48 protein-coding genes, 5 tRNA genes and 1 pseudogene (1 of these 54 only partly in view) are annotated in these 57,671 nt (G+C 70.4%); 33 read left to right on the top strand and 21 right to left on the bottom strand.

The window, feature by feature from the left end:
* From OG758_RS18370 to OG758_RS18360, 3 genes are all read left to right on the top strand, one after another.
* A protein-coding gene (locus tag OG758_RS18370) for an urease subunit alpha (protein WP_326711005.1) crosses the window boundary here: on the top strand, positions 1-270 show its 3' portion. Its footprint begins 1,464 nt before the window's first position; 270 of the gene's 1,734 nt are visible here — the last part of the coding sequence; its start codon lies off the left edge, out of view; its stop codon occupies positions 268-270.
* Positions 271-280: 10 nt separating this feature from the next.
* A complete protein-coding gene (locus OG758_RS18365) occupies positions 281-1,309 on the top strand; it encodes an agmatine deiminase family protein (RefSeq protein ID WP_326711004.1) in 1,029 nt (342 codons plus the stop codon).
* 76 nt (positions 1,310-1,385) lie between these two features.
* Positions 1,386-1,940, top strand: coding sequence for a TetR/AcrR family transcriptional regulator (locus tag OG758_RS18360; RefSeq protein WP_326715954.1), 555 nt, complete (start codon positions 1,386-1,388; stop codon positions 1,938-1,940).
* A gap of 13 nt (positions 1,941-1,953) precedes the next feature.
* On the opposite strand, the gene OG758_RS18355 is transcribed toward OG758_RS18360, so the two are convergent.
* Genes OG758_RS18355 through OG758_RS18345 form a run of 3 tightly spaced genes read right to left on the bottom strand, consistent with a single transcriptional unit; the run spans position 1,954 to position 4,267 of the window.
* On the bottom strand, positions 1,954-2,862 hold the full coding sequence (locus OG758_RS18355) for a biotin-dependent carboxyltransferase family protein (RefSeq protein WP_326711003.1): 909 nt from the start codon (positions 2,860-2,862) through the stop codon (positions 1,954-1,956).
* Complete coding sequence (locus tag OG758_RS18350) at positions 2,859-3,509, bottom strand: 5-oxoprolinase subunit B family protein (protein WP_326711002.1); 651 nt, start codon at positions 3,507-3,509, stop codon at positions 2,859-2,861. Before OG758_RS18350 ends, OG758_RS18355 begins: the two co-directional genes overlap by 4 nt.
* The gene (locus tag OG758_RS18345) at positions 3,506-4,267 is read right to left on the bottom strand and encodes a LamB/YcsF family protein (protein ID WP_372563682.1); all 762 of its coding nucleotides are present in this window, start codon (positions 4,265-4,267) and stop codon (positions 3,506-3,508) included. Before OG758_RS18345 ends, OG758_RS18350 begins: the two co-directional genes overlap by 4 nt.
* A gap of 175 nt (positions 4,268-4,442) precedes the next feature.
* On the opposite strand from OG758_RS18345, the gene OG758_RS18340 reads away from it, so the two are divergent.
* The 6 genes from OG758_RS18340 (at position 4,443) to cimA (ending at position 11,322) form a co-directional block, all read left to right on the top strand.
* On the top strand, positions 4,443-5,198 hold the full coding sequence (locus tag OG758_RS18340; RefSeq protein ID WP_326711000.1) for a DUF969 domain-containing protein: 756 nt from the start codon (positions 4,443-4,445) through the stop codon (positions 5,196-5,198).
* Positions 5,195-6,184 (top strand): DUF979 domain-containing protein, encoded by a 990-nt coding sequence (locus tag OG758_RS18335; RefSeq protein ID WP_326710999.1) that lies wholly within the window; start codon positions 5,195-5,197, stop codon positions 6,182-6,184. The genes OG758_RS18340 and OG758_RS18335 overlap by 4 nt, the downstream gene beginning before the upstream one ends.
* A gap of 85 nt (positions 6,185-6,269) precedes the next feature.
* Complete coding sequence (pcp, locus tag OG758_RS18330) at positions 6,270-6,914, top strand: pyroglutamyl-peptidase I (protein WP_326710998.1); 645 nt, start codon at positions 6,270-6,272, stop codon at positions 6,912-6,914.
* A gap of 97 nt (positions 6,915-7,011) precedes the next feature.
* Complete coding sequence (locus OG758_RS18325) at positions 7,012-8,010, top strand: DUF2891 domain-containing protein (protein ID WP_326710997.1); 999 nt, start codon at positions 7,012-7,014, stop codon at positions 8,008-8,010.
* 81 nt (positions 8,011-8,091) lie between these two features.
* Positions 8,092-9,402 (top strand): MFS transporter, encoded by a 1,311-nt coding sequence (locus tag OG758_RS18320; protein WP_326710996.1) that lies wholly within the window; start codon positions 8,092-8,094, stop codon positions 9,400-9,402.
* Between the two features lie 294 nt (positions 9,403-9,696).
* The gene (gene cimA, locus OG758_RS18315; protein ID WP_326710995.1) at positions 9,697-11,322 is read left to right on the top strand and encodes a citramalate synthase; all 1,626 of its coding nucleotides are present in this window, start codon (positions 9,697-9,699) and stop codon (positions 11,320-11,322) included.
* 76 nt (positions 11,323-11,398) lie between these two features.
* Here cimA and OG758_RS18310 read toward each other — a convergent pair.
* Positions 11,399-12,877, bottom strand: a pseudogene (locus tag OG758_RS18310) (glycoside hydrolase family 30 protein); the annotation flags it as partial.
* A gap of 280 nt (positions 12,878-13,157) precedes the next feature.
* On the opposite strand from OG758_RS18310, the gene OG758_RS18305 reads away from it, so the two are divergent.
* From OG758_RS18305 to OG758_RS18295, 3 genes are all read left to right on the top strand, one after another.
* Positions 13,158-16,184 carry a glycoside hydrolase family 3 protein gene (locus OG758_RS18305; RefSeq protein ID WP_326710994.1) on the top strand — a complete coding sequence of 1,009 codons (3,027 nt, stop codon included), beginning with the start codon at positions 13,158-13,160 and terminating at the stop codon, positions 16,182-16,184.
* 91 nt (positions 16,185-16,275) lie between these two features.
* On the top strand, positions 16,276-17,655 hold the full coding sequence (locus OG758_RS18300) for a hypothetical protein (RefSeq protein WP_326710993.1): 1,380 nt from the start codon (positions 16,276-16,278) through the stop codon (positions 17,653-17,655).
* Between the two features lie 201 nt (positions 17,656-17,856).
* The gene (locus tag OG758_RS18295; RefSeq protein WP_326710992.1) at positions 17,857-18,732 is read left to right on the top strand and encodes an LLM class flavin-dependent oxidoreductase; all 876 of its coding nucleotides are present in this window, start codon (positions 17,857-17,859) and stop codon (positions 18,730-18,732) included.
* 15 nt (positions 18,733-18,747) lie between these two features.
* On the opposite strand, the gene qcrB is transcribed toward OG758_RS18295, so the two are convergent.
* The 4 genes from qcrB to OG758_RS18275 all read right to left on the bottom strand — a co-directional run bounded on the left by qcrB (position 18,748) and on the right by OG758_RS18275 (position 23,943).
* Positions 18,748-20,391, bottom strand: coding sequence for a cytochrome bc1 complex cytochrome b subunit (qcrB, locus tag OG758_RS18290; protein ID WP_326710991.1), 1,644 nt, complete (start codon positions 20,389-20,391; stop codon positions 18,748-18,750).
* A gap of 122 nt (positions 20,392-20,513) precedes the next feature.
* Positions 20,514-21,434 (bottom strand): hypothetical protein, encoded by a 921-nt coding sequence (locus tag OG758_RS18285; protein WP_326710990.1) that lies wholly within the window; start codon positions 21,432-21,434, stop codon positions 20,514-20,516.
* Positions 21,435-21,510: 76 nt separating this feature from the next.
* Positions 21,511-22,977: an APC family permease gene (locus tag OG758_RS18280; protein WP_326710989.1), complete on the bottom strand. Its 1,467-nt coding sequence runs from the start codon at positions 22,975-22,977 to the stop codon at positions 21,511-21,513.
* Between the two features lie 357 nt (positions 22,978-23,334).
* The gene (locus tag OG758_RS18275; protein WP_326710988.1) at positions 23,335-23,943 is read right to left on the bottom strand and encodes a YceI family protein; all 609 of its coding nucleotides are present in this window, start codon (positions 23,941-23,943) and stop codon (positions 23,335-23,337) included.
* 242 nt (positions 23,944-24,185) lie between these two features.
* On the opposite strand from OG758_RS18275, the gene OG758_RS18270 reads away from it, so the two are divergent.
* The 5 genes from OG758_RS18270 to OG758_RS18250 all read left to right on the top strand — a co-directional run bounded on the left by OG758_RS18270 (position 24,186) and on the right by OG758_RS18250 (position 33,062).
* Positions 24,186-24,695 (top strand): hypothetical protein, encoded by a 510-nt coding sequence (locus OG758_RS18270; RefSeq protein ID WP_326710987.1) that lies wholly within the window; start codon positions 24,186-24,188, stop codon positions 24,693-24,695.
* Between the two features lie 118 nt (positions 24,696-24,813).
* Positions 24,814-28,653 carry an endo-alpha-N-acetylgalactosaminidase family protein gene (locus OG758_RS18265; protein ID WP_326710986.1) on the top strand — a complete coding sequence of 1,280 codons (3,840 nt, stop codon included), beginning with the start codon at positions 24,814-24,816 and terminating at the stop codon, positions 28,651-28,653.
* Positions 28,654-28,746: 93 nt separating this feature from the next.
* Positions 28,747-31,089: a polysaccharide lyase 8 family protein gene (locus OG758_RS18260; protein WP_326710985.1), complete on the top strand. Its 2,343-nt coding sequence runs from the start codon at positions 28,747-28,749 to the stop codon at positions 31,087-31,089.
* Positions 31,090-31,243: 154 nt separating this feature from the next.
* Entirely contained in the window at positions 31,244-32,845 is a 1,602-nt protein-coding gene (locus tag OG758_RS18255) for an acyl-CoA carboxylase subunit beta (RefSeq protein ID WP_116509487.1), read from the top strand.
* A gap of 22 nt (positions 32,846-32,867) precedes the next feature.
* On the top strand, positions 32,868-33,062 hold the full coding sequence (locus OG758_RS18250) for an acyl-CoA carboxylase epsilon subunit (RefSeq protein WP_116509484.1): 195 nt from the start codon (positions 32,868-32,870) through the stop codon (positions 33,060-33,062).
* A gap of 120 nt (positions 33,063-33,182) precedes the next feature.
* Here the strand turns inward: OG758_RS18250 and OG758_RS18245 are convergent, their stop codons facing one another.
* The 8 genes from OG758_RS18245 to OG758_RS18210 form a co-directional block, all read right to left on the bottom strand.
* A complete protein-coding gene (locus tag OG758_RS18245) occupies positions 33,183-33,764 on the bottom strand; it encodes a GTP-binding protein (RefSeq protein ID WP_054239772.1) in 582 nt (193 codons plus the stop codon).
* Positions 33,745-34,335, bottom strand: a complete 591-nt coding sequence (locus tag OG758_RS18240) for a DUF742 domain-containing protein (protein WP_326710984.1) — start codon at positions 34,333-34,335, stop codon at positions 33,745-33,747. The genes OG758_RS18245 and OG758_RS18240 overlap by 20 nt, the downstream gene beginning before the upstream one ends.
* 93 nt (positions 34,336-34,428) lie before the next feature.
* Positions 34,429-34,842 carry a roadblock/LC7 domain-containing protein gene (locus OG758_RS18235; protein WP_100595178.1) on the bottom strand — a complete coding sequence of 138 codons (414 nt, stop codon included), beginning with the start codon at positions 34,840-34,842 and terminating at the stop codon, positions 34,429-34,431.
* Between the two features lie 10 nt (positions 34,843-34,852).
* Positions 34,853-38,095, bottom strand: a complete 3,243-nt coding sequence (locus OG758_RS18230) for a sensor histidine kinase (RefSeq protein ID WP_326710983.1) — start codon at positions 38,093-38,095, stop codon at positions 34,853-34,855.
* A gap of 367 nt (positions 38,096-38,462) precedes the next feature.
* Positions 38,463-39,044 carry a GTP-binding protein gene (locus OG758_RS18225; protein WP_100595019.1) on the bottom strand — a complete coding sequence of 194 codons (582 nt, stop codon included), beginning with the start codon at positions 39,042-39,044 and terminating at the stop codon, positions 38,463-38,465.
* A complete protein-coding gene (locus OG758_RS18220) occupies positions 39,025-39,435 on the bottom strand; it encodes a DUF742 domain-containing protein (protein WP_326710982.1) in 411 nt (136 codons plus the stop codon). Before OG758_RS18220 ends, OG758_RS18225 begins: the two co-directional genes overlap by 20 nt.
* A gap of 108 nt (positions 39,436-39,543) precedes the next feature.
* Positions 39,544-39,957 carry a roadblock/LC7 domain-containing protein gene (locus tag OG758_RS18215; RefSeq protein ID WP_067164664.1) on the bottom strand — a complete coding sequence of 138 codons (414 nt, stop codon included), beginning with the start codon at positions 39,955-39,957 and terminating at the stop codon, positions 39,544-39,546.
* A 9-nt stretch (positions 39,958-39,966) separates the two neighbouring features.
* The gene (locus OG758_RS18210; RefSeq protein WP_326710981.1) at positions 39,967-43,767 is read right to left on the bottom strand and encodes a sensor histidine kinase; all 3,801 of its coding nucleotides are present in this window, start codon (positions 43,765-43,767) and stop codon (positions 39,967-39,969) included.
* A 578-nt stretch (positions 43,768-44,345) separates the two neighbouring features.
* Between OG758_RS18210 and OG758_RS18205 the strand changes: the two genes are divergently transcribed.
* From OG758_RS18205 to OG758_RS18165, 9 genes are all read left to right on the top strand, one after another.
* Positions 44,346-44,543 carry a hypothetical protein gene (locus tag OG758_RS18205; protein ID WP_116509458.1) on the top strand — a complete coding sequence of 66 codons (198 nt, stop codon included), beginning with the start codon at positions 44,346-44,348 and terminating at the stop codon, positions 44,541-44,543.
* A 108-nt stretch (positions 44,544-44,651) separates the two neighbouring features.
* A complete protein-coding gene (locus OG758_RS18200) occupies positions 44,652-45,440 on the top strand; it encodes a fumarylacetoacetate hydrolase family protein (RefSeq protein ID WP_326710980.1) in 789 nt (262 codons plus the stop codon).
* Positions 45,433-46,908, top strand: a complete 1,476-nt coding sequence (gene gltX / locus OG758_RS18195) for a glutamate--tRNA ligase (protein ID WP_326710979.1) — start codon at positions 45,433-45,435, stop codon at positions 46,906-46,908. Before OG758_RS18200 ends, gltX begins: the two co-directional genes overlap by 8 nt.
* Positions 46,909-46,918: 10 nt before the next feature.
* Positions 46,919-47,647 (top strand): HAD family hydrolase, encoded by a 729-nt coding sequence (locus tag OG758_RS18190; protein ID WP_326710978.1) that lies wholly within the window; start codon positions 46,919-46,921, stop codon positions 47,645-47,647.
* Between the two features lie 88 nt (positions 47,648-47,735).
* Positions 47,736-47,807 (top strand) — tRNA-Gln (locus OG758_RS18185).
* Between the two features lie 41 nt (positions 47,808-47,848).
* Positions 47,849-47,921 (top strand) — tRNA-Glu (locus tag OG758_RS18180).
* Between the two features lie 62 nt (positions 47,922-47,983).
* Positions 47,984-48,056, top strand: a tRNA-Glu gene (locus OG758_RS18175).
* Positions 48,057-48,086: 30 nt separating this feature from the next.
* A tRNA-Gln gene (locus OG758_RS18170) sits at positions 48,087-48,158 on the top strand.
* Between the two features lie 28 nt (positions 48,159-48,186).
* Positions 48,187-48,259: transfer RNA gene (locus OG758_RS18165), tRNA-Glu, on the top strand.
* Positions 48,260-48,410: 151 nt separating this feature from the next.
* Here OG758_RS18165 and ndgR read toward each other — a convergent pair.
* Positions 48,411-49,127 (bottom strand): IclR family transcriptional regulator NdgR, encoded by a 717-nt coding sequence (ndgR, locus tag OG758_RS18160; protein WP_100595026.1) that lies wholly within the window; start codon positions 49,125-49,127, stop codon positions 48,411-48,413.
* Positions 49,128-49,312: 185 nt separating this feature from the next.
* On the opposite strand from ndgR, the gene leuC reads away from it, so the two are divergent.
* The 4 genes from leuC to OG758_RS18140 all read left to right on the top strand — a co-directional run bounded on the left by leuC (position 49,313) and on the right by OG758_RS18140 (position 52,650).
* A complete protein-coding gene (gene leuC, locus OG758_RS18155; RefSeq protein ID WP_326710977.1) occupies positions 49,313-50,743 on the top strand; it encodes a 3-isopropylmalate dehydratase large subunit in 1,431 nt (476 codons plus the stop codon).
* Between the two features lie 6 nt (positions 50,744-50,749).
* The gene (gene leuD, locus OG758_RS18150) at positions 50,750-51,343 is read left to right on the top strand and encodes a 3-isopropylmalate dehydratase small subunit (RefSeq protein WP_116509447.1); all 594 of its coding nucleotides are present in this window, start codon (positions 50,750-50,752) and stop codon (positions 51,341-51,343) included.
* Between the two features lie 269 nt (positions 51,344-51,612).
* Entirely contained in the window at positions 51,613-51,843 is a 231-nt protein-coding gene (locus OG758_RS18145; RefSeq protein WP_326710976.1) for a hypothetical protein, read from the top strand.
* Between the two features lie 138 nt (positions 51,844-51,981).
* Positions 51,982-52,650, top strand: a complete 669-nt coding sequence (locus OG758_RS18140; protein WP_326710975.1) for an HU family DNA-binding protein — start codon at positions 51,982-51,984, stop codon at positions 52,648-52,650.
* Between the two features lie 96 nt (positions 52,651-52,746).
* Here OG758_RS18140 and OG758_RS18135 read toward each other — a convergent pair whose 3' ends face one another.
* Both OG758_RS18135 and cofC read right to left on the bottom strand, forming a co-directional pair.
* Positions 52,747-52,950 carry a hypothetical protein gene (locus tag OG758_RS18135; protein WP_266674557.1) on the bottom strand — a complete coding sequence of 68 codons (204 nt, stop codon included), beginning with the start codon at positions 52,948-52,950 and terminating at the stop codon, positions 52,747-52,749.
* A gap of 13 nt (positions 52,951-52,963) precedes the next feature.
* On the bottom strand, positions 52,964-53,599 hold the full coding sequence (gene cofC, locus OG758_RS18130; protein ID WP_326710974.1) for a 2-phospho-L-lactate guanylyltransferase: 636 nt from the start codon (positions 53,597-53,599) through the stop codon (positions 52,964-52,966).
* 165 nt (positions 53,600-53,764) lie between these two features.
* Between cofC and OG758_RS18125 the strand changes: the two genes are divergently transcribed.
* The 3 genes from OG758_RS18125 to OG758_RS18115 are packed head-to-tail and all read left to right on the top strand — an operon-like array spanning position 53,765 to position 56,786.
* Positions 53,765-54,565 carry a lysophospholipid acyltransferase family protein gene (locus tag OG758_RS18125; protein ID WP_326710973.1) on the top strand — a complete coding sequence of 267 codons (801 nt, stop codon included), beginning with the start codon at positions 53,765-53,767 and terminating at the stop codon, positions 54,563-54,565.
* Positions 54,562-55,572: an NAD(P)H-dependent glycerol-3-phosphate dehydrogenase gene (locus tag OG758_RS18120; RefSeq protein WP_326710972.1), complete on the top strand. Its 1,011-nt coding sequence runs from the start codon at positions 54,562-54,564 to the stop codon at positions 55,570-55,572. The genes OG758_RS18125 and OG758_RS18120 overlap by 4 nt, the downstream gene beginning before the upstream one ends.
* A 56-nt stretch (positions 55,573-55,628) precedes the next feature.
* A complete protein-coding gene (locus tag OG758_RS18115; protein ID WP_326710971.1) occupies positions 55,629-56,786 on the top strand; it encodes a D-alanine--D-alanine ligase family protein in 1,158 nt (385 codons plus the stop codon).
* 26 nt (positions 56,787-56,812) lie between these two features.
* On the opposite strand, the gene OG758_RS18110 is transcribed toward OG758_RS18115, so the two are convergent.
* Positions 56,813-57,304, bottom strand: a complete 492-nt coding sequence (locus tag OG758_RS18110) for a DUF3515 domain-containing protein (protein ID WP_326710970.1) — start codon at positions 57,302-57,304, stop codon at positions 56,813-56,815.
* 20 nt (positions 57,305-57,324) lie between these two features.
* Positions 57,325-57,558 (bottom strand): Lrp/AsnC family transcriptional regulator, encoded by a 234-nt coding sequence (locus OG758_RS18105; protein WP_016642988.1) that lies wholly within the window; start codon positions 57,556-57,558, stop codon positions 57,325-57,327.
* Between the last annotated feature and the right edge of the window lie 113 nt (positions 57,559-57,671).

The raw sequence follows: 57,671 nt of genomic DNA, 5'->3' as shown, positions 1-57,671 counted from the left end.
TTCGGGGCGCACGGCGCGACCGCGGCGGACATCTCCGTCGCCTTCGTCGCCCAGGCCGCCCTCGACCAGGGCAACGACAAGATGCCCACCCGCCGCCGCCGCGTCGCCGTCCGCGGCACCCGCGGCATCGGCCCCGCCGACCTGCGCCTCAACTCGCGCACCGGCTCCATCGACGTCGACCAGGCCACCGGACTCGTCACGCTCGACGGCGACCCGGTCCGCTCGGAACCGGCCGACTCCGTCTCCCTGAACCGTCTCTACTTCCTGTGAGGACCCGCTCATGAGCAGCTTCCACATGCCCCCCGAGTGGGCCCCGCACGAGCGCACCTGGATGGCCTGGCCGAGCCCCAACCCGACCTTCACCAACGACGAGGAGCTGGCCGAGGCGCGCGAGGCCTGGGCGTCCGTCGCCCGCGCCGTGCGCCGCTTCGAGCCGGTGACCGTGATCGTCGCCCCGGGCCAGAGCGACTCGGCCCGCGCGCTCCTCGGCGACGACATCGACCTCGTCGAGCGTGACCTCGACGACGCGTGGATGCGCGACATCGGCCCCACGTTCGTCGTCGGAGACGGCCAACTCGCCGCCGTGGACTGGACGTTCAACGGCTGGGGCGCCCAGGACTGGGCCGTCTGGGAGCACGACGCGAAGATAGCCCGTCACATCGCGGACCTCGCCGGCGTCCCCGTCCACTCCTCCTCCCTCGTCAACGAGGGCGGCGGCATCCACGTCGACGGCGAGGGCACCGTGCTCCTCACCGAGACCGTGCAGCTCGACCCCGACCGCAACCCGGGCCGCACCAAGGCCGAGGTCGAGCAGGAGATCCACGCCAGGATCGGCACCACCAAGGCGATCTGGCTGCCGCGCGGCCTCGCCGGCGACTACGGCGTCTACGGCACCCGCGGTCACGTCGACATCGTCGCCGCGTTCGCCGCGCCCGGCGTCGTCCTGGTCCACTCGCAGCAGGACCCCGCCCACCCCGACCACGAGCTGAGCAAGCGGATCGTCGCCCAGCTCAAGGGCGAGACGGACGCCAAGGGCCGGCCCCTGGAGGTCGTCGAGGTCCCCGCGCCGACCGTCCTCAAGGACGACGAGGGGTGGGTCGACTACTCGTACATCAACCACTACCTGTGCAACGACGGCGTCGTCCTGTGCTCCTTCGACGACCCGAACGACGAGGTCGCGGCCGGGATCTTCCGCCGGCTTTTCCCGGGCAGGACCGTCCGGCTCGTGGACGCCCGTACGATCTTCGCCGGGGGTGGTGGCATCCACTGCATCACCCAGCAGCAACCCGAGATCACGCCCGCACACTGAAAGACCCGCAGGAGTCCCCGTGGCCCAGGTCCGCCGGAAGAACGCCCCTCCGCGCGAAGAGGTCCTCGCCGCGGCCATGGAGATGATCGCCGAGCGCGGCCTGGAGAAGCTCACCATGGCCGCGCTCGGCCGCGAGGTCGGCATGAGCAGCGGCCACCTCCTCTACTACTTCGGTTCGAAGGACGAGCTGCTCCTGCGGACCCTGGAGTGGAGCGAGGGCCGCCTGGGCGCGGAGCGGGCCCGGTTGCTCTCCGGCGGCGGCACCGTCCGCGAGCGTCTCGACGCGTACGTCGACCTGTATGTCCCCGACGCCCAGGGCGACCCGCACTGGACGCTGTGGCTGGAGGTCTGGAACCGCTCGCAGAACGCCGAGGCCGACGGCGACGCGCGCGAGCGGCAGGCCGCGATCGAGCTGGCCTGGCACCGGGACCTCGTCGCGCTGCTCGCCGAGGGCACCTCGCGCGGCGAGCTCCCGCCGCTCGACCCCGACCGGTTCGCGTCCCGGCTGCGGGCGCTGCTCGACGGCTTCTCCATCCATGTCGCGATCGGCCTGCGCGGCACGGACCGGGCCCAGATCCTGTCCCACGTACGGGAGTTCCTGGACGAGGCGCTGGCCCCCGCGGACTCCTGACCGGGGGTCGGGGTCAGACCGGGCGCTTGTGGTTCCTTGTCCGGTCCGGTCCGCAGGAGAGCCCCTGCCGCAGTGTGAAGCGGACGAGTGTCCCCGGGGCAGCCTGGGCCGCCCCGGCAAGGGCGGCCTCCGCGACCACGGCGATCACCGGGTAGCCGCCGGTCGTCGGGTGGTCGTGCAGGAAGACCACCGGGCGGCCGTCGGGCGGCACCTGCACCGCGCCGAGCACCATGCCCTCGCTGGGCAACTCGCCCGACAACTCCCTTGTCAGGCAAGGGCCTTCGGTGCGCAGGCCGATGCGGTTGCTGTGCGCGGACACGCGATACGTGGCGGTCGTGAACGTGTGCAGCGCCTCGGGGGTGAACCAGTCGGCGCGGGGGCCGAGCCGCACGGGCAGGGTCAGTTCGCAGGGCGGGGCCGGCCAGGGCGCTGCGGGCGGCATCGGTGGGCAGGGCGCCGCCTCGCCGACGGGCAGCACCTCGCCGTCGCGCAGGGGAGCGGGACCGAGGCCCGACAGGAGGTCCGTCGAGCGGCTGCCGAGCACGGCCTCGACGGCGATCCCGCCGGCCACGGCCACGTAGGAGCGCACGCCGTGGACCGCCGGCCCCGCGTCGAGGACCGCACCCGCGGGCACCCGCACCGGGGCACCCCATGCGACGGGCCTGGCGTCCAGGGTCACCGCGCAGGGCGCGCCGCCGACGACGACGGTGACCGGCCGGTCGGGCCGCAGCGCGCACCCGGTGAGCGTGGTCTCCAGGACGGCGGCGTCCCCGGCGTTGCCGAGCAGCCGGTTGGCGAGCCGCATCGCGGGTGCGTCGAGGGCGCCGGAGCGGGGAACTCCCAGGTGGGCGTGGCCGGTTCGGCCCGCGTCCTGGATCGTGGTGAGGGCTCCGGCCCGTACCAGGGTGATCTTGGCGGTCATGCGCGGCCTCCATCGGCGACGAACCGCACCTGGGTGCCCGGCGTCAGGAGCGCCGCCGCCTCCCGGGACGGGTCCCACAGCGGCGCCGGGTCCGGCATGGTGCCGATCAGCTGCCAGCCGCCGGGGGTCGCGCGCGGGTACACGGCGGTGTAGGGGCCCGCGAGGGCGAGCGCGCCGGCGGGGACACGGGTGCGCGGGGTCGCGTGGCGCGGTAGGTGCAGCTCGGCGGGCAGGCCCGTGAGATAGCCGAAGCCGGGGGCGAAGCCGCAGAACGCGACGCGGTACGTGTGGGCGGAGTGGCGGGCGGCGACCTCGTCCTCGGGGACGCCCCAGCGGGCCGCCACCCCGGCGAGGTCCGGGCCGTCGTAGACCACCGGGATCTCGACGACGGCCCCCTCCTCGGGAGCGTGCAACGGGATGTCCCAGGACATGAGTCGACGGGCCAGGAGCTCGGGGTCGCCCACCCCGTCGAGCAGGACCGTGCACGCGCCGGGCACGATCTCGGCGACGGGCGGCAGGGTCCCGGCGGCGCGGCGACGGAGCAACTCGGCGTGGAGCGCACCGGCGCGGCCGGCGTCCGGCAGCTCCACGAGCAGCGCGTGCCGCCCGGCGGGCCGCACCACCATCGAGGGCGACGAGGCCGTCATGCGAACGCCCCGACCTTGACGCCGGCCTCCTCGAGCGCGTGGCGCACCCGGACCGCGAGCCGGGCCGCGCCCGGGGTGTCGCCGTGCAGGCACAGGGAGCGGGCGGCGACCGTGACGCGCGTACCGTCCACCGTGTCCACGGCGCGCTCGACGGCGAACGCCACGGAGCGGCGCACCACCGCGTCCTCGTCGCAGACCACGGCGTCCGGCTCGCTCCGGGGTACCAGCGTGCCCCGGGGGGTGTAGGCGCGGTCGGCGAAGGCCTCCGGCACCGGCGTGAGACCGGCGTCCGCCGCGGCGGCGAGCAGCCGGGAGCCGGGCAGTCCGAGCATGGGCAGCGAACCGCCCGCGAGCCGGACCCCCGCCACCACGGCGCCCGCCTGCTCCGCGTCATGGACGGTCCGGTTGTAGAGCGCGCCGTGCGGCTTCACATACGCCACCTCGGCCCCGGCCGCCTCGGCGAACACCCTCAGCGCGCCGATCTGGTAGGCCACTTCGGCCGCCAGCTCGTCCGCGGGCACATCCATCGCCCGCCGCCCGAAGCCGGCCAGGTCGCGGTACGACACCTGTGCCCCGATGCGTACGCCGCGCGCGGCCGCGAGGTCGCAGACGCGGCGCATCACCGAGGGGTCGCCCGCGTGGAATCCACAGGCGACGTTGGCGCTGGTCACCACGGAGAGCAGGGCCTCGTCGTCGGTGAGGGTCCAGCGGCTGAAGCCTTCGCCGAGGTCGGCGTTGAGGTCGATGAGGTCCTGGATCACGTTCGTAACGTAGGGGATTGTTGAACGATTCGACAAGAGGTTGATTTGGTCACGGACATCTCAGACCCCTTGTTCGATCGTTGAACAATCCCTTACGGTCCGTGGACCCCCCGTGGAACCGGACGCACCTGATCCGGTCCGTGCCCCCTCATGCTCTGAAGAAGGCCGCCGCATGATCGTTCTTCTCGGTGTGCTCGTGGTGATCCTCGGATTTGTCACGCGCCGCAACCCCGTCCTAGTGGTCGGTGTCGCCGGAATCGTCACCGGACTGCTCGGCAAACTCGACCCGCAGGAAGTCCTCGCGGCGTTCGGCAAGTCCTTCGCCGACAGCCGCTCGGTCACCGTCTTCGCCATCGTCCTGCCGGTGATCGGGCTGCTCGAGCGATACGGCCTGCGCGAGCAGGCCCGCACCCTCATCGGCCGCCTCGGCAAGCTCAGCGCCGGCCGCTTTCTCGCCGTGTACCTGCTGATCCGCCAGGTCACCGCGGCCTTCGGGCTCAACAGCATCGGCGGCCCCGCGCAGACCGTGCGCCCGCTCGTCGCGCCCATGGCCGAGGCCGCCGCCGAACGCACCACCGGCGGCCCGCTCCCCGACCGGCTGCGCGAGAAGGTCCGCTCGTACGCCGCCTCGTCCGACACCGTCGGTGTCTTCTTCGGCGAGGACTGCTTCATCGCGATCGGCTCGATCCTGCTGATCACCGGGTTCGTGAACTCGACGTACCACCAGCAGCTCGAACCCACCGAGCTGGCGCTGTGGGCCATCCCGCTCGCGGTCTGCGCCCTGATCATCCACGGCGCCAGGCTCCTGCTCCTGGACCGGAAACTGGAGCGCGAGATGGCCCTCCACGCCGCCGAGAACGATCTGCCGCTGCCGCACCAGGCCACGGCGTCCCGCACGCGCAACGGGTCCGAGGAGGCCGGCAAGTGATCAAGGTCGAGTGGCTCTACTGGCTCATCGGACTCATCTTCGTCGTCATGGCCGTGCAGATGGCGGCCGACCGCACCAACCCCAAGCGGTGGACGTCCGCCGCGTTCTGGGGACTGCTCGGGCTCACCTTCCCCTACGGCACCGGCGTCGTGAACGCCGAACTGAACGCGGCGGCGCCGGGCTCGGCGAGCTGGACCCTGCCCGCCGAACCCCTCGGCGTCGCCGTCCTCGCCCTCATCGTGCTGGCCGGATTCAACTTCATCGGCAAGGGTGTCCCGGTCACCACCACCGACGAGCAGCGCCAGGCCTCCGCGGCCCGGCTCGGCAGCAAGCTCTTCATCCCCGCCCTGACGATCCCGCTCGTCGCCATCGTCTGCGCGTCCTTCCTCGACGAGTCCGGCCTGTTCGAGACGGGGAAGGCCACCCTCATCGGCCTGGGTCTCGGCTGCATCGTCGCGCTCGCGGTCGGCATGTTCGTCACCGGCGAGAAGAGGATCTCCGTTCCGATCCACTCGGGCCGCTCCATGCTGGAGGCCATGGGTTCGGCCCTGCTGCTTCCGCAGCTCCTGGCGGTGCTCGGCTCGATCTTCGCGGTCGCAGGCGTCGGCACCCAGGTCGGCACGGTGGTGGACGGCGTCCTGCCCGGCAACTCCAAGTACCTCGCCGTGATCGCGTACTGCGTCGGCATGTTCCTGTTCACCGTGATCATGGGCAATGCCTTCGCCGCGTTCCCCGTGATGACGGCCGCGATCGGCTGGCCCGTCCTCATCCAGCAAATGCACGGCAACGAGGCGGCCGTCCTCGCGATCGGCATGCTGGCGGGCTTCAGCGGCACGCTCTGTACGCCGATGGCCGCCAACTTCAACATCGTCCCGGCGTCGCTCCTCGAACTGAAGGACCAGTACGGCCCGATCAAGGCACAGCTGCCGACGGGGCTCGCGCTGCTCGTCTGCAACATCGTGATCATGGCCCTGTTCGCCTTCTAGGGACTGGTCCCCGCCCAGGAACCGGCTCCGTCCGGGAACTGTTTCCCGTCCAGGAACGTGCGCTGTCCCAGAAAGGTCGACACAGATGACCCGCGTCCTCATCACCGGCTTCGAGCCGTTCGGCGGCGAGAGCGTGAACCCGTCCTGGCAGGCGGCCTCCCTGGTCGCCGCCGAGCCGCCCGCAGGCCTCACCGTCACCGCGGTTCAACTCCCCTGCGCCTTCGGTGAGTCCGTGGCCGCCCTGCGCCGAGCCGTCCGCGAGAGCGGACCGGACCTGGTCGTGTGCGTCGGCCAGGCGGGCGGCCGTGCGGGTGTCACCGTCGAGCGGGTCGCGGTCAACGTCGACGACGCCCGCATCCCCGACAACGCGGGCGCGGCGCCGGTCGACGAGCCGGTCGTCCCGGGCGGGCCCACCGCGTACCTCTCCACGCTGCCTATCAAGGCGTGCGTGGCCGCGATGAGGGAGGCCGGGGTGCCCGCCGCCGTCTCCAACACGGCGGGCACGTTCGTCTGCAACCACGTGGCGTACGGCCTCGCCCACCTCATCGCGACCGAACTCCCCGGTGTGCGGGGCGGGTTCGTCCATGTGCCGTGGGCGCCGGAGCAAGTCCCCGACGGCACCGCCGCCGCGCTGCCCGCCGCGACAGTGGCCCACGGTCTGCGGGCGCTGCTGCTCGCCGCGGCGGCCACGACACAGGACCTGCGGGTGACGGAGGGGGCCACGCACTGAGCGTGCGGCCGTGAGTCGTCCGTGCCCGAGCGCGCAGTTCCCCACGCCCCCGACGGGGCGCCCCGCAGCCGAAACCCACCTACGAGGAGCTCTCCCCATGACCATCCAGGCCGCGGAATTCGCCCGCCTCGCCACGGGCAACGTCACCCGTGAATACCCCAACTTCCCCGCCCACCTGGTCGCTTCGGCCGACGAAGAGACCCGACCGAGCACCCTGCACCCCGCCTTCTACGGTGCCTACGACTGGCATTCGTCCGTCCACATGCACTGGCTGCTCGTCCGGCTCCTGAGGCGGCGCCTGCCCGACCCCGCCCAGGTTGCCGAGGTCACCGGCGTACTCGACCGGCACCTCACCCCCGCCAACCTCGCCACGGAAGCCGCCTACCTGCAGAACCGGCCCACCTTCGAGCGCCCCTACGGCTGGGCCTGGCTGATCGCGCTCGCCGCCGAGTGCCGTGCCCTCGGCGGCCCGGACGGCGACCGCTGGGCGGACGCGCTCGCCCCCGCCGTCACCGCCGTCGACCTGCTGCTGAGCGAATGGCTGCCCAAGGCCACGTATCCCGTACGCCACGGCAACCACCCCAACAGCGCCTTCGCGCTGGGCCTCGTCCTGGACGCGGGCGAGCGCGCGGGGTTGCCCGCGGCCACCGTCGAGGCCGTACGGGACCGGCTGCGCTCCTGGTTCGCCGGCGATCACGACGCGCCCGCCCACTGGGAGCCGTCGGGGCAGGACTTCCTCTCCCCGGCGCTCACCGAGGCCGACGCGATGCGGCGGGTGCTGACGGGGCCGGAGTTCGAGCCCTGGCTGGACCGGTTCCTGCCCGCGCTGCGCGCCGGCGCGCCCTGCTCCCTCCTGGAGGTCCCGATCGTCTCCGACCATGCCGACCCGCAGATCGGTCACCTGCTGGGCCTCGCCCTCAGCAGGGCGGCCACCCTGCGCGGCATCGCGGGGGCGCTCCCGGACGGGCCGGTCCGCACGCGTCTCACGGAGGCGGCGGACGCCCACCTGAAGGCCGGGCTGCCCGCCGTGGAGCGTGGCGACTTCACCACCGACCACTGGCTGGCCACCTTTGCCACGCTCGCCCTTGAGGCGTGACCACAAAGAACACAAGTACGCATGATCGTTGTGCGTTACACCCTTGTCATGGAGTGAAGCGTTCCGGCACCGTGGCCGCCCATGGGACGAGAGCAATGGAAGAAGATCCTGGTCGGGTCGGCCGGGAACATGGTCGAGTGGTTCGACTGGTTCGTGTACGCGAGCTTCGCCACGTACTTCGCGGGAGTCTTCTTCCCCGACGGGAACCCCACGGCACAGCTGATGAACACGGCCGGCATCTTCGCCGTCGGCTTCTTCATGCGGCCCGTGGGCGGCTGGCTGCTGGGCAGGGTGGGGGATCGCAAGGGCCGTAAAGCGGCGCTCACCCTGACCGTCACGCTGATGTCGGCGTCCGCCGTCCTCATCGCGATCGCGCCCACCTACGGGGTCGCCGGGTACGGCGGCGCCGTCGTCCTGCTCATCGCCCGCCTCCTGCAGGGCCTCTCGGTCGGCGGCGAGTACGCGGCCAGCGCCACCTACCTCACCGAGGCGTCAGACCCGAGCCGCCGCGGCTTCGCGTCCAGCTTCCAGTACGTCTCCATGACCGCGGGTCAGATCGTGGGCCTCGGCCTCCAGATCGTCCTCCAGCGCACGCTGTCCGACGACGCGCTGCACAGCTGGGGCTGGCGCATCCCCTTCGTCATCGGCGCGCTGGGCGCCGCGATCATCTTCTATCTGCGGCGCAACATGCTGGAGACCGACGTCTACGAGGAGTCCGCCGACGACGCGGGCGCCGACCGCAAGGGCACCCTGACGGCGCTGTGGGCGCACCGGCGCGAGGCGTTCCTCGTGATGGCCCTGACGATGGGCGGCACCGTCGCGTACTACACGTACACGACGTACCTCACCAAGTACCTGTCGAACTCCGCCGGCCTGAGCAAGCAGACCGCGACGCTCGTCTCGTTCTGCGCGCTGATCGTCTTCGCCTGCATCCAGCCGCTCGCGGGCCGCCTCTCGGACCGGATCGGCCGCCGCCCGCTCCTGATCACCTTCGCGGTCGGCTCCACCTTCCTGACCGTGCCGATCATGACGATGCTCAAGCACGCGGGCTCCTTCTGGCCGGCCCTCGGCCTCGCCCTGCTCGCCCTCGTCGTCGTCACCGGCTACACGTCGATCAACGCGTGCGTGAAGGCCGAGCTGTTCCCGACCGGCATCCGCGCCCTCGGCGTCGCCCTCCCGTACGCCATCGCCAACGCGCTCTTCGGCGGCACGGCGGAGTACGTGGCCCTGTGGTTCAAGGACGCGGGCGTGGAATCGGGCTTCTACTGGTACGTCGCCGGGTGCGCGGCCGTGTCGCTGATCGTCTACCTGACGATGCGCGAGACGAGGGACATCGACCTGAACCGGGTCGTCGCGCCCGAGACCGAACGGCGCACGGCCGAAGCGGTCTGAGCCCATATCGTGAGACCACGGTCCGGGCCACGCCCGGGCTGTGGCACACTGCCGATGTGCTCTCGTTCGCCATGATTATTGGCAGCAGGCGCGCCGGTCCGCAGTGACCGCCACGTACGACCACGTACGGGCGGACATCGTCGTCTCGACCCGCGCGCAGACCTCTCGCACCCGCGAGGGGTTTTTTCGTTTCCTGGCCCACCTCAAGCCAGGACCGGAGCGCGAGGGATCATAGGGGGACGGTGGAGCCGGTCATTCCGGTAGACCGAGATCCGACACAGGAGCCAGATCAGCATGACGGACGCAACCGACGACCATTACCCCGCTTCCCGCGTCGACGACGACTTCCACGTCTTCGACACCACGCTGCGCGACGGCGCGCAGCGTGAGGGCATCAATCTGACCGTCGCGGACAAGCTGACCATCGCCCGGCACCTGGACGACTTCGGCGTGGGTTTCATCGAGGGCGGCTGGCCCGGCGCCAACCCCCGCGACACCGAGTTCTTCGCGCGCGCCCGCCAGGAGATCGACTTCAAGCACGCGGAGCTCGTCGCGTTCGGCGCCACCCGCCGCGCCGGCGCCAAGGCCTCCGAGGACCCGCAGGTCAAGGCGCTCGTGGAGTCCGGCGCCCCGGTCGTGACGCTGGTCGCCAAGTCGCACGACCGCCATGTCGAACTGGCCCTGCGCACCACTCTCGAGGAGAACCTGGAGATGGTCCGCGACACCGTCTCCTACCTGCGCGAGCAGGGCCGCCGCGTCTTCGTCGACTGCGAGCACTTCTTCGACGGCTACCGCGCCAACCCCACGTACGCCAAGGCCGTCGTCACGGCCGCGCACGAGGCGGGCGCCGACGTGGTCGTCCTGTGCGACACGAACGGCGGCATGCTGCCCGCCCAGGTCCAGGCGATCACCGCCACGGTCCTCGCCGACACGGGGGCCCGCCTCGGCATCCACGCCCAGGACGACACCGGCTGCGCCGTCGCCAACACCCTCGCCGCCGTCGACGCGGGCGCGACCCATGTGCAGTGCACGGCCAACGGCTACGGCGAGCGCGTCGGCAACTCCAACCTCTTCCCGGTCGTCGCCGCCCTGGAACTGAAGTACGGCAAGACGGTCCTCCCCGAGGGCGCCCTGCGCGAGATGACCCGCATCTCCCACGCCATCGCCGAGGTCGTCAACCTCACGCCCTCCACGCATCAGCCGTACGTGGGTGTTTCCGCGTTCGCCCACAAGGCGGGTCTGCACGCCTCGGCGATCAAGGTCGACCCGGACCTCTACCAGCACATCGACCCGGACCTGGTCGGCAACCGCATCCGCATGCTCGTGTCCGACATGGCGGGCCGCGCGTCCATCGAGCTCAAGGGCAAGGAGCTCGGCGTCGACATCTCCGACGACCGCGAGCTCGTCGGCCGCGTCGTCGAGCGGGTCAAGGAGCGCGAGCTCAAGGGCTACACGTACGAGGCGGCCGACGCCTCCTTCGAACTCCTCCTGCGCGAGGAGGCCGAGGGCCGCGCCCGGCGCTACTTCCGCGTCGAGTCGTGGCGGGCCATCGTCGAGGACCGCCCCGACGGGAGCCACGCCAACGAGGCGACCGTGAAGCTGTGGGCCAAGGGTGAGCGCATCGTCGCCACGGCCGAGGGCAACGGCCCGGTCAATGCCCTCGACCGCGCGCTGCGCGTCGGCCTGGAGCGGATCTATCCGCAGCTCGCCAAGCTGGAGCTCGTCGACTACAAGGTCCGCATCCTGGAGGGCAAGCACGGCACGTCCTCCACGACCCGCGTCCTGATCTCCACGAGCGACGGCGCGGGCGAGTGGTCCACCGTCGGCGTCGCCGAGAACGTCATCGCCGCGTCGTGGGGCGCCCTGGAGGACGCCTACACGTACGGACTTCTGCGGGCCGGGGTCGAGCCGGTCGAGTAGGCAGCGCAGGTGCGGACGCCGGAGGGGCTGTGGTCGGCCCCTCCGGCTCTCTGTCGCCTCGGCCGCCGGTTCGCTACCAGGTGAAGGTCGCCGAGGTCTTCGCGGGCAGCGAGTAAGTGGCGTGCTGCCCGCCCCAGTTGACAGTCACCGTCTTCGCGGACGTGCCGCCGTTGTACGCGATGAGCGCCTTCGAGCCGTCCGGGTTGCGCCAGGCTACGTTCGGCACGGCCGAGCTGCCGGTCGACGCGATGCGCTGGGCGCCCGGCCGGACGAACTTCGTCAGATGGCCCATCGTGTAGTACTCGACGGTGTAGTCGACCTGCCCGCTGCGCCCGTCACCGTTGTGCACGGTCACGAGCCCCGTGCAGGTGCCGCAGCCGCCGTTGTGCGGGCCCATGTCCTGGTCCACGGCGAGCGACCACTTGGTCACCGACTTCGCCCAGTTGCGGGTGTAGTCCACGATGTTGAGCATGTCCTCGCGCTGCTGGTCGGCGATCCACGTGCCGCCCGAGTGCTCGGTCCCGAAGGCGTCGAGCTGCGGGTAGCGGTCGTGGATCGTGCTCTGCTCAGCGACGTCGCCGCCGTAGCCGTGCCACGCGATCCCGCCGAAGTTCGGGTGCGCGCGCACCGCCGCGTCGTCCACGGTCTGCGCCGCGTAGCCGTCGTAGGTGTCCCAGTTCCAGTCGTGCGCGAGGACCTTGGTGGTCAGGCCGGCGGCCGCCAGCTTCGGCAGCAGCTCGCTCTTGGTGAAGTAGGCGAGCCCCGAGGCGTTCCAGCTCATCGAGGGGTAACCACCGCAGCACGTCGGCTCGTTCTGCGCGCTGACGTAGTCGACCGGGACGCCCTGGTCCCGGTACGCCTGGAGGTACTTCACGAAGTACGAGGCGTAGGTGCCGTAGTCCTCTGCTTTCAGCCAGCCGCCGTTGAGCTGTCCGCTGTCCTTCATCCAGGCGGGCGCGGTCCACGGTGAGGCCATCACGGTGACCTTCGGGTTGAGCCGGCGGGCCTGTTTCGTGAGGGGCAGGACGTCCGCGAGGTCGTGGGCGACGGAGAACTCGGAGAGGTCGGGATCGGTCTGCCCGGCGGGCACGTCGTCGAACGTGTAGCCGTAACGGGCCAGGTCGGAGCCGCCCATCGGGTTGCGCAGGAACGAGAGGCCGATGCCGTCGGTGGGGGAGAACAGCTTGCGCATCGTGGCGTCGCGCGTGGCCGGCGACAGGGCGCCGCTGCTGTTCATCAGCCAGGCCGCGGTGTCCGTGAACGAGGCGCCGCCGCCGGTGAAGGTCTGGTAGCGGGTGTTCTCGTCGACGGTGATGTTCTCGCCACCGCCGCCCGTGCCGGACTGGAAGGCGAACGGGGCCTGCTGTTCGAGACCGCGGACGACATGGCGTCCGCCGGCGTCGTCCGTCGTGGTCAGCCAGGCCGTGACCGGCTCGCCCGCGGCCTGCGCGGGGGAGGCCACGAGCCCGGTCAGGCCCGCGGTCGTGAGCAGCCCTGCGGCGAGCAGCCGGGCCGCCCGGCGCGGGCCCGAACGGAGTCGTCTGGGGGTTCTCATGGTGCGCCGCCCTTCTGTGGGGGTGAGGAGATGGGGCGTGCGAGGCGTGAGTAAATGACGGCTGCGAACGGGAGTCAAGGGGGCGTGCGTTCAGAAAATGAATACTCAACTGCCCTGGCAAGCCAAGGCAATTGGCTGTGCACCGGTTCTGACGTGAAGTCTTGACGGGTTCACGGGACGCCAGTTAACTCACGGCGTGAGTTAAGTCATGAGCTTCACCAGGGACGCCCGTCACCCCCAGAGGTTGAGGCGCGTACCCGAACCGGCCGAAGGGAAGTCCATGCGAAGAACCGCCCTGCTCGTCTCCGCAGCCCTGCTCACGGGGCTGCTCCCGCTCGCGTCGGCAGGCGCGGCGACCGGCGCCGAGGAACCGCCGCCGGTGCCCGTCGACCGCTTCGAGGGCGAGGTCCCCTTCGCGTCCCAGCCCGCGGAGGGCATCTTCACCTGGGGCGGCGACAGCGACGACCCGCCCAAGCTGGAGCTCGCGGCGCGCGACGACGCCCCCGAGGGCGACAAGGTCCTCTCCGGGACGTACGACATCAGCGGCTACGGCGGCTTCACCCACGACTTCGCCGCGAACGAGCCCGGCCACGACTGGTCCGCGCACAAGGGCATCCGCTTCTGGTGGGACGGGAAGAACTCCGGCAAGCGGGTCAACTTCGAGATCAAGGACGGCGGTGCGAACGGCGAGGCGTCCGAGCTGTGGACGACCTCGTTCACCGACGAGTGGACCGGCTGGCACCAGGTCGAGATCCCCTTCACCGACTTCGCCTACCGCACCGACTACCAGCCCGTCGGCGGCATCGACCAGAACCTCGGCCTCACCGAGATGTGGGGCTACGCGCTCACCCTGCCCACCGGCACGCCCGGCACCTTCGCCATGGACGGAGTGGAGCTGTACGGCAAGGCCGACCCCGCCCTGACCACGAAGGTACTGACGGGCGCCTCCGTGTACCCGGTGAAGGAGGGCGGCACGGCCGGCGTGCGGATCTCCGTCGCCACCACCGGCTCCGCCCCGCTCGCCGAGCCGGTCACGGTCGCGTACGAGAGCGCGGGCGGCAGCGCCGGCGCGGGCACGGACTACACCCCGGTCAAGGGCGAGTTCACCTTCCCGGCCGGCACCGCTTCGGGCGCCACGCACACCGTGTCCGTACCGACCCTCACGGACAAGGCGGCCGAGGCCGCCGAGACGATCCCCCTGAAGCTGACGGTCACCGGCGCCAAGGCGCCCGCCGAGACCCCGCAGGTGGTGATCGACGCCCACGGCCTGCCCTACCTCGACGCCAGGCTCCCGGTGAAGCGGCGCGTCGCCGACCTGCTCTCCCGGATGTCCCTGGAGGAGAAGGCCGGCCAGATGACGCAGGCCGAGCGCAACGCGGTCGGCACGGGCGGCGACATCGCCGCCTACGACCTCGGCTCGCTGCTCTCCGGCGGCGGCTCGACGCCGACGCCGAACACGGCCGCGGCCTGGGCGAAGATGATCGACGGCTTCCAGCTCAGGGCGCAGGCGACGCGGTTCCAGATCCCGCTGATCTACGGCGTGGACGCGGTGCACGGCCACAACAACCTCGTCGGCGCCACGGTCCTGCCGCACAACATCGGCATCGGCGCGACCCGCGACCCCGGGACGGCCGAGAAGGCGGGCGCGGTCACGGCCGCCGAGGTCCGCGCCACCGGCATCCCCTGGGACTTCGCGCCCTGTCTGTGCGTCACCCGCGACGAACGCTGGGGCAGGTCGTACGAGTCCTTCGGCGAGGACCCCGCCCTCGTGAAGCAGATGGAGACGGTCGTCCAGGGGCTCCAAGGGGCACGCGACGGCAAGGACCTCGACCGGGACGACAAGGTCCTCGCCACCGCCAAGCACTTCGTGGGCGACGGCGGCACCGCGTACGGCTCGTCGACCACCGGCTCGTACACCATCGACCAGGGCGTCACCAAGGTCACGCGGCAGGAGCTGGAGGCGGTGCACCTCGCGCCGTTCCAGGAGGCCGTGGACCGCGGGATCGGCACGGTCATGCCCTCGTACTCGTCGCTCGACATCATCGGTGACGACGAGGGCCCGGTGAAGATGCACGCCGACGCCGCCATGATCAACGGAGTCCTGAAGGACCGCATGGGCTTCGACGGCTTCGTCATCAGCGACTGGCAGGCCATCGACCAGCTCCCCGGCGACTACGCGTCCGACGTCCGTACGTCGGTCAACGCGGGCCTCGACATGATCATGGTCCCGACCGCGTACAAGGACTTCCGGACGACCCTGGTCGACGAGGTGAAGGCGGGCCGGATCAGCGAGCCGCGGATCGACGACGCCGTCTCGCGCATCCTGACCCAGAAGTTCAAGCTGGGCCTCTTCGAGAAGCCGTACGCCGACACGAGCGGGGCCGCCGCCATCGGCTCGGCCGGACACCGCGCCGTCGCCCGCACCGCCGCCGCCGAATCCCAGGTCCTCCTGAAGAACGCGGGCGGCGTGCTCCCCCTCAAGAAGAGCCAGAAGGTGTACGTCGCCGGGTCCAACGCCGATGACATCGGCAACCAGACCGGCGGCTGGACCGTCACCTGGCAGGGCTCGTCCGGAAAGATCACCGACGGCACGACGGTCCTCGAGGGCATGAAGAAGGCCGCGCCCGGGGCCACCATCTCCTACTCCAAGGACGCCTCCGCCCCCACGGACGGCTATGACGTGGGCATCGTCGTGGTCGGCGAGACCCCGTACGCGGAAGGGATCGGCGATGTCGGCAACGGCAACGACCTGGAGCTCACGCCCGCCGACCAGGCCGCCGTGGACAAGGTGTGCGGCGCCATGAAGTGCGCGGTGCTCATCGTCTCCGGCCGCCCGCAGCTCATCGGCGACCGGCTCGGTGACATCGACGCGCTCGTCGCGTCCTGGCTGCCCGGCACGGAGGGCGACGGCGTCGCGGACGTCCTGTACGGGGCGAAGCCCTTCACCGGGCAGCTCCCCGTGACCTGGCCGAAGTCGCAGGCCCAGCTGCCGATCAACGTCGGGGACATGGCGTACGACCCGCAGTTCCCCTTCGGCTGGGGCCTGACGACGCTGCGTACCCCGCCGGGCGGCGGCACGCTCACCCTCAAGGCCCTCGCCCTCGCGGCCGCCGCGGCGCAGAAGGCCGGGTCGGCGGAGGCCGGCCGCGCGGTGGTGGGCAAGGCGCGGCTGCTCGTCCAGCAGAAGGTGGGGCAGGACATCACGCCGGCGGTGGCCAAGCCGTTCGCCGACGCGGACCACCTGCTCCTGTCCGGGCGCTACGCGGACGCGGTCGCGAAGCTGACCGAGGCGTACCGCGCCGCGTGAGACGGCGCGGGGAGGGGCCCACCGCGGAGCCGGTGGGCCCCTCCTTGCGGTACATACGGCATACGGGTCCCTCCTGGGTTAGCGTCGAGGTATGAGGCCCACCCGTCGGGCATCGCGCCTGATATCCGTCCTGTCCGGTTCACTTCTCGCCCTGGGGGCCATGACGGCGGTGACGCCGGGGGCCCAGGCGGCCCAGGCGGCTGCCTCCGACGTCTCGACGGTGGCCGACGCCCTGAAGAAGAGCCCCGTGTACGTCGACCCGGCCGCCTCCGCGCAGCTGTCCGCCGGGGACACCGACGCCCTCACCAAGAAGATCAAGGACGCGGACAAGCCCGTCATGGTGGCGGTGCTGCCCGCGGACTTCCCCACCAAGGACCTCTTCACCGACCTGCGCACCAAGACCGGCATCACCGGCGTCTACGCGGTGCGCCTCGGCCAGAAGTTCGATGCCAGGGCCGACAGCCGGGTGATGTCCCAGGACGCGGTCAGAAACCTGACGACCAGCGTCCAGGGCGAGAACGTCACCCGCCAGCTCAACGACTTCGTCGACACGGCCGTCCGTAACGCGCGCGGCTCGGCGCCCTCCGCGTGGGGCGCGGGCGGCGGTGGCGGCGGCGCCCCGGTCGGCGCCCTGATCGGCATCGGCGCGGTCGTCGTCGCGGGCGGCGGCGCAGCGTACGCCGTGTCCCGCAGGCGGCGCCGGCAGCGGGAGGACGAGCAGCGGGCCGCCCTGGAGCAGCTCCGCGTGGTCGTCGACGAGGACATCACGGCGTTCGGCGAGGAGCTGGACCGCCTCGACTTCCACCCCGCCGAGCCCGGCGCCGACGACACGATGCGCGCCGACTACGAGCGGGCGCTCGACTCGTACGAGAAGGCGAAACAGTTCATGACCGCCGCCCAGCGCCCCGAGGAGGTGCGCGGGGTGACGCAGGCCCTGGACGACGGGCGGTTCTCGCTGGCCATGCTCGCCGCGCGCCGCGAGGGCCGGCCGCTGCCCGAGCGCCGGGTGCCCTGCTTCTTCGACCCGCGGCACGGGCCCTCCGTGACGGACGCGCTGTGGTCGCCCCCGTCCGGCGCCGAGCGCGAGGTCCCCGTCTGCGCGGCCGACGCGACCCGCCTCAAGGACGGTGCCGACCCCATGGTCCGCACGGTCGACACGGGTTACGGCGAGCGGCGCCCCTACTACGACGCGGGACCGGCCTACGGCCCGTGGGCGGGCGGCTACTTCGGCGGCGGCATCCTGCCCGGACTCCTCCTCGGCACGTTGCTCGGCTCGATGATGTCGAGCCCCGCCTACGCCGCCGACTACGGCTCGGGATACGGAGACTTCGGCGCGGGAGCCGGATATGACGGCGGGGACTACTCGGGGGCGGACTTCGACTCGAACGACTTCGGGGACTTCGGAGGCGGCGGGGACTTCGGCGGCGGAGGCGACTTCGGGGGAGGCGGGGACTTCGGCGGCGGGTTCTGAGCGCTGCGGGTCCTGAGCGCCGGGTCCGAGAACGGGGAGGCGCGACGGCCGGAGACCCGGCTAGTCTGACCGCACTCTTACCAACCGCTTCCCCAGAAGTACGCCGCAGACGGGAAGCAAGCCGGCACGTACACACCGTGCGCGGTCCCGGAGGGGCGGCAGCGATATTCCACATGCCCCCTTCCGAAGGAGTTCCACCCCATGCGTACCGCGCGCACCCCGCGTATCGGCCTCGGCCTGCCCGTCGACGACCCCGCCGTCCTGCTCGACTGGGCCCGTCGCGCCGACGCGACCCCCTTCTCCACGCTCGGCCTCCTCGACCGGCTCGTGTACGACAACCCCGAGCCCCTGATCACCCTCGCCGCACTCGCCGGAGCCACCTCCCGCGTCCGCGTCCAGACCGAGGTCCTGCTGGCCCCGCACCACGGCACCGCCCTGCTCGCCAAGCAGACCGCGACGCTCGACCGGATGTCCGGCGGCCGCTTCACGCTCGGCATCGGCGTCGGCGGCCGCGCAGACGACTGCCGTGCCGCGGGCATCGACATCCGCCGCCGCGGCCGCCGCCTCGACGAGCAGATGGAGACCCTGCGCCGCATCTGGGCGGGCCACCCTTACGACGACGCCGAGGGTGTCGGCCCGGTCGGCCCGGCCCCCGTCACCCCCGGCGGCCCCGAGGTCCTGTTCGGGGGCTTCGCACCGGCGGCCCTCGCCCGCGTGGCCCGCTTCGGCGACGGCTTCCTCGGCGCCGCTCTGCCTCCGCAGTGGATGGACCCGATGTTCCGCGACGTGGAGCGGCTGTGGGACGAGCACGGCCGCCCCGGCCGCCCGCGCCTGGTCGCCCAGGTCAATGTGGCGCTCGGCCCGGACGACCTGATCGCCCGCGCCCGCGACGCGATCACCGCGTACTACGGCTTCGAACCGCGCGCCGCGGGATCCGCCGAGCGGATGCTCGCCACGCCCGCGCAGATCCGCGAGGCCGTCGCCGGCTTCACGGACATCGGCGCGGACGAGGTGATGCTCTACTGCTGGGGCACCGACCCCGACCAGGTCGACCGCCTGGCCGACGCGTTGTTCTGACGCCGCTGTCGCGCCTCACCGGTGCTCGCGCCGCGCCTCCTCGTACTCCCGCGCGGTCGGCTTCGGCACCTGCGCGCCCTCTCCTTGGAGGGCGCGCGAGAGGCGCACCCGTAGCCGCTCGGCCCGGGGTGTGCGCCGCTGCACGCCGTTCACGTCGGTCTCCGGCCCGCTCTCCAGGGCCGGGGGCTGCTCGTGCGCGGTCAGGGTGTGCAGCTCGGCCTGGGTGAGCGGCTCGTGGATCTCGACGTACTCGCCGTGCGGAAGGCGCTTGATACGGCCCGACTCCCGTCCGTGCAGCACCAGTTCGCGGTCCCGGCGCTGGAGCCCGAGGCAGATCCGCCGCGTGACGACGAAGGTGATCACCGGGCCCACGACGAGCGCGACGCGCACGAACCAGGTGACCGCGTTCAGCGACACATGGAAGCGCGTGGCCCAGATGTCGTTGCCGCCGCCCACCAGGGCCACGAGGAAGAACGTCAGCCAGGCCACCCCGAGTCCTGTGCGCACCGGCCGGTTGCGCGGCCGGTCCAGGAGGTGGTGCTCGCGCCGGTCGCCCGTGACCCAGGCCTCCAGAAACGGATACACGCCGATCACGACGAGCACCGCGGGGAAGACGACCAGCGGGACGAGCACACCGAGGGCCAGCGTGTGTCCCCACAGCGTGATCTCCCAGCCCGGCATCACCCGCAGCAGCCCCTCCGCGAACCCCAGGTACCAGTCGGGCTGCGCCCCCGTGGACACCTGGTCGACGCGGTAAGGCCCGTAGTTCCAGACAGGGTTGACGGACGCGACGGCCGCGAGGAACGCGACGACGCCGAACACCAGGAAGAAGAAGCCGCCGGCCTTGGCGAGGTAGACGGGGAAGAAGGGTGCCCCCACGACATTGCGCTCGGTCTTTCCCGGCCCCGGGAACTGGGTGTGCTTGTGATGGACGACCAGGATCAGATGGGTCACCACGAGCGCCGCCATGATGCCGGGGAACAGCAGCACGTGCACCGAGTAGAACCGCCCCACGATGTCGTGCCCGGGGAACTCCCCGCCGAAGAGGAACATCGACAGGTACGTCCCGACGATGGGCACCGACAGGATCGCCCCGTCGAGGAAGCGCATACCCGTACCGGAGAGCAGGTCGTCCGGCAGCGAGTACCCCAACAGGCCCTCGAACAGGCCGAGCAGGAGCAGCGTCCAGCCGAACACCCAGTTCAGCTCGCGCGGTTTGCGGAACGAGCCCGTGAAGAAGTGCCGCATCATGTGGAGGAGCATCGCCGCGACGAAGATCAGCGCGGCCCAGTGGTGGATCTGCCGGATCAGCAGTCCGCCCCGGACGTCGAAGCTGATGTCGAGCGTGGAGGCGTACGCCTCGGACATCCGGATCCCGTTCAGCGGGACGTAACTGCCGTGGTACTCCACCTCGTTCATCGACGGGTGGAAGAACAGGGTGAGATAGACCCCGGTGAGGACCAGGATCACGAACGTGTAGAGGCAGACCTCGCCGAGCAGGAAGGACCAGTGGTCCGGGAAGACCTTGCGCAGGTACTTCCTGGACAGGGTGTGCAGGCCGAGGCGGCCGTCCGCCCAGTCCGCGAGCCGCTCACCTGCCGGTGCCGGCCCTCTCTCCCGCGCCGTCCCCGTGCTGCCTTCCGCGGCCCTCTCGGACATCAGGCTCGCTCCTCCCCTGGGCGCTCACCGCATGGGTGCTCGCCACTTGGACGGAAGGAACGGGCCGGAATGTGACATCACGGAGGCGCCAGGTGACCCATGTCACATGTGCGTAGGTCCGGTCAGCCCAGAAGCTTCGACTGCCAGCGCGTGAAGATCTCCTCCGGGGTGCCGTGGCACGACCACGGGACACGGGTCGCGTGCCCGTCGAGAAGCCGGAAGAGGTGCGCGGCCTCGCCGGTCAGGTCGGCGTAACAGGACGCGTGCGCAAGGGTGTTGAGATCCGCGATGTCCTGCGCGTATGTGTACTGCCGCTGCGCGATCCACAGGTGCCAGGTGCGCCGGGCCTGCGACGCGCTGTTCTCGTTGTTCCAGAACTGGAGCAGGCCGATCGCCTGGGAGCCCTCGCGCTCGACGCGGTAGCGGTACTCCTCGACCCGGGCGACCTGCGGCAGCACGGCGAGCGGCGATCCGGGCGGGAGGGTCGCCGTCACGTCCTGCGCGAAGTTGTACATGACGCCGTGCGAGCCGTGCCAGCGCGCCGAAAGGTGGCGCAGCACCTGGTGGTTGCCCTCGCGGTTGTACGGGTCGCGCTGGTGCAGCTCCTTCCACCAGAGCTCCATGGACGGGTGCCCGCCGGGGAACAGGCGGGCGACCGTCAGGAGCGAGACCCAGGGCACCGGATCCGCGGGAAACGCCTCGGCCGCCCGCAGCGAGGTGCGCACGGCCCGCTCCAGCTGGTCCGGGTCGACCGCGCTCCCCGGGCCGGCCGCCAGCGCCAGGTTGAACGCCCGCATCACCTCGGTCTCGGCCCGCAGGACCAGCGCGTCGGCGTTCCGCGGCTGCGACTCGTGCCAGGACTCGGCGACGGACGTGCCCGCGGTGGACTGGGCGAGCAGACGCATCCGGAACGTCCGCCGGTCCCAGTCGGAGCCGGCCGCCGCGCACAGCTCGGGCAGTCCTTGCCAGCGACCGATCGTGATGTCCGCGCGGGCCTCCGCCAGGGCCCGGTCGCCGTTCGTGGGATCGAAACGGACGGTCATCGGCGTCCTCGCCAGTCAGTAGTCGGTGGTGGTCCTGGGTGCGGTCGGCCGGTCCGCCGGCGGAGGTGGATGCTGCTCAGAAGTCCGTGGACAGGGTGTCACCGGACGATGCCGCGTACACCGGCGCCTGGTGCCCGTACTCGGCGTGCACCTGCTCCGAGCGCGCCGCGTCCAGACGGGCGGGCCGGTAGTAGGCGGAACCCTTGGCGCGGTACCAGAGCATCGGGACGAGACCCACGGCGATGCCGCCGACGCCGATCGAGACGGCCGTGCCCGACAGGCTGCCGAGGGACTCGACGAACACCCAGATCATGAAGAGCGAGCCGGTCAGCGGCCACAGACCGCCGAAGAAGAAATTGGCCGCCGACTTGAACAGCAGCTTGCGGTACGCCACGACGACGGCGAGGCCCGCGAGGCCGTAGTAGACCGCGATCTGCAGTCCGATCGCGGCGACGGCGTCCTCCAGGACGGCCGAGACCGAACCGAGCGCGGTCGACGCCACGAAGAGGGCGAGGGCGACGACACCGACGACGACGATCGCGACCCACGGCGTCTGCCAGCGCGGGTGCGACCTGCCGAGGGCGGAGGGCAGTGTCCGGTCCCGGCCCATGGAGAAGAGGGAGCGCGTCACCTGGATCAGGGTGGTCTCCAGGGTGGCGATGGTGGACAGCATCACCGCGACGATCAGCAACTCGCCGCCGGGGCCCGGCAGTACGCGCTCGCCGAGCAGCCCCATGATGTTGTCGCTCGTCGCGATCTCCTTGGGCGTGAGCAGCATGTTGGTGGTGATCGTGAAGACCTCGAAGAGGACGAACACGATGCCGACGCCGATCAGCCCGGCGAGCCCCGAGGTCTTCCGGCTGTTACGGGTCTCCTCGCTGAGGTTGCTGGTGACGTCCCAGCCCCAGTAGTAGAACGCGGCGATCAGTGCGCCCGCGGCGAACCCGGACGCTCCGTCGAAGTGTCCGAACCCCAGCCAGGACCAGGAGAATTCGTTGACCCGCTTGTCGCTGAACACCGCGGCGACGGCCACCGCGAGCAGGATGACCAGCTCGATCCCGGACATCAGGAGCTGGGCGTGGACGGTCAGTTTGGCGCCCATGAGCACGACGACCAGCATGGCCAGGAACCAGACCGCGCCCACGGCCGCGGCGAGCGCGGTGTTGTCGGCGTGGGCGGGGGCGACGAGTTCGAGCGTCATGGCGCCGGCTGGGAGCGAGCCCGCGACCATGAAGATGGTCGCCGAGATCACCAGGGACCAGCCGCTGATGAAGCCGAGGAAGGGGTGCAGGGCGCGGCCGACCCAGGAGTAGCTGGCGCCCGCGTTCACGTCGAGGCGCCCCAGGTAGGTGAAGGCCCAGGCGATGCCGAGCATGGGTATCGCGCAGTAGAGGAGCGCGGCCGGTGCGGCGAGGCCCACCGTGCCGATCAGCACGGCGGTGGTGGCGGCGATCGAGTAGGCGGGCGCGCTGCCCGCCACGGCCATCACGATGCTGTCGGAGGTGCCGAGGGCATTGGCCTGAAGCCCTCTGTTCGTGCTCATGGGATCGGTGGCGCCTTTCGGGGAACGGCAGAAGGCCTTCCCTGCGGCGCCACCGGGGCGCGACGGGGAGGGGGGAGACCTCTGGGGGCGAGCGGAGTCGATTCGAGCGGAGTCGATCGCTCGCCAGTCGCACGCAGCGTAGCGCCGTGTGATGCCCAAGTGAAGGGAGAGTAATGAGTCGTCTCAAGTGGCGGGATTACCGGAAGGTAGCCTTCAATTTCCGCTGCTGCGGCCCGTGTTGTCGCTCGCGCATACCCCCGTGTACGACGAGAGCCCGCCCTTCGTCCGCGGGGGACGGGAAGGACGGGCGCGCTCGTGGTGCGGGGAGCCGCGAGGGGCGGGCTCACGGCGTCGGCGTCAGGCGGCGTTCTTGATCGCCGAGATGTCGAAGGTCAGCTTGATCTTGTCCGAGACGAGGACGCCGCCGGTCTCCAGGGCCGCGTTCCAGGTCAGGCCCCACTCGGAGCGCAGGATCTCGGACTTGCCCTCGAAGCCGACGCGCTCGTTGCCGAACGGGTCCGTGGCCGCGCCGTTGAACTCGAGGTCGATCGTGAGGGGCTTCGTGGTGCCCAGGATCGTGAGCTCGCCGGTCATCCGGTAGTCGTCGCCGCCCAGGGACTCGGCGGAGGTGGAGCGGAACGTCATCGTCGGGAACTCGTCCGTCTTGAAGAAGTCGGAGCTCTTCAAGTGGGTGTCACGGTCGGCGGAGCCGGTGTCGATGCTGTTCATCGTGACGTCGATCGACGCGGTGGACTTCGACGGGTCCGCGCCGTCCAGGTGCAGGGTGCCCGACGACTGGGTGAAAGAGCCCTTGACGTTGGTGACCATGGCGTGGCGGGCCACGAAGCCGATCGTGGTGTGCGCCGGGTCGATGGTGTAGTCGCCGGTCAGGGCGGCGAGGTCGGGGTTGACCGCGCCGGTGGCGGCGGGCGTGGCGTCGTCGTTCTTGCGGCTGAAGAGGCCCATGACTGCTCCTTGGGGACGGGGCGTGGCGGGGGAGTCCGTTGAATGTTTAATGTTCAACGAGACCGACTGTAGCGCCGTTCTGTTCAACTTTCAACATCCAACACCTGGTGTCGCCTCGATTACACCGCGTCGCCATCCGACGCGCTCTGGCGGACGCGCGTAGAACTCGGGCACTATCTCCTTGCTCCACCTGCACAGCCGTCTCACAGCCAGCACGGACCAGCAGGAAGGACTTCCTCCCCATGAGAATCCGCTCGGTCGTGAGCGCCCTCGCGCTCGTACTCGGCGCCCTCTTCGCCCCCGGCTTCGGTGTGTTCAGCTCCGCCACCGACGCCCAGGCCGCCACCAAGATCAGCCACGCCACCGCGACCTCCATGTTCAGCCAGGTCGGCATCACCTGGTCGTCCTCCGGCGGCTGCTCCGACCGCAACAACTCCACCTGTACGTCCTTCGACCAGCTCAACCTCGCCACCGCCCAGGGCGCCCAGACCCTCAAGCGCGCCACCGGCTGCGCGCTGAACATCACCGGCGGCACCGAGACCGGTCACGCGAGCGGCACCTACTCGCACTGGAACGGCTACAAGCTCGACTACGGCAAGAACACCTGTGTCACGAACTACATCAAGAACACGTTCACGTACATCGGCCTGCGCGGCGACGGAGCCCCGCAGTACCAGTCGGGCTCCGGCAACATCTACGCCGACGAGGGCAACCACTGGGACGTCCTGTACTACAACTGCGGCGGCTGCTGACCGAACCGGCGCCCGCGCACGGTGACTTGGACTTCCGGGCGGTGGTTGTTGGACTGCCGCCGCCCGGAAGCGCCGAGTCCGTTGACCGGCCGCGCCCGCGCCGGATACCCAGTCCCCTATGTCACGAAGATCTCGCGCCGCCTGCGCCGTCGCGGTCGCCGCCGCATCGTCCGCCGTGTTCGCCCTCACGGGCCCCGTACTGCCGGCCGCCGCCGACCCCGCGCCCGCCGTGGCGCAGGCCGTCATCGGATCCGCGCAGCTGTCCGTCGCCGTCGCCGACGACTTCCCGCGCGTCCTCGCGTACACCGACCGCGCCTCCGGGGCCGAGCTTCTCGGCAGTACGAACCCGGTGGACAAGGTCACCCTGAACGGCAAGGCGTACGCGGTCGCCGTGAAGGGCGCCCCGGTCCTCACCGGGTCCAAGGCCTCGTACACGCTGACCTTCCCGGACCTCGCCGGCGTCGAGATCGACGCCTCGCTGAGTGTCAGCGGGCGCGCGACGACCTTCAAGGTGACCGCCGTGCGCGACACCGCGGACTTCCGGGTCGGCACGATCGACATACCCGGGCACGACCTCGTCTCCGTGGGCAGTGCGGACGGTGGCGCCGAGACCGCGTTCACGACGCTGGACAACGACTCGACACGGACCGCCGACGTCTTCGGCAAGGTCGCGGCGGACACCCCGGCCGACGCCTCGCCTGTCGGCGCCTCCTACGCCATCGTCAACACGGGGCGGCTCGCCGCCGCCGTCGAGTCCAACTCCACGTACGACAAGCCGAGCGGCAAGACCGGCGGCGACGACGCCCGCTTCTGGCACCAGGCGCGCAAGTCGGCCGACGGCTCCACCCGCGTCGGCGTCTGGTCGGGCCAGTGGACCTACCGCGGCGAAGGAGCTCCGGCACCGGACAAGGACCTGCCGTGGGCCAAGGTCGTCGTCACTCCGGACGCCAACGGCGACGGCAAGGTCGACTGGCAGGACGGTGCGGTCGCCTTCCACTCGATCGGCGTGAAGGCGAAGGGCAGCGACGGCACCCCCGAGCGGGTCATCACGCACATCCCGTTCAACTTCGCCAGCCAGGCCACGCACCCCTTCCTGCGCACGCTCGACGACGTCAAGCGGATCTCGCTCGCGACCGACAACCTCGGCCAGTTCGCCCTGCTCAAGGGCTACGCCTCCGAGGGTCACGACTCCGCGCACCCCGACTACGGCGGCAACATCAACAAGCGTGCCGGCGGCCTGAAGGACCTCAACAAGCTGCTCAAGGGCGGCAAGAAGTTCGGCACCAGCTTCGGCGTGCACGTGAACGCCACCGAGGCGTACCCCGTCGCCAAGCACTTCACCGGCGACCTCGTCGACCCCAAGGCCCCGGGCTGGAACTGGCTCGACCAGAGCTACTACATCGACCAGCGCCGCGACATCAACAGCGGAGACCTCGCCGCCCGGTTCAAGCAGCTGCGCGAGGAGACCGACCCGAACCTCACGACGATCTACCTCGACGTCTACTACACGCACGGCTGGATCGCGGAGAAGACCGCCGAGGCCGTCCGCGCCCAGGGCTGGAGCCTGGCCTCCGAGTGGGCCGACAAGTTCGAGCGAGAGTCGCTGTGGTCGCACTGGGCCAACGACCTCGACTACGGGCCCAAGACCGACAAGGGCCTCAACTCGAAGATCATCCGCTTCATCCGCAACGGCGAGAAGGACGTCTGGAACAGCGACCCGGTCCTCGGCCAGAGCGCCATCGACGAGTTCGAGGGCTGGACCGGCGAGAACGACTGGAACGCCTTCTACGACAACGTCTGGCAGCGTGACCTGCCCGCCAAGTTCCTCCAGCACCAGCAGATCACCCGCTGGGACGGCAACGACATCACCTTCACCGGCGGGCTCCGCGGCACCGTCGAGGACGGCCGGCGCACCTTCTACGACCACGGCAGAAAGGTCCTCGACGGGACGGCCTATCTGCTCCCGTGGGACGGCGGCAAGAAGCTGTACCACTACAACAAGGACGGCGGTACGACGAGCTGGGCCGTGCCCGGATCCACGTACACCGTCTACCGGCTCACCGACAACGGCCGCGTGAAGACCGGCACCGTGCGGGCCTCCGGCGGCAAGGTCACGCTGAAGGCCGACGCCGGGCAGCCGTACGTGCTCTACCCCGCGGACAAGACGCCGCGCGCGGTCGACCCGGCCTGGGGCGAGGGCACGCACATCAAGGACCCCGGCTTCAACGACGCCCGCCTCGCCGCCTGGGACAAGGACGGCACGGTCGGGCGCGACACCGACGACCACGGCCGCAACAGCGCCGCCCTGAGCGGGAGCGGCACCGCCGCGATCGAGCAGCGGGTGAGCGGACTCGATGCGGGCAAGCGCTACACCGCCTCCGCCTGGGTAGAGGTCGAACCCGGCACGTCCCGCCGCACGACGCTCAGTGCGGGCGGCAAGTCGGTGGCCGTCGAGCGCTCCACGCTGCAGAACAGCGTCGCCTCCAGTGACTGGGGCGGCACCTACATGCAGCGCGTGAAGGCCACCTTCACGGCGCCCGCGAACGGCCGCACCACGCTGCGGATCGAGGCCGCCAAGGGCTCGTCCGCGAAGGTCCGCATCGACGACGTACGTCTGGTGAGCAACGCCCCGTCGACACAGTCCGGCACCGTCGTACGGGAGGACTTCGAGGGCGTCGACCAGGGCTGGGGCCCCTTCGACAAGGGTGACGCCGGCGGCGTCACGGATCCGCGCACGCACATCGCGCAGAAGAACGCCCCGTACACCCAGTCCGGCTGGAACGGGAAGCTCATCGACGACGTCATCGGCGGCGGCGAGTCCCTGAAGTCCCACGAGGAGAACGCCGGCGTCGTCTACCGCACCTCCCCGGCCGAGGTGCCGATGGCGGACGGGCACGCCTACAAGGTCGCGTTCGACTACCAGTCCAGCCACGCGGGCGCCTACCAGTGGGTGAGCGGCTACGACCGCATCGCCGCCGACGGCACCCCCGACCAGGTCGAGACCGCGAGCACCCCGATCGGGCAGCAGCGCACCACGGGCCACTACGAGGGCACCGTCACGGCCGGTTGCGGTGACACCTGGACCGGCCTGCGCAAGCTCGAAGGGGCCCCGGACGGCGCCGACTTCGTCCTCGACGACTTCACCGTCACCGACCTCGGCCCGGCCGGGGAGAAGGCGGCCTGCGGCACCCTCGCCCTGAAGTCGGACGAGACGCTGGAGCCCGGCCGGAAGAACAAGGTCGAGGCCACCTTCACCAACTACGAGGCGAGCGAGATCAAGGGCGCGTCCCTCTCGCTCGACCTTCCCGAGGGCTGGCAGGCCGAGCCCGCGGGCCCGGTCGCGCTCGACCCGGTCGCGCCCGGCGCCAAGGCGACGGCCACCTGGCAGGTCACCCCGCCGGTCGACGCCAAGTACCAGCCGTACCAGCTGAGTTCGAAGGCGACGTACACCGTCGGGGACAGCACGCGGAAGCTGACCGCGGGCGCCACCGTGCGCACGCTCCCGCCGCCGCCCACCGCGGACGCCTACGCCAGTGACCTGGACTGGACGGCCATGGACAACGGCTGGGGTCCGGCGGAGAGGGACATGGAGAACGGGGAGACCGGCGCCGGCGACGGCAAGCCGCTGACCGTCAACGGCACCGTCTACGCCAAGGGCCTCGGCACCGCGTCCCCCGGGAAGATCCGCTACTACCTGGGCGGCCGCTGCACCTCGTTCACCGCCGAGGTCGGCCAGGACGACTCGCAGGGGACGCGTGGCAGCGTGCAGTTCTCCGTCGAGTCGGACGGCATCCAGAAGGTCCAGTCGCCGGTCCTCAAGGCCGCCGACGGCGCCTGGTCGCTGACCGCGGACGTGACCGGCGCGAAGTACGTCGACCTGATCACGGGCGACGGCGGCGACGGGCCGGGCAACGACCACGCCGACTGGGGCAACGCCCGCTTCCACTGCGGTAGTTGATCCCGCTACGCCCCGGGGCCCCGTTCCCAGCGGCGGGGCCCCTTCCGCGCACACCGTAGACAGCGCTTTCTACGACTGATTAGGTGCAACGCCATGACACCCACGCGCCGCACGTTCCTCATCGCGTCAACTCTCCTGACAGGGACGGCTCTTGCTCCGCCCGCCCATGCCGCCGACGCTTCGGACGCCTCCGACGACGAGTTCGACACCCTGCGCAAGCGATGGCTGGAGATCTCCCTCGGCACCGGCTACGACGCCACCGCCGAGCCCTACGCCTCGCGCCTGAAGGAACTCGGAGAACTCGCCCGCGGCTTCAGAGCGACGATGGCCCCGACCGCCACGTCCCTCTGGCCCGGCTACCCCTTCGACCCGCCGGCCGGCATCACCCAGGCCTACAACCGCCTGTGGACGATGACCCAGGCCTACGCCCAGGAGGGCACGGGATCCACCGGCGACGCGGGCCTCCTCGCCGACATCGTCAAGGGCCTCGACCACCTCGCCGCGACCGTCTACAACGCGACCACCACGCGATACGGGAACTGGTGGGAGTGGCAGATCGGCAGCCCCCGCCTCCTGATGGACATCGTCGCCGTCCTCTACGAGCACCTCACGCAGGACCGGCGCGACGCCGCCTTCGCCGCCGTCGACCACTTCATCCCCGACGCGGTCCTGCGCGACTACTCGGGCACCTCCACCGGCGCCAACCGCGTCGACCTGTGCCGCTCCGTCGCCCTGCGCGGCATCCTCGGCAGGAACGCCGACAAGACGGCGCTGGCCCGCGACGCCCTCTCGCCCGTCTTCCCCTACGTCACCAAGGGGGACGGCCTCTACGCCGACGGCTCGTTCATCCAGCACACGTACATCGCCTACTCGGGCACCTACGGACAGGTCATGCTCGACGGGCTCGGCAGGCTCTTCGCGCTGCTCGCCGGGTCCACGTGGGCCGTCACCGACCCGAACCGGCAGATCATCCTCGACAGCGTCGAGCACGCCTACGCCCCGCTCCTGTTCGACGGCCTGATGATGGACAGCGTCAACGGCCGTGCCATCAGCCGCGGTTACCTCAACAGCGACGACCTCAAGGTCATGCGCAGCGACCACTTCCACGGCCAGGGCCTGATCGCCGCCATGGCGCAGCTCGCCGCCGGCGCGAGCGCGGCCGAGCGCGAGCGCTGGCACGGGCGGATCAAGGGCTGGATCGAGCGGGACACGGTCACGCCCCTGCTGACCGCCAGGCAGTTCGGGGTCGCCGACCTGTCCCGGCTGCACGCCGTCGCGGACTCCGCCGTCGCGGCCGCGCCCGAGCCCGTAGGGCACCAGCTGTTCGCCGCCATGGACCGCGCCGTGCACAAGCGCCCCGGCTTCGCCGCGAACATCTCCATGTCCTCGGACCGGATCGCGTACTACGAGTGCGGCAACGGCGAGAATCCGCGCGGCTGGCACACGGGCGCCGGCATGCTCTCCTGGTGGGCAGCCGGGAAGCGCAGCGATCAATACACAGACTGGTTCTGGCCGACCGTCGACTTCTACCGGCTGCCCGGCACGACCGTCTCCACCAAGCGCCTCGCCGACAGGGCCGGCGGCGAGTGGGGCGCGGCCCGGCCCGACGTGAAGTGGGTCGGCGGCGCCACCGACGGCGAGTTCGCCGCGGTCGGACAGCACGTCAAGGGCCTCGGCTCGACGCTCCAGGCCCGCAAGTCGTGGTTCTGCCTCGCCGACACCGTCGTGTGCCTGGGCGCGGGGATCACGGCGGCCGACGGTGTCCCCGTGGAGACCGTCGTCGACAACCGCAACCTCGGCGAGGGCGGCACCCAGACCTTCACCGTCGACGGCGCCGCCCGCGCCCGCTGGGCCCACCTGGAGGGCCACGGCGGCTGGGTCTTCCCCGGCGGCGCCCCGCTGCGCCACCTGCGTGAGGACCGCACCGGCGCCTGGTCCGACATCAACACCACCAGCTCCACCGAGCGCCGCACCCGCCGCTGGCAGACGCTCTGGCTCGACCACGGCACGGACCCCACCGACGCCGCGTACGCCTATCTGCTGATGCCGGGCGCCTCGAAGCACGACCTCGCGCGGCGCGCGGGCGACCGCCACTGGCTGTCGGTCCTCGCCAACACGGCCGCCGTCCAGGCCGTCGCCGTGCCCTCCCTCGGCGTGAGCGCGGCGAACTTCTGGCAGGTTGGCAGCGCGGGGGAGCTCACGGTGTCGGCTCCCGCAAGTGTCCTCCTGCGCAGGCAGGGACGCACCGCGACGCTGACCGTCAGCGAACCGCCGCGCACGGGTGAGCCCGTGGACATCACCTGGGACCGGCCCGTGCGCCGCGTCGTCAGCCACGACCCCTCGGTCGAAGTGCTCGCCACGGGCCGTAGGCTGCGGCTGCGCGTCACTCCGGGGGCGGCATGTGTGAGCCATCGGTGTGAGGTGACTCTCAGCTGAGCCATTTGTGTGACCCCTACAAGGCAGCGGGGCCCTGAGCAGTCACTTCGCCTGCATGGCGACGGCGTTCTGTTCGGGGGTACCAGGAAAACGGGCCGGAGACTGTACGGAGTCGACGGCCCGTTTTGCTTGGTCGCCTTCGTAAGGTCGCTACATGACCGTTTTGGACGACACCGCCTCAGCCGGTTCCGCCGGGGATGAGCCCACCGACGCGCGCGGACGCGTCGCCGAGCTGCACGCGATCCGTGAGGAGGCGCTGCGCGGGCCCAGTGACAAGGCGACCGAGGCTCAGCACGCGAAGGGCAAGCTGACCGCACGTGAGCGGATCGAGCTGCTGCTCGACGCGGGATCGTTCAACGAGGTCGAGCAGCTGCGCCGGCACCGGGCGACCGGCTTCGGCCTGGAGGCCAAGAAGCCCTACACCGACGGTGTCATCACCGGCTGGGGCACGGTCGAGGGCCGCACGGTCTTCGTCTACGCGCACGACTTCCGCATCTTCGGCGGCGCCCTGGGCGAGGCCCACGCCACCAAGATCCACAAGATCATGGACATGGCCATCGCGGCCGGTGCCCCGCTGGTCTCCCTGAACGACGGCGCGGGCGCCCGTATCCAGGAGGGCGTCTCCGCTCTCGCCGGCTACGGCGGCATCTTCCAGCGCAACACCAAGGCGTCCGGCGTCATCCCGCAGATCAGCGTGATGCTCGGCCCGTGCGCCGGCGGCGCGGCCTACAGCCCCGCCCTCACCGACTTCGTCTTCATGGTCCGCGAGACCTCGCAGATGTTCATCACCGGACCTGACGTCGTCAAGGCGGTCACCGGCGAGGAGATCACCCAGAACGGCCTCGGCGGCGCGGACGTGCACGCCGAGACCTCGGGCGTCTGCCACTTCGCGTACGACGACGAGGAGACCTGCATCGCCGAGGTCCGCTACCTCATCTCGATGCTGCCCTCCAACAACCGCGAGAACCCGCCGACCGTGGCCTCCGAGGACCCCGCCGAGCGCCGCTCGGACGTCCTGCTCGACCTGGTCCCGGCCGACGGCAACCGCCCGTACGACATGACCAAGGTCATCGAGGAGCTCGTCGACGACGGCGACTACCTCGAGATCCACGAGCGCTGGGCGCGCAACATCATCTGCGCCCTGGCCCGCCTGGACGGTCAGGTCGTCGGCATCGTCGCCAACCAGCCCTCGTCCCTCGCGGGCGTCCTGGACATCGAGGCCAGTGAAAAAGCTGCCCGCTTCGTCCAGATGTGCGACGCTTTCAATATTCCCATCGTGACCCTCCTGGACGTTCCCGGCTTCCTGCCCGGTGTCGACCAGGAGCACGGCGGGATCATTCGGCACGGCGCCAAGCTGCTGTACGCGTACTGCAACGCCACCGTGCCGCGGATCTCGCTCATCCTGCGCAAGGCGTACGGAGGTGCCTACATCGTCATGGACTCGCAGTCGATCGGCGCCGACCTCACCTACGCCTGGCCCACCAACGAGATCGCCGTGATGGGCGCAGAGGGTGCCGCCAACGTCATCTTCCGCCGTCAGATCGCCGAGGCCGAGGACCCCGAGGCCATGCGCACCCGCATGGTGAAGGAGTACAAGGCCGAGCTGATGCACCCGTACTACGCGGCCGAGCGGGGCCTGGTCGACGACGTCATCGACCCCGCCGAGACCCGCGAAGTGCTCATCCGCTCCCTCGCGATGCTGCGCACGAAGCACGCCGACCTGCCTTCGCGCAAGCACGGCAACCCCCCGCAGTAACCCCACAAGGAGATCACTGCATATGTCTGCACACGACATCCGCGTTGAGAAGGGCCATGCCGAGCCCGAGGAGGTCGCGGCCCTGACCGCGATCCTGCTGGCCCGTGCCGCAGCCGCACCGACCGACAGCCCCGCCCTGCGCGGCCGCGACAAGGCCGGCTGGCGCCGCCTGGAGCGCCAGCACGGCTTCCGTGCCCCGCACAGCTGGCAGGGCTAGGCAGCGGGCACATCCGGCCCGATGGGCCCGTCCGGCCTCACAGGACGAGCCCCCAGCGCGAAGAAGCCCCCGGGACCCTTTGGGTCCCGGGGGCTTCTCCATGACTGGAGGCGCCGCAGGCTAGCGGAGGCGGGCCATCAGCGCGTGTTCCACGAGCGTGATGAGCGCCGACTTCGCATCCGCGCGGTGGCGGGCGTCGGTCGTGATGATCGGGGTGTCCGGGCCGATCTGCAGCGCCTCACGGACCTCGTCCGGCTGGTACGGCTGGCTGCCGTCGAAGCCGTTGAGGGCGACGACGAAGGGCAGCCCGGAGTTCTCGAAGTAGTCGACGGCCGGGAAGCAGTCGGCGAGACGGCGGGTGTCGACGAGGACGATCGCGCCGATCGCGCCGCGGACCAGGTCGTCCCACATGAACCAGAAGCGGTCCTGACCGGGCGTACCGAAGAGGTACAGGATCAGGTCCTGGTCCAGGGTGATGCGGCCGAAGTCCATCGCCACCGTGGTGGTGGTCTTGTCCCCGGTGTGGGTGAGGTCGTCGATGCCCGCGGACGCGGACGTCATGACGGCCTCGGTGCGCAGAGGGTTGATCTCCGAGACGGCGCCCACGAAGGTCGTCTTGCCGACGCCGAAGCCGCCCGCCACCACGATCTTCGCGGACGTGGTGGAGCGGGAAGGCCCTCCGCTAGAGCTTGCGAAGTCCACTGAGCACCCTTTCGAGCAAAGTCACGTCTGGCTGGCCGCCGGCGTTCTCTTCGCCGCCGGGCTGATGAATGGCGACCAGGCCCGCCTCCGCCAAGTCGGCGACGAGGATCCTGGCCACACCGAGGGGGATGCTGAGCAGGGCCGAGACTTCGGCCACTGACTTGATCTCTCGGCAGAGGGTGCAGATCCGCTGGTGCTCGGGCAACTGGCCCTGCAACTGGTGCGGCTGCGCGGTGGTGTGCACCAGCGCCTCGATGGCGAGCTGGTAGCGCGGCCTGGTGCGGCCACCCGTCATGGCGTAGGGACGCACCAGGGGGTTGTTGGCAGCCGGCGCAGGGGTGTCGGGACGCCGCTGCGGCTGCACGGGCTGGATGCGCGGTGCCGACGGCTGGTCGTACGGCCCCGGCTGCCGCGGCTGCGGCGGGTGCGGGGGTGCGTACGGCTGACGCCGGTGGCTCGGCGCGGAGGGGAAGTTGTACCGGTTCGGCGCGTCACCCTGTCCCTGACCCTGGCCAGGGCCGTAGGACCAGTTCGCCGATGAACCGCTCGGGGGTGTTGCAGAACCAGCCACGCTTTCCTCCTCCAACTGTGCCGGGCACCATCACCGTGGAGCCGCGTCCCGAAACCTTACGGCCACGGGACGCGAAATCGCACCGTCTGTCTGTCAGTTGAGAAGGCTCCCCTGAAGCTCGGCCCGCAGGTCGGGAGTGAGAACCGTCCCCGCGCGGTCGACAAGAAGTGCCATCTCGTACCCGACGAGGCCAATGTCCGCCTCCGGGTGTGCGAGGACAGCGAGAGAAGAGCCGTCGGAGATGGACATAAGGAAGAGGAATCCTCGCTCCATCTCCACAACTGTCTGATTCACGCTGCCGCCCTCGAAGATGCGGGACGCGCCCGCGGTCAGCGAGGTAAGACCCGACGCGACGGCCGCCAGCTGGTCGGCACGGTCACGCGGGAACCCTTCGGACATCGCCAGAAGGAGTCCGTCGGCGGAGACCACCACCGTGTGGGACACCCCAGGGGTGTTGTCCACGAAGTTGGTGATCAACCAGTTCAGGTTCTGTGCCGCCTGGCTCATCGGGCTCACACTAACGCTCCTGGTTGTAGGTGCTGTCAGGACCACTGTGCTGATTCGTGGCCTGGCCGTTCGTGTCACTTCCTGCTTCGCGTCCCCGCTGCACGCCACGGCGCAGGTTGCTCAGCCTGCCCCTGACGTCCTCAGGCGCGCGGGAGACCTGGGGGCCGCCCTGCGGGGTCGATTCCGCCGTGCCCTCGACCAAGTTGGCCTTGGGCACCCGGCGCGGCAGACCGGAGGAGGTGACTCCGCCGGCCTTGGGCTTCCGGAGCTGCTCCGCACGGACCCAGCGCTCGTCGTTGGACGAACGCCAGTCGTCGGGGCCGCCGCCGTTGCTGCCGCTGCCGTTGTCCTGGGTGGTGTTGTCGCCACGGTCGGGCGCCGGCGTCGCCGCCGGGGCCTGGCGCTGCTGCCCACCCGAACCGCGCATCGGAAGACCGGCGTCGGTGAGCGAACGGGCGGCGGACGAGCTGGGGCCGGCCGGCGCCGCGGGACCGTGCGGGTCGAAGCCTACGCGCTCCTGCTGACCGGCGTCAGCGCGCTGCGCGGATTCCGCTTGAGCGTTGTGCTCGGACCGGTGCGGCTCCTGGTAACCGCCTTGCGTCGGCCAGTCGTCCTGCTGCGAGCTGCGCCGCGGACCGCCGCCGAAGGCCGAGTACGTCTCCTGGACGGGTTCCGCATAGGCGTCCTGGGGCGCGTAGCCGTCCTGCGGCGCGAAGAACGAGTCGTTGTAGGAGCCGTTCTGCGGCTGCTCGTCGTACGTCTGCCGGCCCTGCGCGTAGACGGACGAGGGGTCCTCGTACGCCTGCTGCTGACGGTCGTCGTACGCGGGCTGCGCGGGCGCGTAGGTGGTCTGCTGCTGCTCGTACGGGTCCGGCCCTTGCGCCGCCGCGATCTCGTCGCGGAACAGGGGGCGGTCGTCACCGGTGTGCGCCTGGGCCTCCAGGGCCGCGCGGCGCTCCTCGCGCATCAGTGAACGGCCGACCGGGTCCAGGTCGCGCAGGTCGTCCGGGACCTCGCCGTAGCGGCTGTCGTCGAAGCCGAGCTCCGCGGCGGTGCGCAGCGGGGCGGGCTCGTACGCGGACTGCGACGGGATCATCGACGAGACGGTGAACTCGGACTCGGGGAGCTGGTCGCCGCTGCCACCGTGCGTGATGACGTCGGGCAGCATGACGAGCGACGTCGTGCCGGCCTGCTCGCCCGAGGGGCGCAGCTGGACGCGGATGCCGTGCCGGTCGGACAGGCGGCCGACCACGAACAGGCCCATGCGCTGCGAGATCGCGGCGTCCACCGTCGGCGGGTTGGCCAGCTTGTGGTTGATGTCCGCGAAGTCCTCGGCGGTGAGGCCGATGCCCTTGTCGTGGATCTCGACCATGACGCGGCCGTCGGGGAGACGGGTCGCGGTGACGCGGACCTTGGTCTGCGGCGAGGAGAACGTGGTGGCGTTCTCCAGGAGCTCGGCGAGCAGGTGCACGAGGTCGGTCACCGAACGGCCGTGGATCTCGGCCTCCGGCACGCCCGACAGCTCGATGCGCTCGTACTGCTCCACCTCGGAGGAGGCGGCGCGCAGGACGTCGACCAGCGGGACCGGCTGGTCCCAGCGGCGGCCCGGCTCCTCGCCGGCGAGGACGAGGAGGTTCTCGCCGTTGCGGCGCATACGGGTCGCGAGGTGGTCCAGGCGGAAGAGGTTCTCCAGCTGGTCCGGCTCGGCCTCGTTGTTCTCCAGGTCCGTGATGAGGGTCAGCTGGCCCTCGATCAGGGACTGGTTGCGGCGCGACAGGTTGGTGAAGATCGCGTTGATGTTGCCGCGGAGCAGGGCCTGCTCGGCGGCGAGGCGGACGGCCTCGCGGTGCACCTGGTCGAAGGCGCGGGCGACCTCGCCGATCTCGTCCGTGGAGTTGATCGGGATGGGCTGCACACGGGTGTCGACGCGGCCCGGGTCGGTGCGCGAGAGCTGGTCGACGAGCATCGGCAGGCGCTGCTCGGCGACGTCGAAGGCGGCGGTGCGCAGGCGGCGCATCGAGCGGCTCATCTGGCGCGCCATCATCCCGGCCAGCGCGAACGCGACGAGCAGGGCGACCAGGACGACCGCACCGGTGATGAACGTGGACTGCTTGGCGTCGTCGGCGATGCCGGCGGCCTCGTTCACGGCCTTGTCGGCGAGGTCGGACTCGATGGTGCGGTACGCGTTGAACTTGGCGGTGTTGACCGCCCACCAGTTCTTCTCGCTGACGCCGCCCTGCGCGATGGCGAGGCGGGCGCTCGGCTGTGTGGTGGGCAGTGTGGCGATGGCGGACACCATGGCCGTGGAGCCGCCGGTCGGCGGCGGGACGTAGGTCTTACCCTGCGCCTTCGCGGCCGCGACCGCCTGCTTGGCCTGCTTCGCGCCGTCGATCGTCAGCTGCTTCTGGGCTGCGTCGAGCTTGTCGACGTCGGCCTGCGTGCCGCCGCCCTTGTACTCCTCGACGGCGATGCCCTCGAGGTAGGCGTAGGAGGAGAGCGCGATCTTCTGCTTGCCGAAGGTCTCGGCCGTCGGGCCCGGCTCGACCAGCAGGTGCATACCGATGGACCGCTCGAGGGAGAGCGCGGCCTTGGACAGCGAGATCGCGTAGACCGTGCGGCCGTAGCTCGTGATGTTTCCGGTGCCGAGGCCGAGCTCGTTGGCGAACTCCATCAGCGGGTGCTGGATGCCGACGTAGTTCTCTTCGGTCTGCACGGCGGGGAGCTTGCTCGTGTAGGCGGCGGCCCGGAGCTTCTCCAGCCCGGGCTCGACCTGGCGGAACTGCGTGAGGCGGCGCTCGAGGCCTTCTTTGGCCGGCATGTTCTTCGCGGCGGCGTCGAAGGCGTCGGCGGCCTCGTTCGTCGTCTCGCGGGCCTTGACGACCTTCGGGTCGTTCCTGTGGCCGCGCAAGAGAGGAGCCGCGGAGATGTCGCGCTCCTCGATCAGGCTGTTGGCGTACGTCAGGGACGCCTGCACCAGACGCGCGGTGTTCTCCGCGTCCTCGGCCTCGTTCCAGGTGTCGATCGAGCCCTTCACCTGGAAGCCGCCCATGATCAGACCCACGAGCACGGGTATGAGCAGGATCGCGTTCAGCTTGGTGGGCACACGCCAGTTGCGCGGTGACATCCGGCCGCCGGACGGCGCCGGGGGCGCCTCGGCCCGTGGCACATGCGCGGCCGGCGCCGCTGCACGCGGCGGCGGGGTGAAGTTGCCCCGTGCCGACGACGGCTCGGGACTGTTCTTGCTTCGCCTCACTCGACCAACAACCTCTCGGCGTCGGCACCTACGCTGTGCCGCTGTCTCCAGGCCCTTACCTACTGGGCAGTTCAGCGCATTCCAGCACGTCAGGCGGTTCTCTTCCAAACACCGGGAACCGGAAGCTCCGAGTGACGGATGCCCCAGATAAAACGGTCATAAAGAGCGAGCCCCGCCAAAAGGCGGGGCTCTTGTGCGCACAGTGGAACCGGGTGTGCGCGACCTGTGTCTGAGGCGCTGGAATTCTCTGTCGAAACGTTATGAACACGGAGGCCGACCGTGTCAAAGGACACAGCGGCCTCCGGGCGCACTACGACAACTGCCGTATGGATCTAGCCACTTGGTGGCCGGATTTCCGGCGATTGAGCTACTTCAGGCGGGCCATCAGGGCGTGCTCGACCAGCGTGATCAGGCCACTCTTTGCATCCGCACGGTGGCGGGCGTCCGTAGTGATGATCGGGGTGTCCGGGCCGATCTGGAGCGCCTCGCGCACCTCGTCGGGCGTGTAGGGCTGGTGTCCCTCGAAGCCGTTGAGGGCGACGACGAAGGGCAGCCCGGAGTTCTCGAAGTAGTCGACGGCGGGGAAGCAGTCGGCGAGACGGCGGGTGTCGACGAGGACGATCGCGCCGATCGCGCCGCGGACCAGGTCGTCCCACATGAACCAGAAGCGGTCCTGACCGGGCGTACCGAAGAGGTACAGGATCAGGTCCTGGTCCAGGGTGATGCGGCCGAAGTCCATCGCCACCGTGGTGGTGGTCTTGTCCCCGGTGTGGGTGAGGTCGTCGATGCCCGCGGACGCGGACGTCATGACGGCCTCGGTGCGCAGAGGGTTGATCTCCGAGACGGCGCCCACGAACGTGGTTTTGCCGACGCCGAAGCCGCCTGCCACCACGATCTTCGCGGACGTGGTGGAACGGCCGCCTCCGCCGTTAGAGCTTGCGAAGTCCACTGAGCACCCTTTCGAGCAGTGTCACGTCGGGCTGGCCGCCGGCGTTCTCGTCGCCACCGGGCTGGTGGATGGCCACCATTCCCGCTTCCGCCAGGTCCGCGACGAGGATCCGGGCCACACCGAGAGGCATCGACAGCAGGGCCGAAACCTCCGCCACCGACTTGACCTCGCGGCACAGGTGGCAGATGCGCTGGTGCTCGGGGAGCAGCCCTATCAGCTGGGCCGGGTCGGCGGTCGTGCTGACGAGCGCCTCGATGGCGAGCTGGTAGCGCGGCCGTGTCCGGCCACCGGTCATCGCGTATGGACGCACCAGCGGCTGGTCGCCCTCATGACCGTACGAGGCGTGCGGAGATACGCCGTACGGGTCGTGAGAGGCGGTGGGCGGGGTCATTGATCCTCCGGGCGGGACAGCAGGTGGTCTGCGTGCCGTCTGACGGGGCCGGTGGGGGCGGTGGCCGCCTGACGGTGCGGTCATACGTGCGTGTGGGGGAGGTCGTGACTAGTGCAGCAGGCTGCCCTGCAGTTCGGCGCGGAGATCGGGGGTGAGCACGGAACCCGCGCGGTCCACGAGCAGCGCCATCTCGTAGCCGACGAGGCCGATGTCGCACTCGGGGTGCGCGAGCACCGCGAGGGACGAACCGTCCGAGACCGACATGAGGAAGAGGAAGCCACGCTCCATCTCCACCACGGTCTGGGCCACCGTGCCGCCCTCGAAGATCCGGGACGCACCCGCGGTCAGCGAGGTGAGGCCCGAAGCGACGGCGGCCAGCTGGTCGGCGCGGTCCCGGGGGAACCCCTCCGACATGGCGAGCAGCAGGCCGTCCGCGGACACGACGACGGTGTGGGAGACCCCCGGCGTGTTGTCCACGAAGTTGGTGATCAACCAGTTCAGGTTCTGTGCCGCCTGGCTCATCTGGGTCAACTAACGCTCCTGCTGGTGAGTGGGGCTGGGGAAGCTGCCGGTCTGGCCCGTACCGGCCTGGCGACCCTGCTGGATGCCCCGACGGAGATTGGTCAGCCGGCCGCGAACGTCATCAGGCGAACGCGAGACCTGCGGACCGGTTTGGTGCTGTTGCTGCTGAGCCGTACCCGCGACGAGGTTCGCACGCGGGACGCGACGCGGGAGCCCGGAGACGGTGACTCCGCCGGCCGAGGGCTGGCGGACCCGCTCGGCCTGACGGCCGAGCTCGTCGTTGGGCGACTGGCGCCAGTTGGCGGGCGCCTGAGCCTGCTGGGGCGCCGCGGGTGCGGCGGCCGCCGGGCGGGCGGGCGCGGGGGTGGCGTTGGGCGACTGGGGCTGCTGCGGCGAACGCTGCGGCAGGCCGCCCGGACGGCCGTTGTTCTGCTGGGGGGCGGGCGCCTGCTGCTGCGGGGCCTGCTGGCCGTGGAACCAGTTGGTCTCAAGGGTGTCGAAGAGCGGCGTCCGGCCGTCGCCGGGTCCGGCGGGCGGCAGCTCGTCCTGCCGGCCGGGGGCCTGCGACTGCGCCGGGAACCCCTGTTCCTGGCCGCCCTGGGCGGGCGGGCGCGGCATCGAGAAGTCCGCCGCGTCCCGGGAGCCGAGCTGCGGCAGGTCGCGCGCGGGACCGCCGCGGCGGCCCTGCGGCTGCGACTGTCCCTGCGCCTGGCCGAAGTCGCCGCCGGGGAACTGGCCGTCCTGGCGCGGACGTCCGGGAGTGTTCTGGCCGGGGGCCGCGAACTGGCCGGTGGCGGACGGGTCCTGAGCGCCGGGGCGCAGACCGTCGTCGAAGCCGGGCGCCGCGAACTGGCCGGTCTGGTGGTTCGGGTTCGGCGACTGGCCCTGCGGCTGGCCGGGCGCCTGGTGCTGGGGCTGGAAGTGGTTCGGGTTCTGCGACTGACCCTGGTGGCCGCCGAAGACGTCGTTACGGACGAACGCCCCCGTGTCCTGGCCCTGGCTCTGGTCGAGCGGGGCGGGCGCGCCGGGACGGGGCCCGTCGAAGTCGGGCCGGGGGAACTCGGCCGTCGAGCCGGGGCCCTGACGGTCGTCCACCCGCGGGAACTGCGAAGTGGAGTCCGGCTCCTCGTGCCCGCGCGGCGCGTCGAGCGAGGCGCGCGGCACCGGCGGCTGCGCGTCGTCGTTGCCCCAACTCGGCACGCGCGGCTGGGGGTTGCCCCCGGGCAGCTCGGCACGGGGAGCGCCACGCGGCGGCAGGACCGGCCTGCGGCCCTGCTCGGGCGTCTGGTTCGTACGCTGCTGGGGCGGCACGGGACCGTTCTGGCCCGGGCCCTGGCCGAGGCCCTGACCCTGCGGCTGACCCTGGCCGGGACCACCCTGCGCGCCGAACACACCGGCCGGAGCCGGACGGCCCTGCTGCGGCTGCGGAGACTGAGGCGCCTGCGGGCCACCGGCCTGCGGCCCGTTGCCGTCACGGCTCGGCAGCGCCGCGCGCGGACCCGAGCCCGCGACCTGCGGACGCGCCGCGCCAGGACCGGCACCGAGCCGACCCTGACCGCCAGGACCGCCCTGCGGACCCGCGCCGACGCCACGCCGTGCGGCGGCCACACCGGCGGCGGCCTGTGCGGCGGCGGGGCCACCCGAGGCGGCGCCGGGACCGGGCTTGCCGGGAGCCTTCTTGCCACCCTGGGCGACGTCGACGGGCAGCATGACGAGCGCCGTCGTACCACCGGAGTCGGACGGGCGGAGCTGGATACGGATGCCGTGACGCTGCGACAGACGGCCGACCACGAACAGACCCATGCGGCGCGAGACCGACACGTCCACGGTGGGCGGCGACGCGAGCCGCTCGTTGATCGCGGCGAGGTCCTCGGGGGAGAGGCCGATGCCGGTGTCGTGGATCTCGATGAGCACACGCCCGTCGGGCAGCGCGTGACCGGTGACCTTGACCTTGGTCTGCGGCGAGGAGAAGGAGGTCGCGTTCTCCAGCAGCTCGGCGAGCAGGTGCACGAGGTCGTTGACGACGCGTCCGGCGACCTCGGTCGAGGGGACGGAGGCCAGCTCGATGCGCTCGTACTGCTCCACCTCGGAGGCGGCGGCGCGCAGGACGTCGACCAGCGGGACCGGGCGGGTCCAGCGACGGCCGGGCTCTTCACCGGCGAGAACGAGGAGGTTCTCACCGTTACGGCGCATGCGGGTCGCGAGGTGGTCGAGCTTGAACAGCGAGGACAGCTGGTCGGGGTCGGCCTCGCGCGACTCGAGCTCGGAGATGAGCGAGAGCTGGCGCTGGATAAGACCCTGGGAACGACGCGAGAGGTTGGTGAACATCGCGTTGACGTTGCCCCGCAGGAGGGCCTGCTCGGCGGCCAGACGGACCGCCTCGCGGTGCACGTCGTCGAAGGCCGAGGCCACCTGGCCGATCTCGTCGCGCGAGTGCACACCGACGGACTCGACGGAGGTGTCGACGTCCTGCGGGTCCGACTCGGACAGCTGCTTGACCAGCTCGGGCAGGCGGTCCTGGGCGACCTTGGTCGCGGTGTCCTGGAGCCGGCGCAGCGAGCGGATCATGGACCGGGCCACGACGAAGGCGCCGACGAGCGAGACGCCGAGGACGAGCAGGATCAGCGCACCGTTGATGATGGCCGTGCGCTCGGACTCGTTGCGCAGCTCGCGGGCCTGCTGCTCCATCTGGTTGAGCAGCGTCAGCTCGATCTTGGACATTTCCTGCAGACGCTGGCTGTCCGCGTCGACCCAGTCCTTGTAGGACCGCTTGTCCTGGATCCTGATGCCGCCCTCCTGGCTGAGGGCGCGGCGGGCGTACTGGTCGGCGGCCTTGATAGTCGAGTTGCCCGAGTCGATGGGCTTCATCAGCTCGGTGGCGGCGACGTTTCCGTAGACGGAGCTGAAGCCCTTGAGGTCGGACTCCTGGTTCTCCAGCGCGGACTCGCCGTAGCGGCGGTCGGTCTCGGAGAGCTTGCCGAAGTCACGGTCGTTCGGGGGCAGGGCGGCCGCGATGACGGCGCGCTGCACGGACGCGTACTCCTTGGCGGAGGAGAACGACGCCAGCGCGCGCGTGCGCTTGATCATCTCGGGGTTGCTGGTCGCCTGCGCCATGTCGGTGGACAGCGACAGGAGCTGCTCGACGAGGCGGCTGTAGGCGTCGATCGTCTGGGACGAGGTGCTGCGGTCCTTGAACGCGTCCTGCCGGATGCCCTTGAGGTTGTTGAGCTGGCCGGCGATCTGCGTGACGTGGTCCTGCACACCGTCGAGACCGCTGTTGCTGGTCCCGTCGGTGATCTCGTACGTGCCTTCCATGAAGGCCTTGCGCGCGCGGTCGGTCTTCTGGCGCGCTCCCTGGACGGTGTAGTCCTCGGTCGCCTTGCCGCCGTTGGCCAGCGGGCCCGCCGACTGGTCGCGCTCCTCCTGGAGCGCGGACGCGAGTTCGGTGGCCTGCTTGGTCATGTCGGTCAGCAGCTTCATGTTGTCGAGCTGCTGGATGTCGCTCATCGACTCGCCGATACGCAGCGCGCCGAGGGAGGTCGCGGCGACCACGGGGAGGGCGAGCAGCGACACCAGGCGGGTGGAGATACGCCAGTTGCGCAGTGCTATTCGCGAGCCGGGGCCGGTCGGGCTCTTCGGCTTCGCGGCGGTCTTGGGCGCGGCCGAAGCCGCCGTACTGCCCTCGACGGAAGCGGTCCGGCCCGGGTTCTGGGCGTGCTGGGGCGAGGAACTGCCTGTCATCGGGCCAGTCCCGCCGCGCGGCTCGGGCTCCGCCGCAGCGCTGCCATCCCTGTTCTTACGTCCCTGCACTAGCGTCGCAACCTCTGGACCAGGCGTCCCCCGCGTGCGCGGACGGGACGGTGTCGGCGTAGTTCGGGGGCGAGCTGAAACGCCCCCTTCGGTCGTCGGTGACCGGCGCTGCTCCCCCTTCCCGCCGCGACTCGGCGCTGCGTTGCGCCCCGTGCGCGCCGGCTCGATCTCGCGGCGGTCCCGCGAATTCCAGCACAGTGCAGGATCTCCAACAAGGGCCGAGGGCCAGGACCGGACCAGTGTGACGCCTTGTGAGGGGTGTGTCACGAGACGTAGAAAGTGATCTCGTCGATAACGGACTTTTAATGACGTTCCACCTACACCCCGGGGGTGTCCCAGTCGCCATGATCGGGAGCGGAATGGTGGCTTCAATGGCGGAATGCCCGTTTCGATGCGGCGCACTTCGGGTCCGAATTGAAGCTTTTGCCCGCCCTCTGGTGAGCAAACTCACATGAAGAACTTCGCCTCTTCCTCGCTTTCGACGGGAATCAGATGTTTAGCCTGACGCTTTACAGGGATGGCGAATCCGACAACCGGCGCCCCGCAGGCGCCCGCACCGACAAGGTCACGAGCGACACATGAAGACTGTGAAGTCCACGATGTTCCGCAACATCGCCAACCCGCGGCGTACGACGCTGATGCACCTCAAGGACGCCGACGAGCTGCAGACGGCACCGGAGCTGCCGGAGTACTCCGTCGAGCTCCCCGCGCAGACGGCCAACCCGCGCCGCGCCATCCTGATGGAAGCCCCGGAGCAGACGCCCGTCGCCTCCTGACGCCCGTCGCCTCCTGACGCGCGGCAATCCGCGAGGCCGGGTGCCCGAGCCGCGTTAGCCTGGGGCGTCAGATTCCAGCCAGCGGAAGTAGAGGGGCGCAAGGCACCCGTGCGCATCGCCAGATTCTCCATCGACGGCAATGTCGCCTTCGGCGCGGTCGAGGGCGACAGTCCCCCCGGAACGACCGATGGGCTTGTCCTCGACATCATCAAGGGCATCCCGTTCGCGGACTTCGAACTCTCCGGCACGAAGGTCCCGCTGAGCAAGGTCAGGCTTCTGCCGCCGGTGCTCCCGAACAAGGTCGTCGCCTTCGGCCGCAACTACGCGGAACACGCGAAGGAACTGGGCAACGAGGTCCCGGACGCCCCCTTCGCGTTCTTCAAGCCGTCCACCTCGGTGATCGGCCCCGGCGACGCGATCGCGTACCCCTCCTTCTCGCAGGAACTGCACCACGAGGCCGAGCTCGCCGTGGTCATCGGCCGCATGTGCCGCGAGGTCCCGCGCGAGCGCGTCAAGGACGTCATCCTCGGCTACACCTGCGCGAACGACGTCACCGCGCGTGACGTCCAGAAGCGCGAGAAGCAGTGGGCCCGGGCCAAGGGCTTCGACACCTCCTGCCCGCTCGGCCCCTGGGTGGAGACGGACCTCGACCCCGGCGACCTGACGATCCAGTGCACCGTCAACGGACAGCAGCGCCAGCTCGGCCGCACGTCCCAGATGATCCACTCGATCGAGGACCTGATCGTCAACATCTCCGAGGCCATGACGCTGCTCCCCGGCGACGTGATCCTCACGGGCACCCCGGAAGGGGTCGGCCCGCTCAACGTCGGCGACGAGGTCGCCGTCACCATCGAAGGCATCGGCACTCTCACCAACAAGGTGATCAAGCGTGGCTAACGCGAACGTCCGCGTACGTTTCTGTCCGTCCCCGACCGGCAACCCCCACGTGGGCCTGGTCCGCACGGCGCTGTTCAACTGGGCCTACGCCCGGCACAACCAGGGCTCCCTGGTCTTCCGCATCGAGGACACCGACGCGGCCCGCGACTCCGAGGAGTCGTACGAGCAGCTCCTCGACTCGATGCGCTGGCTCGGCTTCGACTGGGACGAGGGCCCCGAGATCGGCGGCCCCCACGCGCCGTACCGCCAGTCGCAGCGCATGGACATCTACAAGGACGTCGCCGAGAAGCTCCTCACCGCCGGCCACGCCTACCGCTGCTACTGCTCCACCGAGGAGCTCGACGCCCGCCGCGACGCCGCCCGCGCCGCCGGCAAGCCTTCGGGTTACGACGGTCACTGCCGCGACCTGAGCGCCGAGCAGACCGCCGCGTACGAGGCCGAGGGCCGGCAGCCCATCGTCCGTTTCCGCATGCCCGACGAGGCGATCACCTTCGAGGACCTGGTCCGCGGCGAGATCACCTACCAGCCGGAGAACGTCCCGGACTTCGGCATCGTCCGCGCGAACGGCGCCCCGCTGTACACGCTGGTCAACCCGGTCGACGACGCCCTGATGGAGATCACCCACGTCCTGCGCGGCGAGGACCTGCTCTCCTCCACGCCCCGCCAGATCGCCCTCTACAAGGCGCTCACCGAACTCGGCATCGCGAAGCTCACGCCCGCCTTCGGTCACCTGCCGTACGTCATGGGCGAGGGCAACAAGAAGCTCTCGAAGCGTGACCCGCAGGCGTCGCTCAACCTCTACCGCGAGCGCGGCTTCCTGCCCGAGGGGCTGCTCAACTACCTGTCCCTGCTCGGCTGGTCCTTCTCGGCCGACCAGGACGTCTTCTCCATCGAGGACATGGTCGCGAAGTTCGACCTCGCGGACGTCAACGCGAACCCGGCGCGCTTCGACCTGAAGAAGGCCGAGTCGATCAACGGCGACCACATCCGCATGCTGGACGTGAAGGCGTTCGCGGCGGCCTGCGAGCCGTGGCTGCGCGCACCGTTCGCCAACTGGGCTCCCGAGGACTTCGACCAGGCGGCCTGGGAGGCCATCGCCCCCCATGCGCAGACCCGCGTGACGGTCCTGTCCGACATCACGGCCAACGTCGACTTCCTGTTCCTCAAGGAGCCGGTGGAGGACGAGGCGTCCTGGGCCAAGGCCATGAAGGGCGACCCGGTCGGCCTCCTGACCACGGCCCGCGCGAAGCTCGAGGCCGCCGACTGGGCGTCGGCCGACTCCCTCAAGGAGGCCGTCCTGGCCGCCGGCGAGGAGCACGGCCTCAAGCTCGGCAAGGCGCAGGCCCCGGTCCGCGTGGCCGTCACCGGCCGCACGGTCGGCCTGCCCCTCTTCGAGTCCCTGGAGATCCTGGGCAAGGACAAGACCCTGACCCGCATCGACGCCGCCCTGGCCAAGCTCACGGCCTAAGCTCGGGCACATGCCTATCCGCGCGGTCCTGTGGGACGTAGACGACACGATCTTCGACTACGCGAACGCGGACCGCGCGGGAATGCGGGACCACCTTCGGGCCGAGGGCCTGGCCGACGGATTCACCTCCGTCGGCCAGGCCCTCGCCCGTTGGCGCACCCTCACCCGGGAGCACTGGGCGCGCTTCGAGTCGGGTGAGACCGACTGGGAGGGTCAGCGCCGCAATCGCGTACGGGCCTTTGTAGGGCGCGGCGCCGACGACATGGACGACGCCGAGGCGGACGCCTGGTTCGGGCGCTACATCGTCCACTACGAGGCCTCCTGGGCGCTGTTCCCCGACACCGTCCCCGTGCTCGACCTGCTCGCGGAGCGCTACCGGCACGCTGTCCTGTCCAACTCCTCGCTCCACAACCAGGACCGCAAGCTCCGCGTCCTCGGCGTCAGGGACCGCTTCGAGGCCGTCGTCTGCGCCGCCGAACTCGGCGTGGCCAAACCGCAGGCCGCCGCCTTCCACGCCGCCTGCGAGGCCCTGGAACTGCCCCCGCGCGAGGTCGCGTACGTCGGCGACCAGCCCGACACCGACGCCCGCGGCGCCGAGGAGGCGGGGCTCACCGGCATCTGGCTGGACCGCGCGCGGACCGGCGGCCGTCCCGAACTCACGCGCATCACAGCGCTCGAACAGCTCCCCGCCCTGCTGGCCCCGGATACCCGTTTTGGAGCGCCGTCCACCTTCGGGTAATGTTCTTCCTGCGCCAAGGGAAACGGGCCGACAGGCCGGACCCGGAAGCGTAATTCAAACAGAAACCTCGCAAGGGGTTGCTTTTTGATGGCCTATGGTGTAATTGGCAGCACGACGGTTTCTGGTTCCGTTAGTCTAGGTTCGAGTCCTGGTAGGCCAGCTCGCAGAGCTTATCTGCATCGCGGATTCCAGATCCGCAAAGCCCCCGTTGTGTAGCGGCCTAGCACGCCGCCCTCTCAAGGCGGTAGCGCCGGTTCGAATCCGGTCGGGGGTACAGATCCTTCCCAGGGGGACAGTCCGGGTCGCACCCGCTGTTTTTCATGCAGGATCGCTAGGGCCCCCGTTGTGTAGCGGCCTAGCACGCCGCCCTCTCAAGGCGGTAGCGCCGGTTCGAATCCGGTCGGGGGTACTGATCGGGCCATCCAGGCCTGGATCGCATTGGGCTATGGTGTAATTGGCAACACGACGGTTTCTGGTTCCGTTGTTCTAGGTTCGAGTCCTGGTAGCCCAGCTGGATAGTGTGGCAACACAAGATCCTTGCCCCCGTTGTGTAGCGGCCTAGCACGCCGCCCTCTCAAGGCGGTAGCGCCGGTTCGAATCCGGTCGGGGGTACAAGACAGCAGGAGGCCCTCCCCGGCAGGGGAGGGCCTCTTCGCGTTGTCCGGAGCGCATGGCCGTGAAATCTCACCAAGGTCTCAACTCGGGCCGGTCGCTGCGGCGTTGAAGCGGCCGGCCCGAGGGGGAGCGGTGTGGTGGGGGAGGGTCAGCCGGTGCGGCGAAGGGCCTCGGAGAGCCGGCCCGCCGCGTCGATGACGGCCTGTGCGTGCATGCGGCCCGGGTGGCGCGTCAGGCGCTCGATCGGCCCGGAGACCGAGACCGCCGCCACCACGCGGTTCGAGGGGCCGCGCACCGGCGCGGAGACGGACGCGACGCCCGGCTCCCGCTCGCCGATCGACTGGGCCCAGCCGCGGCGCCGTACGCCCGACAGGGCCGTCGCCGTGAAGCGGGCGCCCTGGAGGCCGCGGTGGAGGCGCTCGGGCTCCTCCCAGGCCATCAGGATCTGCGCCGACGAGCCCGCCTTCATCGTGAGCGTGGAGCCCACGGGGACCGTGTCCCTGAGGCCCGACAGGCGCTCGGCGGCCGCGACGCAGATGCGCATGTCGCCCTGCCGGCGATAGAGCTGCGCGCTCTCGCCCGTCACGTCACGGAGGTGGGTGAGTACCGGGCCCGCTGTCGCGAGCAGACGGTCCTCGCCCGCCGCCGCGGCCAGCTCGGCCATGCGCGGGCCGAGGATGAATCGGCCCTGCATGTCACGCGCCACCATGCGGTGGTGTTCCAGTGCCACGGCGAGACGGTGTGCCGTGGGTCTTGCCAGTCCGGTCGCCGCGACCAGCCCCGCGAGGGTGGCCGGACCGGACTCCAGGGCGCTGAGAACAAGGGCCGCCTTGTCCAGAACGCCGACGCCGCTAGAGTTGTCCATGCGTCGATACTCGCGTCTCACTCTGTGAAACGCAAGTTCAATTTCCCGTGAAACTTGACACCCTGTACTTACGGCGGCCCGCAGACCAACGGGCCGGGACGTTCACGTCCGGTACGAGGGGTACGGACGTCGGCGACCACGATCTCTAGTTGGGCCGGCTCACGATGCCGGCCGGAGGGAAAGCGATGGGTAGGACACTCGCGGAGAAGGTCTGGGACGACCACGTCGTCCGGCGCGCCGAGGGCGAGCCCGACCTCCTCTTCATCGATCTGCACCTGCTGCACGAGGTGACCAGCCCGCAGGCCTTCGACGGCCTGCGTCAGACCGGACGCCAGGTGCGGCGCCTCGACCTCACCATCGCGACCGAGGATCACAACACCCCGACCCTCGACATCGACAAGCCGATCGCGGACCCGGTCTCGCGCGCCCAGCTGGAGACGCTGCGCAAGAACTGTGCCGACTTCGGTGTGCGTCTGCACTCGCTGGGTGACGTCGAGCAGGGCGTCGTGCACGTCGTCGGCCCGCAGCTGGGCCTGACCCAGCCGGGCACCACGGTCGTCTGCGGCGACTCCCACACGTCCACGCACGGCGCGTTCGGCGCGCTGGCCTTCGGCATCGGCACCTCCCAGGTCGAGCACGTCCTGGCGACCCAGACGCTGCCGCTGGCCCGTCCCCGCACGATGGCCATCACCGTCGACGGCGAGCTGCCCGACGCCGTCACCGCCAAGGACCTGATCCTCGCCATCATCGCGAAGATCGGTACGGGCGGCGGCCAGGGCTACATCCTGGAGTACCGCGGCGCCGCCATCGAGAAGCTCTCGATGGAAGCCCGCATGACCATCTGCAACATGTCGATCGAGGCCGGCGCCCGCGCGGGCATGATCGCCCCCGACGAGACCACCTTCGCCTACCTCGAGGGCCGCGCACACGCCCCCAAGGGCGAGGACTGGGACGCCGCGGTGGCGTACTGGAAGACGCTGAAGTCGGACGACGACGCGGAATTCGACGCCGAGGTCGTCATCGACGCCGCCGCGCTGTCGCCGTTCGTCACCTGGGGCACCAACCCCGGCCAGGGCTCGCCCCTGTCGGCGCAGGTCCCCGACCCTGCTTCGTACGAGGACGCTTCGGAGCGCCTCGCCGCCGAAAAGGCCCTGGAATACATGGGGTTGACCGCCGGGCAGCAGCTGCGCGACATCAAGGTCGACACCGTCTTCGTAGGTTCGTGCACCAACGGCCGCATCGAGGACCTGCGCGCCGCCGCCGAGATCGTCGGGGGCCGCAAAGTCGCCGACGGCGTACGGATGCTGGTCGTTCCCGGCTCCGCGCGGGTGGGTCTGCAGGCCGTCTCCGAGGGCCTGGACAAGGTCTTCAAGGAGGCCGGCGCCGAATGGCGGCACGCGGGCTGCTCGATGTGTCTGGGCATGAACCCCGACCAACTCGCCCCCGGCGAGCGCTCCGCGTCCACCTCGAACCGCAACTTCGAGGGGCGGCAGGGCAAGGGCGGCCGTACGCACCTGGTCTCGCCCCAGGTCGCCGCCGCCACCGCCGTGCTTGGCCACCTGGCCTCTCCGGCCGACCTGTCCGACACTGACGCCCGTACGCCCGCTGGAGTCTGATCAGCCATGGAAGCATTCACCACGCACACCGGCCGGGCCGTCCCGCTGCGCCGCAGCAACGTCGACACCGACCAGATCATCCCCGCTCACTGGCTCAAGAAGGTCACCAGGGACGGTTTTGAGGACGGGCTCTTCGAGGCCTGGCGCAAGGACCCCGAGTTCGTGCTGAACAAGGCCGAACGCGAGGGTGCCACGGTCCTGGTGGCAGGTCCCGACTTCGGCACCGGATCCTCCCGCGAGCACGCGGTGTGGGCGCTGCAGAACTACGGCTTCAAGGCCGTCGTCTCCTCGCGGTTCGCCGACATCTTCCGCGGCAACTCGCTCAAGAACGGCCTGCTCACGGTGGTGCTCGACCAGAAGGTCGTGGACGCGCTCCAGGACCTGGTGGAGAACGACCCCCAGGCAGAGATCACGGTCGACCTGGAGGCGCGTGAAGTACGGGCCGAGGGCATCACCGCCGCCTTCGAACTCGACGAGAACGCGCGCTGGCGGCTGCTGAACGGCCTGGACGACATCAGCATCACGCTCCAGAACGAGGGTGACATCGCGGAGTACGAGTCGAAGCGTCCCGCGTTCAAGCCGCAGACTGTGCAGATCTGAACTCTGCAAGGCTGATTCCGGCCATCGCAGCAAGCCTCTGTACCCCCAATCGTGGACGGTTGGGGGTACAGCTGTGTCCGGCCCCGGACGGCTCGCCAAGTGCCGTTCCGGGGCTCTCAACTCCCCTAATTTTCAAGGGTGTTCAGGGGGTACGCGCGTCTCATGGCGCCCGGGCGCGCACGCCCCTCGAAGGGGCCCAGGAGGCCCGCCAGGGACGGCAGTTACCCCCTGCGGAGGCGACAACTCGCCCCAGATGGCACAATCTGTGCATGGAACACGACGGCCAACTCCAGCTGTATGCGGCGGTCGCGGACCAACTCAAGGAAGCGCACTCCAGGGTGCGCGCACTGCAAGTCCCGGAGGGCGTACGGATGGCGCTGACCCGGAAGCTGCTGGTCATTACGGCCGCGGCCAAGCACGATCTCGCCGATGCGGCAAGGCGACTGGACCGATTCATGGTGGACCTCGACGAGGGTCGATTCTCACAAGAGGACCGCTGAAGGACTTCGCGACAGCCCGAGTTCGTTGCGGCACAAGGGTGATTAGCCCGTTTCGTGTTTGATTTGCGGTATATATCTGCCTAACGTGCGAAAAAGCCGGACCGGATACGTTCCGGCAATGTCTCCGAAGGGGAAGACGTGAACAAGGCGCAGCTCGTAGAAGCGATTGCCGACAAGGTCGGCGGCCGTCAGCAGGCCGCGGACGCCGTCGACGCGGTCCTGGACGCCATCGTCCGTGCCGTCGTCAGCGGGGACCGGGTCTCGGTCACCGGCTTCGGCTCGTTCGAGAAGGTCGACCGCCCCGCCCGCTACGCCCGTAACCCGCAGACGGGTGAGCGCGTACGGGTCAAGAAGACCTCCGTTCCGCGTTTCCGTGCCGGTCAGGGCTTCAAGGACCTCGTCGCGGGTTCGAAGAAGCTCCCGCGTGGCGGAGAGGTCGCGGTCAAGAAGGCGCCCAAGGGCAGCCTGACCGGCGGCGCCGCGGCGACTGTCAAGAAGGCCGCGGCCAAGAAGGCCACGACCGCCAAGAAGGCGACGGCGAAGAAGACCACCGCCAAGAAGGTCACCGCCAAGAAGACCACGGCGAAGAAGACCACGGCGACGGCGAAGAAGGCCACCGCCAAGACGGCCACCGCCACGGCGAAGAAGGCCGCCGCGAAGAAGGCCGCCCCGGCGAAGACCGCCGCGAAGAAGGCCACCGCGAAGAAGACGGCGCCCGCCAAGAAGGCCACGGCCAAGAAGGCGCCCGCCAAGAAGTCCACTGCGCGCAAGACGACCGCCAAGAAGACCACCGCCCGCAAGAAGTAAGGGCGACGGCCTCAAGGGCCCCTCACGCGCCGGGCCGGGCTCCCCTCGGGGAGCCCGGCCCGCGGTGTGTTCGCGAAAGCCCGGTTCGGCAGCGGCTCAGAGCGTCTGCAGCGTCACCAGCGTGATGCGCCGCGCCTCGCCCTCGCCCTCGACCTCGATACGGACCCGCTGCCCGGGGCGCAGCAGCCGAAGACCGCCCGCGTCGAACGCCGGGCCGTCGAACGGCACGGGGGTGCCGTCGTCGAGCAGCACGCTGCCGGAGCGGGAGTCGGGGTCGTATGTGTACGCGGTCGCCTGCATACAGGCAGCCTACTCAGTCCGGGATCAGCAGCCCGGCGGCCGCCCCCGCGGTGCGCGGGCCGACGCCGAGCGACAGCGCCACCCGCAGGTCCTCGCCGGTGTCCACGTCCTGGCGTACGGAGTCGACGCCCGTCAGCGGGAGTTCCACCGCGCCGGAGGCGGCATGACGGGCGCGGGACGCGTTGCCGAATGCGGGACGCAATTCCGTACCGGAACCCGCACTGAGAAGTGTGGTCCCGATTCCCGCCGCATCGGGGAGAAATGCGCGGGGAAATAGCGCGGCCTCCGCGAGAACACGGGACAATTCCGCGGACCGCAGGGCCGGCAGATCGGCGTTGAGTGCCGCGACGGCCGCATCCGGGCGCCGGGCCCTCGCCGCTGCCACTCCGTGCGCCAGGGCGGCGTTCAGGCCCGCTCCCGGGGCATCGGGGACGATCAGGGCACCCAGGGCGGCCAGCTCCCTCCCGGCGAGCGCGTCGTCCGTGACTACCACCACATCCCGCACCCCGGCCGAGGCGGTCGCGGCGGCGACGGTGTCCTGCGCGAACGCCAGCGCGAGCCCGGGACGCACCCTGTCACCCGCGGTGGGCGCCAGCCTGCTCTTGGCCCGCACCAGGGGTTTCAGCGGTATCACGAGGGTCCACTGCACGTGAGGTCCGTCCCTTCGGGTCGCGCTCATTGTGGCCCGGCGCGTGAGGTGGGCATAAACGTGCGGGCGTACGGTGTTCTCGACAGACCGGCGGCCTGGGGCGACACTTGTGCGGCTGACCAGGTCCGAGAGGGCCTTCAAAGGTCCATAGAGGAAGGTGTCCGAGTGTCCCGCCGCAGAATCGGCTTCTGGTACCGCCTGGCGGCGGTCATCGCTAAACCGCCGCTCGTGGTTCTGATCAAGCGGGACTGGCGCGGAATGGAGAACATTCCGGCCGACGGGGGCTTTATCACCGCGGTGAACCACAATTCGCATCTGGACCCGTTCGCCTACGCGCACTTCCAGTACAACACCGGACGCGTTCCGCGATTCCTCGCCAAGCACGGGCTCTTCAAGAAGGGGTTCATCGGCGCCATCATGCGCGGCACCGGACAGATCCCCGTCTACCGCGAGACCACGAATGCGCTCAGCGCGTTCCGTGCCGCCATCGACGCCGTCGAGCGCGGGGAGTGCGTCGCCTTCTACCCGGAGGGCACCCTCACCCGCGATCCGGACCTGTGGCCCATGACCGCCAAGACGGGCGTCGCGCGCGTGGCACTGCAGACCAAGTGCCCCGTGATTCCTGTCGCCCAGTGGGGCGCCAACCTTGTGCTCGCGCCGTACGCGAAGAAGCCCGACCTGCTGCCGCGCAAGACGCACCACGTCCTCGCCGGGCCGCCGGTCGACCTGGAGCGCTTCTACGACAAGGAGATGACCCCGGAACTCCTCAAGGAGGCCACCGAGGTCATCATGACGGCGATCACCGGCCTGCTCGGTGAACTGCGCGGCGAGCAGCCTCCGCAGCGGCGTTACGACCCCCGTGAGGCGCGCATCGCGCAGCGCCGCAAGGCCGCCGGGACCAACACCCTTACGGAGCAGGCCGGTTCGCCCGCCATCGAGCTCGGAAGTCCTGAGGAGAGCAAGTGACCCCACCCGTCAAGGCGGCCGTCTTCGGAACCGGCTCCTGGGGTACGGCCTTCGCCACGGTGCTCGCCGACGCGGGGTGCGACGTCACCCTGTGGGCGCGCAGGCCCGAACTTGCCGAAGCGGTCAACTCCACGCGTACGAACCCCGATTACCTCCCCGGCGTCGACCTCCCCGGCAACATCAGGGCCACCACCGACGCAGCGGAAGCCGCGGACGGCGCCGAGTTCACGGTGCTCGCCGTGCCCTCGCAGACGCTGCGTGCCAACCTCGCCGAGTGGACGCCGCTGCTCGCGCCCGGCACGGTCCTCGTCTCCCTCATGAAGGGCGTCGAGCTCGGCTCCGCCATGCGGATGAGCGAGGTCATCGAGGACGTCACCAAGGTCGGCGACGACCGCATCGCGATCGTGACGGGCCCCAACCTCGCCCGCGAGATCGCCGCCCGGATGCCCGCCGCCGCCGTCGTCGCCTGCCGCGACGAATCGGTTGCGCAGCGCCTCCAGACCGCCTGCCACACGCCGTACTTCCGGCCGTACACGAACACCGACGTGATCGGCTGCGAGCTCGGCGGAGCCGTGAAGAACGTCATCGGGCTCGCCGTCGGCATCGCCGACGGCATGGGCCTCGGCGACAACGCGAAGGGCTCCCTCATCACGCGCGGCCTCGCCGAGACCACCCGGCTCGGCCTCGCGATGGGCGCCGACCCCCTCACCTTCTCCGGGCTCGCGGGCCTCGGCGACCTCGTCGCCACCTGCTCCTCGCCCCTGTCGCGCAACCACACCTTCGGCACGAACCTGGGCAAGGGCATGACCCTCCAGGAGACCATCGCGGTCACCAAGCAGACCGCAGAGGGCGTCAAGTCCTGCGAGTCGGTGCTCGACCTGGCGCGCCGGCACGGCGTCGACATGCCGATCACCGAAACCGTCGTCGGCATCGTGCACGAGGGGAAGCCGCCGGTCGTCGCCCTGAAGGAGCTGATGTCGCGCAGCGCCAAGCCCGAACGGCGCTGACGCGGGGCTCGCCGGACGCTGACTCCGCTGCTACCAGCAGGTACGCTCAACGCGATATGAGCAGCGAGAACCTTCCCCAGAGCAGCCGCCCGTCGGGCCAGAAGCCCCGTGTGGCCGTCGTCTTCGGCGGTCGCAGCTCCGAGCACGGCGTTTCCGTCGTCACCGCAGGCGCCGTGCTGCGGGCCATCGACCGCACCAAGTACGACGTGCTGCCGATCGGCATCACGCGGGAGGGCCGTTGGGCGCTGACGGCCGACGATCCCGAGCGGATGGCCATCACCGACCGCAAGGTGCCGGACGTCGCCGAGCTCGCCGAGTCCGCCGAGGGCGGGGTCGTGCTGCCCGTCGACCCGTCGAGCCGCGAGGTCGTCTACACGGAGCCCGGCTCCGTGCCCAAGGTCCTCGGTGACGTCGACGTCGTGTTCCCCGTCCTGCACGGCCCGTACGGCGAGGACGGCACCATCCAGGGCCTGCTGGACCTGTCCGGGACGCCGTACGTCGGCTGTGGCGTCCTGTCCTCGGCCGTCGGCCAGGACAAGGACTACATGAAGCGGGTGTTCACCTCGTTCGGGCTGAAGGTCGGCCCCTACCTGGTGATCCGGCCGCGCGAGTGGGAGAACGACAGGGAAGGCGCGCGGCGCCGCATCGCGGACTTCGTCGGCGAGCAGGGCTGGCCGCTGTTCATCAAGCCCGCGCGCGCGGGTTCGTCGATCGGCATCACCAAGGTCGACTCCTTCGAGGGCCTCGACGAGGCGATCGAGGAGGCCCGCAGCCACGACCCGAAGATCATCGTGGAGGCGGCACTCGTCGGCCGCGAGATCGAGTGCGGAGTCCTGGAGTTCGAGGACGGGCCGCGTGCGAGCGTGCCGGCCGAGATCCCGCCGGTCCAGGCCCACGACTTCTACGACTTCGAGGCCAAGTACATCGACTCGGCGTCCGGCATCGTGCCCGCGCCGCTCACCGACGAGCAGACGGCCGAGGTGCAGCGGCTCGCGGTCGAGGCGTTCGACGCGGCGTCCTGCGAGGGCCTCGTGCGCGCCGACTTCTTCCTCACCGAGGACGGCGAGTTCGTGATCAACGAGATCAACACGCTGCCCGGCTTCACCCCGATCTCCATGTACCCGCGGATGTGGCAGGAGAGCGGCGTGAGCTACCAGGAGCTGGTGGACCGCCTCATCCAGGCGGCGCTGAACCGGTCGACGGGGCTGCGCTAGTCACGCAGCGATCCGATCCGTGCAGGTCAGTCGGCGATCCCTTCGGGGATCGCCTTCTTGACGGGCCCGGCGAAGTCGACCAGGGGTGAGGCCCCCTCGGCGGCCAGCTCCTTGGGCAGGGTGACCTCCACATAGGCGACCCGCAGCGTCGTCGTGAGCACCTGCGTGCCGTCGTCCCGCTTCTCGTACGCCCAGCCCACGCCGTTCACCTTCACCGGCAGAGCCTGGGGGTCGTCCATCAGCGCGGGCCGTGCGACACCGCAGCGCAGTATGATCGCCGGATCTCCCCACCCCGCGGTCAGCTCGGACCGCGGAGAGGGGTCGTTCCTTCCGTGCCCGTCCACCGTGTCCGGAAGCCTCTTGTGCAGGTTCCGGCACAGGTCCGTGACCTTGGCGTCAGGGGTGGGAACCGCTGCGTGCGCCGTGTCGTCTGCTGAGGAGCAGCCCGAGACGGCGAGCAGCAGGGCCAGGGCGGGGAGCCCGGTGGCAAGGCGGGACCGGTGACGGAAGAAGTTCACCGACCAAGGTTAGACGGGGGCTACAAGTGCACGACCGGGCAGGTCAGGGTGCGGGTGATGCCGTCCACTTGCTGGACCTTGGCGACCACCATGCGGCCCAGCTCATCGACTGTGTCGGCCTGTGCGCGCACGATGACGTCGTAGGGACCTGTCACGTCCTCGGCCTGGATCACCCCCGGGATCTTGCCGATCAGCTCGGCTACGGTCGACGCCTTGCCGACTTCGGTCTGAATCAGGATGTACGCCTGTACCACGGAACCTCCAGGGCGGCCACGAGGATCATGTGGGGAGAAGAGACGCCACGGTATCGCGTCGCCGCTCGCCGCGGGGAGACCCGCGGTGTCTGTGGCGTACACACTGCGACTGA

Origin of the sequence: Streptomyces sp. NBC_01474 (assembly GCF_035918215.1) — a bacterium.
In the GTDB taxonomy this organism is placed as follows: Bacteria; Actinomycetota; Actinomycetes; order Streptomycetales; family Streptomycetaceae; genus Streptomyces; species Streptomyces aureus.
The sequence above is the reverse complement of the archived record's forward strand: the minus strand, read 5'-3'. Positions and strand labels throughout refer to the sequence as shown.

Coding starts and splice junctions, on each gene's coding strand:
- OG758_RS18365 (WP_326711004.1), top strand. CDS start 281: ATGAGCAGCTTCCACATGCCCCCCGAGTGGGCCCCGCACGAGCGCACC.
- OG758_RS18360 (WP_326715954.1), top strand. CDS start 1,386: ATGGAGATGATCGCCGAGCGCGGCCTGGAGAAGCTCACCATGGCCGCG.
- OG758_RS18355 (WP_326711003.1), bottom strand. CDS start 2,862: ATGACCGCCAAGATCACCCTGGTACGGGCCGGAGCCCTCACCACGATC.
- OG758_RS18350 (WP_326711002.1), bottom strand. CDS start 3,509: ATGACGGCCTCGTCGCCCTCGATGGTGGTGCGGCCCGCCGGGCGGCAC.
- OG758_RS18340 (WP_326711000.1), top strand. CDS start 4,443: ATGATCGTTCTTCTCGGTGTGCTCGTGGTGATCCTCGGATTTGTCACG.
- pcp (WP_326710998.1), top strand. CDS start 6,270: ATGACCCGCGTCCTCATCACCGGCTTCGAGCCGTTCGGCGGCGAGAGC.
- OG758_RS18325 (WP_326710997.1), top strand. CDS start 7,012: ATGACCATCCAGGCCGCGGAATTCGCCCGCCTCGCCACGGGCAACGTC.
- OG758_RS18320 (WP_326710996.1), top strand. CDS start 8,092: ATGGGACGAGAGCAATGGAAGAAGATCCTGGTCGGGTCGGCCGGGAAC.
- cimA (WP_326710995.1), top strand. CDS start 9,697: ATGACGGACGCAACCGACGACCATTACCCCGCTTCCCGCGTCGACGAC.
- OG758_RS18305 (WP_326710994.1), top strand. CDS start 13,158: ATGCGAAGAACCGCCCTGCTCGTCTCCGCAGCCCTGCTCACGGGGCTG.
- OG758_RS18300 (WP_326710993.1), top strand. CDS start 16,276: ATGAGGCCCACCCGTCGGGCATCGCGCCTGATATCCGTCCTGTCCGGT.
- OG758_RS18295 (WP_326710992.1), top strand. CDS start 17,857: ATGCGTACCGCGCGCACCCCGCGTATCGGCCTCGGCCTGCCCGTCGAC.
- qcrB (WP_326710991.1), bottom strand. CDS start 20,391: ATGTCCGAGAGGGCCGCGGAAGGCAGCACGGGGACGGCGCGGGAGAGA.
- OG758_RS18285 (WP_326710990.1), bottom strand. CDS start 21,434: ATGACCGTCCGTTTCGATCCCACGAACGGCGACCGGGCCCTGGCGGAG.
- OG758_RS18280 (WP_326710989.1), bottom strand. CDS start 22,977: ATGAGCACGAACAGAGGGCTTCAGGCCAATGCCCTCGGCACCTCCGAC.
- OG758_RS18275 (WP_326710988.1), bottom strand. CDS start 23,943: ATGGGCCTCTTCAGCCGCAAGAACGACGACGCCACGCCCGCCGCCACC.
- OG758_RS18270 (WP_326710987.1), top strand. CDS start 24,186: ATGAGAATCCGCTCGGTCGTGAGCGCCCTCGCGCTCGTACTCGGCGCC.
- OG758_RS18265 (WP_326710986.1), top strand. CDS start 24,814: ATGTCACGAAGATCTCGCGCCGCCTGCGCCGTCGCGGTCGCCGCCGCA.
- OG758_RS18260 (WP_326710985.1), top strand. CDS start 28,747: ATGACACCCACGCGCCGCACGTTCCTCATCGCGTCAACTCTCCTGACA.
- OG758_RS18255 (WP_116509487.1), top strand. CDS start 31,244: ATGACCGTTTTGGACGACACCGCCTCAGCCGGTTCCGCCGGGGATGAG.
- OG758_RS18250 (WP_116509484.1), top strand. CDS start 32,868: ATGTCTGCACACGACATCCGCGTTGAGAAGGGCCATGCCGAGCCCGAG.
- OG758_RS18235 (WP_100595178.1), bottom strand. CDS start 34,842: ATGAGCCAGGCGGCACAGAACCTGAACTGGTTGATCACCAACTTCGTG.
- OG758_RS18220 (WP_326710982.1), bottom strand. CDS start 39,435: ATGACCCCGCCCACCGCCTCTCACGACCCGTACGGCGTATCTCCGCAC.
- OG758_RS18215 (WP_067164664.1), bottom strand. CDS start 39,957: ATGAGCCAGGCGGCACAGAACCTGAACTGGTTGATCACCAACTTCGTG.
- OG758_RS18205 (WP_116509458.1), top strand. CDS start 44,346: ATGAAGACTGTGAAGTCCACGATGTTCCGCAACATCGCCAACCCGCGG.
- OG758_RS18190 (WP_326710978.1), top strand. CDS start 46,919: ATGCCTATCCGCGCGGTCCTGTGGGACGTAGACGACACGATCTTCGAC.
- ndgR (WP_100595026.1), bottom strand. CDS start 49,127: ATGGACAACTCTAGCGGCGTCGGCGTTCTGGACAAGGCGGCCCTTGTT.
- leuC (WP_326710977.1), top strand. CDS start 49,313: ATGGGTAGGACACTCGCGGAGAAGGTCTGGGACGACCACGTCGTCCGG.
- leuD (WP_116509447.1), top strand. CDS start 50,750: ATGGAAGCATTCACCACGCACACCGGCCGGGCCGTCCCGCTGCGCCGC.
- OG758_RS18145 (WP_326710976.1), top strand. CDS start 51,613: ATGGAACACGACGGCCAACTCCAGCTGTATGCGGCGGTCGCGGACCAA.
- OG758_RS18135 (WP_266674557.1), bottom strand. CDS start 52,950: ATGCAGGCGACCGCGTACACATACGACCCCGACTCCCGCTCCGGCAGC.
- OG758_RS18115 (WP_326710971.1), top strand. CDS start 55,629: ATGAGCAGCGAGAACCTTCCCCAGAGCAGCCGCCCGTCGGGCCAGAAG.